At 70.4% G+C, this 51,072-nt stretch carries 49 protein-coding genes and 1 tRNA gene; 23 read left to right on the plus strand and 27 right to left on the minus strand.

The genetic code is table 11. From position 1 onward, the window contains the following. From E1294_RS22010 to E1294_RS22020, 3 genes are all read right to left on the minus strand, one after another. Nucleotides 1-2,124 (minus strand): protein kinase family protein (locus E1294_RS22010; RefSeq protein WP_165977415.1); only part of this gene is annotated, 2,124 nt, incomplete at its 3' end. Between the two features lie 106 nt (nt 2,125-2,230). Then, nucleotides 2,231-2,785 (minus strand): GNAT family N-acetyltransferase, encoded by a 555-nt coding sequence (locus E1294_RS22015; protein ID WP_132510989.1) that lies wholly within the window; start codon nt 2,783-2,785, stop codon nt 2,231-2,233. 12 nt (nt 2,786-2,797) lie between these two features. Next, entirely contained in the window at nt 2,798-3,307 is a 510-nt protein-coding gene (locus E1294_RS22020; protein WP_246083186.1) for a shikimate kinase, read from the minus strand. Between the two features lie 37 nt (nt 3,308-3,344). Here E1294_RS22020 and E1294_RS22025 point away from each other — a divergent pair, with 37 nt between their 5' ends. Both E1294_RS22025 and E1294_RS22030 read left to right on the plus strand, forming a co-directional pair. Then, nucleotides 3,345-3,626, plus strand: coding sequence for a hypothetical protein (locus E1294_RS22025; RefSeq protein WP_132510991.1), 282 nt, complete (start codon nt 3,345-3,347; stop codon nt 3,624-3,626). Between the two features lie 13 nt (nt 3,627-3,639). After that, nucleotides 3,640-4,023: a ChaB family protein gene (locus tag E1294_RS22030; RefSeq protein ID WP_132510993.1), complete on the plus strand. Its 384-nt coding sequence runs from the start codon at nt 3,640-3,642 to the stop codon at nt 4,021-4,023. Nucleotides 4,024-4,198: 175 nt separating this feature from the next. Here E1294_RS22030 and E1294_RS22035 read toward each other — a convergent pair whose 3' ends face one another. The 3 genes from E1294_RS22035 to E1294_RS22045 all read right to left on the minus strand — a co-directional run bounded on the left by E1294_RS22035 (nt 4,199) and on the right by E1294_RS22045 (nt 7,501). Then, complete coding sequence (locus E1294_RS22035) at nt 4,199-6,025, minus strand: transketolase (RefSeq protein ID WP_132510995.1); 1,827 nt, start codon at nt 6,023-6,025, stop codon at nt 4,199-4,201. 197 nt (nt 6,026-6,222) lie between these two features. Continuing rightward, entirely contained in the window at nt 6,223-7,236 is a 1,014-nt protein-coding gene (locus tag E1294_RS22040) for an SDR family oxidoreductase (RefSeq protein ID WP_132510997.1), read from the minus strand. Between the two features lie 7 nt (nt 7,237-7,243). Continuing rightward, nucleotides 7,244-7,501 (minus strand): SUR7/PalI family protein, encoded by a 258-nt coding sequence (locus E1294_RS22045; RefSeq protein WP_132510999.1) that lies wholly within the window; start codon nt 7,499-7,501, stop codon nt 7,244-7,246. Between the two features lie 75 nt (nt 7,502-7,576). Here E1294_RS22045 and E1294_RS22050 point away from each other — a divergent pair, with 75 nt between their 5' ends. From E1294_RS22050 to E1294_RS22060, 3 genes are read left to right on the plus strand one after another with little or no spacing between them, the layout of a single operon-like run. Continuing rightward, nucleotides 7,577-8,608 carry a DNA topoisomerase IB gene (locus E1294_RS22050; protein WP_246083187.1) on the plus strand — a complete coding sequence of 344 codons (1,032 nt, stop codon included), beginning with the start codon at nt 7,577-7,579 and terminating at the stop codon, nt 8,606-8,608. A gap of 44 nt (nt 8,609-8,652) precedes the next feature. Continuing rightward, complete coding sequence (locus E1294_RS22055) at nt 8,653-8,901, plus strand: BON domain-containing protein (protein ID WP_132511001.1); 249 nt, start codon at nt 8,653-8,655, stop codon at nt 8,899-8,901. Beyond that, the gene (locus E1294_RS22060; protein ID WP_132511003.1) at nt 8,885-9,625 is read left to right on the plus strand and encodes a metallophosphoesterase family protein; all 741 of its coding nucleotides are present in this window, start codon (nt 8,885-8,887) and stop codon (nt 9,623-9,625) included. Before E1294_RS22055 ends, E1294_RS22060 begins: the two co-directional genes overlap by 17 nt. A 161-nt stretch (nt 9,626-9,786) precedes the next feature. On the opposite strand, the gene E1294_RS52855 is transcribed toward E1294_RS22060, so the two are convergent. After that, complete coding sequence (locus tag E1294_RS52855) at nt 9,787-9,936, minus strand: GPGG-motif small membrane protein (protein WP_165959640.1); 150 nt, start codon at nt 9,934-9,936, stop codon at nt 9,787-9,789. A 175-nt stretch (nt 9,937-10,111) separates the two neighbouring features. Between E1294_RS52855 and E1294_RS22065 the strand changes: the two genes are divergently transcribed. After that, a complete protein-coding gene (locus E1294_RS22065; protein WP_132511005.1) occupies nt 10,112-10,708 on the plus strand; it encodes a nucleotidyltransferase in 597 nt (198 codons plus the stop codon). 23 nt (nt 10,709-10,731) lie between these two features. On the opposite strand, the gene secA2 is transcribed toward E1294_RS22065, so the two are convergent. From secA2 to E1294_RS22085, 4 genes are all read right to left on the minus strand, one after another. After that, nucleotides 10,732-12,915, minus strand: coding sequence for an accessory Sec system translocase SecA2 (secA2, locus tag E1294_RS22070; protein ID WP_132511007.1), 2,184 nt, complete (start codon nt 12,913-12,915; stop codon nt 10,732-10,734). A 164-nt stretch (nt 12,916-13,079) separates the two neighbouring features. Further along, nucleotides 13,080-13,979: a DMT family transporter gene (locus E1294_RS22075; protein WP_132511009.1), complete on the minus strand. Its 900-nt coding sequence runs from the start codon at nt 13,977-13,979 to the stop codon at nt 13,080-13,082. Between the two features lie 276 nt (nt 13,980-14,255). Beyond that, nucleotides 14,256-15,071, minus strand: a complete 816-nt coding sequence (locus E1294_RS22080; protein ID WP_132511011.1) for an SAM-dependent methyltransferase — start codon at nt 15,069-15,071, stop codon at nt 14,256-14,258. An 84-nt stretch (nt 15,072-15,155) separates the two neighbouring features. Next, nucleotides 15,156-16,247, minus strand: coding sequence for an acyltransferase family protein (locus tag E1294_RS22085; protein WP_132511013.1), 1,092 nt, complete (start codon nt 16,245-16,247; stop codon nt 15,156-15,158). Nucleotides 16,248-16,406: 159 nt separating this feature from the next. Between E1294_RS22085 and E1294_RS22090 the strand changes: the two genes are divergently transcribed. From E1294_RS22090 to E1294_RS22105, 4 genes are all read left to right on the plus strand, one after another. Next, on the plus strand, nt 16,407-16,751 hold the full coding sequence (locus E1294_RS22090) for a PRC-barrel domain-containing protein (protein WP_132511015.1): 345 nt from the start codon (nt 16,407-16,409) through the stop codon (nt 16,749-16,751). Between the two features lie 105 nt (nt 16,752-16,856). Continuing rightward, complete coding sequence (locus E1294_RS22095; protein WP_132511017.1) at nt 16,857-17,231, plus strand: VOC family protein; 375 nt, start codon at nt 16,857-16,859, stop codon at nt 17,229-17,231. Nucleotides 17,232-17,397: 166 nt separating this feature from the next. Beyond that, complete coding sequence (locus E1294_RS22100) at nt 17,398-18,339, plus strand: DMT family protein (RefSeq protein ID WP_246083188.1); 942 nt, start codon at nt 17,398-17,400, stop codon at nt 18,337-18,339. Nucleotides 18,340-18,507: 168 nt separating this feature from the next. Then, entirely contained in the window at nt 18,508-20,862 is a 2,355-nt protein-coding gene (locus E1294_RS22105) for a right-handed parallel beta-helix repeat-containing protein (RefSeq protein ID WP_165977416.1), read from the plus strand. 38 nt (nt 20,863-20,900) lie between these two features. Here E1294_RS22105 and E1294_RS22110 read toward each other — a convergent pair whose 3' ends face one another. Next, nucleotides 20,901-22,130, minus strand: a complete 1,230-nt coding sequence (locus E1294_RS22110) for an FAD-dependent monooxygenase (protein ID WP_132511021.1) — start codon at nt 22,128-22,130, stop codon at nt 20,901-20,903. Between the two features lie 76 nt (nt 22,131-22,206). Here E1294_RS22110 and E1294_RS22115 point away from each other — a divergent pair, with 76 nt between their 5' ends. Continuing rightward, nucleotides 22,207-22,794, plus strand: a complete 588-nt coding sequence (locus tag E1294_RS22115) for a TetR/AcrR family transcriptional regulator (RefSeq protein WP_246083189.1) — start codon at nt 22,207-22,209, stop codon at nt 22,792-22,794. On the opposite strand, the gene E1294_RS22120 is transcribed toward E1294_RS22115, so the two are convergent. Together E1294_RS22120 and E1294_RS22125 are read right to left on the minus strand one after the other, a co-directional pair. After that, complete coding sequence (locus E1294_RS22120; RefSeq protein ID WP_132511025.1) at nt 22,781-23,407, minus strand: VOC family protein; 627 nt, start codon at nt 23,405-23,407, stop codon at nt 22,781-22,783. The genes E1294_RS22115 and E1294_RS22120 overlap by 14 nt on opposite strands. Nucleotides 23,408-23,443: 36 nt before the next feature. Beyond that, nucleotides 23,444-24,037, minus strand: coding sequence for a GNAT family N-acetyltransferase (locus E1294_RS22125; RefSeq protein ID WP_132511027.1), 594 nt, complete (start codon nt 24,035-24,037; stop codon nt 23,444-23,446). 106 nt (nt 24,038-24,143) lie between these two features. Here E1294_RS22125 and E1294_RS22130 point away from each other — a divergent pair, with 106 nt between their 5' ends. Genes E1294_RS22130 through E1294_RS22140 form a run of 3 tightly spaced genes read left to right on the plus strand, consistent with a single transcriptional unit; the run spans nt 24,144 to nt 27,549 of the window. Then, nucleotides 24,144-25,346: an acyl-CoA dehydrogenase family protein gene (locus E1294_RS22130; RefSeq protein ID WP_132511029.1), complete on the plus strand. Its 1,203-nt coding sequence runs from the start codon at nt 24,144-24,146 to the stop codon at nt 25,344-25,346. Beyond that, nucleotides 25,343-26,506 (plus strand): acyl-CoA dehydrogenase family protein, encoded by a 1,164-nt coding sequence (locus tag E1294_RS22135; protein WP_132511031.1) that lies wholly within the window; start codon nt 25,343-25,345, stop codon nt 26,504-26,506. Before E1294_RS22130 ends, E1294_RS22135 begins: the two co-directional genes overlap by 4 nt. After that, a complete protein-coding gene (locus E1294_RS22140) occupies nt 26,503-27,549 on the plus strand; it encodes an acyl-CoA dehydrogenase family protein (RefSeq protein ID WP_132511033.1) in 1,047 nt (348 codons plus the stop codon). The genes E1294_RS22135 and E1294_RS22140 overlap by 4 nt, the downstream gene beginning before the upstream one ends. On the opposite strand, the gene E1294_RS22145 is transcribed toward E1294_RS22140, so the two are convergent. Further along, nucleotides 27,520-28,140, minus strand: coding sequence for a TetR/AcrR family transcriptional regulator (locus E1294_RS22145; RefSeq protein WP_132511035.1), 621 nt, complete (start codon nt 28,138-28,140; stop codon nt 27,520-27,522). The two genes, E1294_RS22140 and E1294_RS22145, sit on opposite strands and share 30 nt — an antisense overlap. Nucleotides 28,141-28,314: 174 nt before the next feature. Between E1294_RS22145 and E1294_RS22150 the strand changes: the two genes are divergently transcribed. Then, entirely contained in the window at nt 28,315-29,061 is a 747-nt protein-coding gene (locus E1294_RS22150; protein ID WP_246083191.1) for a nuclease-related domain-containing protein, read from the plus strand. A gap of 3 nt (nt 29,062-29,064) precedes the next feature. Here the strand turns inward: E1294_RS22150 and E1294_RS22155 are convergent, their stop codons facing one another. Both E1294_RS22155 and E1294_RS22160 read right to left on the minus strand, forming a co-directional pair. After that, the gene (locus tag E1294_RS22155; protein WP_132511039.1) at nt 29,065-30,444 is read right to left on the minus strand and encodes a vWA domain-containing protein; all 1,380 of its coding nucleotides are present in this window, start codon (nt 30,442-30,444) and stop codon (nt 29,065-29,067) included. Further along, nucleotides 30,437-31,276, minus strand: a complete 840-nt coding sequence (locus tag E1294_RS22160) for an AAA family ATPase (RefSeq protein WP_132511041.1) — start codon at nt 31,274-31,276, stop codon at nt 30,437-30,439. Before E1294_RS22160 ends, E1294_RS22155 begins: the two co-directional genes overlap by 8 nt. 100 nt (nt 31,277-31,376) lie before the next feature. On the opposite strand from E1294_RS22160, the gene E1294_RS22165 reads away from it, so the two are divergent. Next, nucleotides 31,377-31,450: transfer RNA gene (locus tag E1294_RS22165), tRNA-Lys, on the plus strand. 154 nt (nt 31,451-31,604) lie between these two features. Here the strand turns inward: E1294_RS22165 and E1294_RS22170 are convergent. Further along, complete coding sequence (locus E1294_RS22170; RefSeq protein ID WP_132511043.1) at nt 31,605-32,039, minus strand: hypothetical protein; 435 nt, start codon at nt 32,037-32,039, stop codon at nt 31,605-31,607. A 28-nt stretch (nt 32,040-32,067) separates the two neighbouring features. Here E1294_RS22170 and E1294_RS22175 point away from each other — a divergent pair, with 28 nt between their 5' ends. After that, complete coding sequence (locus E1294_RS22175; protein WP_132511045.1) at nt 32,068-32,445, plus strand: hypothetical protein; 378 nt, start codon at nt 32,068-32,070, stop codon at nt 32,443-32,445. 181 nt (nt 32,446-32,626) lie between these two features. Here E1294_RS22175 and E1294_RS22180 read toward each other — a convergent pair whose 3' ends face one another. Next, nucleotides 32,627-34,048 carry an amidohydrolase family protein gene (locus E1294_RS22180; protein WP_246083192.1) on the minus strand — a complete coding sequence of 474 codons (1,422 nt, stop codon included), beginning with the start codon at nt 34,046-34,048 and terminating at the stop codon, nt 32,627-32,629. A gap of 134 nt (nt 34,049-34,182) precedes the next feature. Between E1294_RS22180 and E1294_RS22185 the strand changes: the two genes are divergently transcribed. Beyond that, nucleotides 34,183-35,103, plus strand: coding sequence for a TetR/AcrR family transcriptional regulator C-terminal domain-containing protein (locus E1294_RS22185; RefSeq protein ID WP_165977417.1), 921 nt, complete (start codon nt 34,183-34,185; stop codon nt 35,101-35,103). A gap of 300 nt (nt 35,104-35,403) precedes the next feature. Here the strand turns inward: E1294_RS22185 and E1294_RS22190 are convergent, their stop codons facing one another. The 5 genes from E1294_RS22190 to E1294_RS22210 form a co-directional block, all read right to left on the minus strand. Next, the gene (locus E1294_RS22190; RefSeq protein WP_132511050.1) at nt 35,404-35,925 is read right to left on the minus strand and encodes a phospholipase; all 522 of its coding nucleotides are present in this window, start codon (nt 35,923-35,925) and stop codon (nt 35,404-35,406) included. Between the two features lie 163 nt (nt 35,926-36,088). Beyond that, nucleotides 36,089-36,553 carry a hypothetical protein gene (locus E1294_RS22195; RefSeq protein ID WP_132511052.1) on the minus strand — a complete coding sequence of 155 codons (465 nt, stop codon included), beginning with the start codon at nt 36,551-36,553 and terminating at the stop codon, nt 36,089-36,091. Nucleotides 36,554-36,601: 48 nt separating this feature from the next. After that, entirely contained in the window at nt 36,602-37,594 is a 993-nt protein-coding gene (locus E1294_RS22200; protein ID WP_220447869.1) for a hydroxyacid dehydrogenase, read from the minus strand. Continuing rightward, nucleotides 37,591-38,640 (minus strand): LacI family DNA-binding transcriptional regulator, encoded by a 1,050-nt coding sequence (locus tag E1294_RS22205; RefSeq protein WP_220447870.1) that lies wholly within the window; start codon nt 38,638-38,640, stop codon nt 37,591-37,593. The genes E1294_RS22200 and E1294_RS22205 overlap by 4 nt, the downstream gene beginning before the upstream one ends. Beyond that, the gene (locus E1294_RS22210; RefSeq protein ID WP_132511056.1) at nt 38,624-40,459 is read right to left on the minus strand and encodes a DUF2264 domain-containing protein; all 1,836 of its coding nucleotides are present in this window, start codon (nt 40,457-40,459) and stop codon (nt 38,624-38,626) included. Before E1294_RS22210 ends, E1294_RS22205 begins: the two co-directional genes overlap by 17 nt. A 269-nt stretch (nt 40,460-40,728) precedes the next feature. On the opposite strand from E1294_RS22210, the gene E1294_RS22215 reads away from it, so the two are divergent. The 4 genes from E1294_RS22215 to E1294_RS22230 are packed head-to-tail and all read left to right on the plus strand — an operon-like array spanning nt 40,729 to nt 46,910. Next, nucleotides 40,729-42,726, plus strand: coding sequence for an ABC transporter substrate-binding protein (locus tag E1294_RS22215; protein WP_132511058.1), 1,998 nt, complete (start codon nt 40,729-40,731; stop codon nt 42,724-42,726). Between the two features lie 3 nt (nt 42,727-42,729). Continuing rightward, nucleotides 42,730-43,719, plus strand: coding sequence for an ABC transporter permease (locus E1294_RS22220; protein WP_132511060.1), 990 nt, complete (start codon nt 42,730-42,732; stop codon nt 43,717-43,719). A gap of 9 nt (nt 43,720-43,728) precedes the next feature. Beyond that, the gene (locus tag E1294_RS22225; RefSeq protein ID WP_132511062.1) at nt 43,729-44,817 is read left to right on the plus strand and encodes an ABC transporter permease; all 1,089 of its coding nucleotides are present in this window, start codon (nt 43,729-43,731) and stop codon (nt 44,815-44,817) included. 8 nt (nt 44,818-44,825) lie between these two features. After that, nucleotides 44,826-46,910 (plus strand): dipeptide ABC transporter ATP-binding protein, encoded by a 2,085-nt coding sequence (locus E1294_RS22230; protein WP_132511064.1) that lies wholly within the window; start codon nt 44,826-44,828, stop codon nt 46,908-46,910. 12 nt (nt 46,911-46,922) lie between these two features. On the opposite strand, the gene E1294_RS22235 is transcribed toward E1294_RS22230, so the two are convergent. The 3 genes from E1294_RS22235 to E1294_RS22245 are packed head-to-tail and all read right to left on the minus strand — an operon-like array spanning nt 46,923 to nt 50,838. Further along, entirely contained in the window at nt 46,923-49,025 is a 2,103-nt protein-coding gene (locus E1294_RS22235) for an iron ABC transporter permease (protein WP_132511066.1), read from the minus strand. Next, nucleotides 49,022-50,008, minus strand: coding sequence for an ABC transporter substrate-binding protein (locus E1294_RS22240; protein ID WP_220447871.1), 987 nt, complete (start codon nt 50,006-50,008; stop codon nt 49,022-49,024). Before E1294_RS22240 ends, E1294_RS22235 begins: the two co-directional genes overlap by 4 nt. Nucleotides 50,009-50,019: 11 nt before the next feature. Then, nucleotides 50,020-50,838 (minus strand): ABC transporter ATP-binding protein, encoded by an 819-nt coding sequence (locus E1294_RS22245; protein WP_132511070.1) that lies wholly within the window; start codon nt 50,836-50,838, stop codon nt 50,020-50,022. A 45-nt stretch (nt 50,839-50,883) separates the two neighbouring features. Here E1294_RS22245 and E1294_RS22250 point away from each other — a divergent pair. Further along, the coding region (locus E1294_RS22250) for a hypothetical protein (RefSeq protein ID WP_220447872.1) at nt 50,884-51,072 on the plus strand (189 nt) is incomplete at its 3' end.

The following is a 51,072-nucleotide window of genomic DNA, read 5'->3' on the forward strand; positions in this document are numbered from 1 at the left end:
GGGCGGTGCCGTGGCGGTGGTCAGAGGGCCGGAGGGTTGGGAGCGCTGCGTACGGGCGGCGGCGCGGCCGGCGGCGATGAGCGTGACCCCTTCGCGCCCCGCCACGGCCAGCGTGGTCCCGTCGGGGCTGAACGCGAGGGCGGGCGCCGCGGCGTCCGGGCCGGTGAGCGGCTGGACTTCGATCGTCCCCGTCCGGGTCTTCGGCGCCAGCTCCCACAACTCGACCCGCCCGTCCAGCCGGGAGAACGCCGCCCTGGACCCGTCCCGGGCGAGCGCCACCGTGCGGTCGGCGACGTCGAACTGCACCTGAGACCCCCGGTAGACCCGGGTCCTGCCGGCCCTGGTGATCGCGAACGTTGCGGCCGGGGATGGCGGCCGCCCGGTCGCCACGTCGAACGGCCGCCCACCTGCCCCCTCCGCGTAGCGCCCGTCGTCGCTCAGCGCCACGCCCCCCGCCGGAAGCCGGTACGAGGCGAGCCGCCGCTCCCGGGACACGTCCCAGACGGTGACCGTGCCGGTGTCCCACCGGATCAGCTCGTCCCCGCGCAGCAGGTAGCGAGCCCGCAGGTCGGCGGCCGGGTCGGTGAACACGCCCAGCTCCGGCTGGACGAGCGAGGCCTGCAGCGCGGCCCGCGCCTCGAAGACGGGCGACAACCGCCAGGCGGCCACGCTGAGCCGCATCGCGGTGCGTGGGTCGCTCGACCGCATCGCCTCGGCTCTGGCGGCCACGGCCCGCGCGTCGGAGTCGAGGAGCCGGCCGCGCAGGTCGTACTGGCCGTACACGGACACGACGGACATCGTCACCGCCGCGGCCAGCAGCGCGCCGAGCGTCGCCATGGAGGGGGTGAGGAGCTTCCTGCGCTGTTTGGACAGGGCCACGCTGTCGTTGATGAAGTCGCGTTCGAGCTGGTTGAGCCGCAGGTGGCGGCGCTTGGTCGCGGCCCAGCCGAGCGCCGTGTCGAGGGCCTCGCCGCGCAGGAGCCGGTTTCGGCCCCGTTGGTGCTCCGACCACTGCCGGGCGGCCACCCGGATCCGGCGGTGCACGTGCATGCTCTCGCGGTCGTCCGCGGCCCAGCCGCGCAACCTGGGCCAGGCGCGGTAGAGCGCGGAGCTGGCCGGGGCCACCCGGTCGTCGCTGAGGGCCACGAGCTTGCCCATGGACGTCTCGACCGGCGCCACGCGCACGCTCCGGCGTACCAGCAGGCCGGCGTCCATGAGCGGGCCGAGCACGTCGCCCTCGTCGTGCGGGTTGTCGCCGTCGAGCAGGCGCAGCAGCAGCCCGGGCACCTCCTCCTGCTGGCGGGGCGTGAGCGACTGGTAGACCTCCTCGGCCACCTCGCCGAGCGAGCGTGGGCGCGCGTGGCTGTGCGGGGGCCGCAGCACGTCTGCGGCCCCGATCAGCAGCTCGGCCGCCGCCGGCCGGTCGGCGGGATCCTTGGCGAGGGCCCGTCCGACCAGGCCGCGCAGGGGTTCGGGCAGGTCGCTCAGGTCGGGGTCGAAGGTGAGCAGCCGGTGCATGATGCCGCCCAGGCTCTCGCCGCGGAACGGATCGCGCCCGGTGGCCGCGTACACCACCACCGCGCCCCAGGCGAACACGTCGGCCGGCGCGCCCGCCTCCTCCCCGGTCAGGACCTCGGGGGCGAGGTACGTGTACGTCTCGCCCACCGGCCGGCAGGCGGGCAGGCCGAGCTCGATCACCTTGAGACCCCCGGCGGCCAGGAGCACGCTCTCCGGGTTGATCCCCTGGTGCGTCAGCTTCTCCTCGTGCAGCGCGTCGAGCGCGGCTCCCAGCGAGGCGGCCAGCGCGAGCAGTTCGTCGCCTTCGTACGGCCCCTGCAGGGCGACCGCCTGCCGCAGGTCGGGCCCGTCGACGAACTCGCTCACCACATAGGGGACGCCGCCATCGACCCCCGCGTCGACCACCTCGGCCAGGTGGCGGCAGGTCACCCGCTCGAACCGGCGCCCCGCCTCGCCGCGCGACTCGGGATCCGCCTCGCCGCGCGGCACCGTGACGGCGAACCTGTGCCCGTCGTCGTCGTAGGCGTCGTAGACGACGCCGCGCCCGCCCGCGCCGAGCCTGGCGGCCAGCCAGTAGCCGCCAAGCCTCTCGGGGTCACCAGGCACCAGGCGCATCGTCACTGAGGCTTAGATGCACGACACCGTCCAATGGTTGTCCGAAATGACGCGACAGGTCCCCCGCGCGCCTCGGGGGACCCATGCGTCATGATCATTATGCCAGGCTTCCGGATCTTGCCTGCCATCCGGGCCGGAGCATCGCCATGATCACGCAGTCGTGCCATGCGCCGTCCCACAGCAAGGCGTCACGTTTCACGCCCTCCTCCACGAAGCCGATCTTCTTGTAGACGTGTCGTGCCCGGTCGTTGAAAGCGTAGACCTCCAGCTCGATCCGGTGCAGCGGGGTCGTGCCGAAGGCGTGTCCGAGGACCAGCTCGATGGCCTCCGTGCCGTAGCCCCTGCCGAACGCCCGGGGGCCGATCAGCGCGATGCGCAGGTTGCACGACAGGTTAGCGGGATCGAGCGTGTTGAGGACCACCTCGCCCGCGTAACCGTCGCCGGTCATGATCGCCAGATCGAGCCGGTCGGGGTGCTGCGCCCGGCTCGCGCACCACCGGCGGGCGCCCTCGAAGTCGAACTCGCCGTGCGAGCCCGTCAACCGCCGCACCTCCGGGTCGCGAACCAGCTCGTAAAGGCCTTCTGCGTGCTCGGGACCGACCGGGCGCAGCGTCACGCGCGGGCCTTTCAGCACGGGTTTCTCGGCGAACATCTCCTTTGGCTATCAGTCGCGATCACCGGCGGGCAAACCCATTTCCCGCACCACCTCGTCGCGCACCTGCTCGGGGGTGAGCTTGCTGACGTCGCACACGGTGTTCGCCACCGCACGGAAATAGTGCCCGCGGCGGGCCCGCATGGCGGCCGGGTCGAAGTCGGGGCGGTGATCGCTCGAATGCATCCGCTCGGCCAGCACCTTGTCGGGCGCGTCGACCCACACCACGAACGCGGACCGCAGGGCCGCCCGGACCTCTGGGTCCTCGATGGTGCTCGCCGCCGCCGCGATCACCTTGGGCGGTCCGGCCAGTTCGAGCAGCACGTGTTCGGCCTCGTAGAGGTGCAGCGCGGCCGCGCCCTCGCGGGCGGCGATCTGCGCGGCGGTGCCGCCGTACCTCGTCTTGAGGAACGGGTCGCTGTCGCTGAACTCCAGCCCCAGCGCCTCGGCGATCAGCACGCCCGACGTCGTCTTGCCCGATCCCATGAGCCCGATCACCACGACTGGTTTGTTTTTCGACATGTGGATAGAGGTCCTTCGTGTTAGGGAGGTAAATCAGATGACCATCGCCGGAAGCATCATCCTCATCATGCTCGGTGCGATTCTCACCTGGGCCGTCGAGTTCGACCTCGCCGGCCTCGACATCAACGTAGTGGGTCTGGTCCTCATGCTCGGAGGCCTGGTCGGACTCGGGTTCGGCATCTACCGGATCAGCGTCACCCGCCGGGCGGTCGGCCCCATCGACGAGCCGGTCCACCGTCACGAGATCTACGAAGAGCCCGAGACCAGGAGGACGACCGTGTACGAGGAACGGCGTCACTACGACGAACCACCGCTGTAGGAGGTGAAGCGACATGCCAGCAGTCGAAGAACTGCCGTCGACCATCAGGCGCTCGCCGAAGAAGGCACAGAACACGTGGATCAAGGCGCACGACTCGGCAGTGCAGGAGTACGGCGAGGGGCGGCGCGCCCACATGACGGCGTTCGCGGCGCTGAAGCACTCTTTCGAGAAGGTCGGCGACCACTGGGAGCCGAAGTCGAAGAAGGGTCCTTCCGACAAGGGCGCCACGGACCGGTCCGGCAGGACGGCCGAGGGCGTCGACGCCAAGGCCAGCAAGGAACACCTGCAGAGCGTCGCCGCCAAGCTTGGTGTGCGCGGCCGGTCGAAGATGACCAAGCAGGAGCTGGTGTCGGCCATCAAGAAGGCCAACAGGAAGGCCACGGCGAAGGCTCGCTGACCAGTGGGCGGACCGGAGGCGCCCGGCGCGTTACGAGGCCGGCGGGAGAGCGAGGCGGCACCGCGCCGCCCCCCTCGACCGCCGGCCTATCCATGCCTCCCACGGCCGTCGGCCCTTCATGCCTCCCTCGTCGGGCGCCGGCCTTTCATGCCCGTCCGGTGGCCGCAAGCCCCGCTCACAGCAGCCGCTTGACGGCCTCCACGATCGCGTGGCGGTCGATGCCGGCGTCGGCGAGCTGCTCCTCCGGTTTCGCTGACCCCGGCAGCTCGGTCACGGCCAGCTTCACCACTCTCGGCCCGAGCTCGCTGACGGCGTCCAGCACCGCGTCGCCCAGCCCGCCTTCGAGCCGGTGGTCCTCCACCGTGATCAGGTTGCCCGTGGTGATGGCCGCCTCCACCAGCACCGCCGAGTCGACCGGCTTGACCGAATACAGATCGATCACTCCCACGGGGACCCCTGTCGTCTCCAGCTCGCCGGCCGCCGCCAGCGCCTCGTGCACGGTCACTCCGGCGGCCACGATCGTGGCCCGGTCGCCGCTCGACTGCCGCAGCACCCGCGACCCGCCGACGGGGAACCGCTCGCCCGGTGGGTAGATCACCGGCGTGCTCCCGCGCGTGGTCCGCAGGTAGGACACGCCCTCGACGCCGGCCATCTCAGTGATCAGCCAGGCCGTCTGGTTGGCGTCGCACGGGTAGAGCACGGTGCTGCCGTACAGGGCCCGCATCATGGCCAGGTCCTCCAGCCCCATCTGTGAAGGGCCGTCCTCACCGATCGCCACCCCGGCGTGCGACCCGATCAGCCGGATCGACGCCCGGCTGATCCCGGCCATCCGGATGAAGTCGTGTGCCCTGGTCAGGAACGCCGCGAACGTGGCGGCGTACGGGATCCACCCGCGGATCTGCATCCCGACGGCGGCGGCGACGAGCTGCTGCTCGGCGATGTACATCTCGAAGAAGCGCTCGGGGAAGCGCTGCGCGAAGGCCTCGGTCTTGGTGGAGTCGGCCACCTCGCCGTCCAGCGCCACGACGTCTCCGCGGGCCGCGCCGAGCGCCGCCAGCGCCTCCCCGTACGCCGTCCGCGTCGCGACCTGCTCGCCCACCTCGTACGCGGGCGGCTCCAGCGGGGCGGAATCGAACCGGTACGGTTCGGCGGCCCCGTCGGGCTTGCGCACGGTGACGCGTACGTCCCGCGGCCCACCCAGCTCGCCGACGGCCTTGTCGGCGTCCTTGAGAGGCTTGCCGTGGGCGCCCTCGCGGTTCTCGACCTCCAGCACGCCCTCGCCCTTGCGGGTCTTGGCCAGGATGGCGGTGGGTCGCCCGCGCGTCTTGCAGGCGTCCTGCAGCGCGTAGTCGATCTCCTCGGGATCGTGCCCGTCGATCTCGATCGTGTGCCAGCCGAACGCCGCGAAGCGCCGCGCGTACGCGCCCGTGTCCCACCCGTGCCGGGTGGGCCCCCTCTGCCCGAGCCTGTTGACGTCCACGATCGCGGTCAGGTCGGCCAGGCCCTCGTCGCCCGCGTGCTCGGCGGCCTCCCAGATGGACCCCTCGGCCAGCTCGCTGTCGCCGCAGAGCACCCACACCCGGTACGGCATCCGTTCCAACCGCCCGGCCATCGCCACCCCGACCCCCACCGGCAGCCCCTGCCCGAGCGACCCGGTGGCCACGTCCACCCACGGCAGCCGCGGCGTCGGGTGGCCTTCCAGCCGGCTGCCGCGCCGCCTGAACGTCAGGAGCTCGTCGTCACCGATGACACCGGCCGCCTTGTAGAGCGAGTACAGCAGGGGAGAGGCGTGGCCTTTGGACAGGATCACGTGGTCGTTGGCCGGGTTGTCCGGCTGGTCGAAGTCGTAGCGGAGGTGTCTCGCGAACAGCACGGCCATCAGGTCGGCCGCGGACATGGACGACGTGGGATGTCCCGAGCCTGCCGCGGCGGCGGCGCGGACGGAGTCGACGCGCAGCTGCGCCGCCAGCTCCGCCAGGTACTGCGGATCGTGTTCGGTCATCATGACCTCCTGGAGAGTTTCGGCCCGCCACCGGCCCGCTCAACGCGGGCGTTCCCGTCGTGTCCGGTCCTGTGCGTCAGGCCCGTGCGTCAGGCCCTGTCGTGTCTGGTCCTGTCGTGTCAGGCCCTTGGTGTCAGGTCCGGTCGTGTCAGATGCTTGGTGTCGGGTCCTGTCGTGTCGGGTGCTGTCGCGGACGGTCAGCGCCAGAGGCGCCGGCCGAGGGCGGCGAGGGCGGTGGCGGCCGTGCCCGCGGTCAGCGTGAGCAGGACCGGGCGGCGGTGCCGGGAGAGCCAGACCTGAGGGCTGTGCGAGTGGGAGCGCTGGTCGAAGGTGCCGTGGGCGCCGTAGTCCGTCGTCTCGTCGGCCGGCTCCCAGAGGTTGGACACGCCGCTGGGGGACTTGTCGTCCGTCTGCTGTGAGCTCACTCCCGTCCGCGCCAGGTAGCGGTCCACCAGGGCCGGAGCCACGCGCTGGGCCAGGAGGGTGGTCGCGGTGCTCATTCCCACCCAGTACTCCTTGCGCTCCGGATGCTCGGCGGCGTACACGATCGCCCGCGCCGCGACCTCGGGCTGGTAGATCGGGGGGACCGGCTGGGGGTGGCGGCGAAGCTTGGACAGCACCCACTCGAACTGGGGGGTGTTGACGGCGGGCAGCTGGACGAGCGTGACCTGGATGTCGCTCCCGTCCGCCAGCAGCTCCGTGCGGACCGACTCCGAGAAGCCCTTGATCGCGTGTTTCGCGCCGCAGTAGGCCGACTGCAGCGGGATGCCGCGCTGGGACAGCGCCGAGCCCGTCTGGACGATGGCGCCGGTGCCGCGCGGCCGCATCAGGTCGAGGGCCACTTTGGTGCCCCAGACGTAGCCCAGGTAGGTGACGGCCGTGGTGCGGCGGAACTCCTCAGGGGAGATGTCCGAAAATTTCGCGAAGACGGAGGAGAAAGCGGTGTTGATCCACACCGAGATCGGGCCCATCTCGGCTTCGATCTTCTCGGCGGCCTTGCGCACCTCGTCGTAGTCGGCCACGTCCGCCTCGTAGACCTGCCCGCTGCCTCCCTCGACCCCCACGTCCACCGCCGCCGCGCCCAGCCCGGTCGTGCCTCTGGCGATCAGGGCCACCCTGGCCCCCTGCCGCCCCAGTTCGCGGACGACCGCGCGCCCGACCCCGCCACTCGCGCCCGTCACCACCACTACTCGCCCGCTCAGCTGCGCCATGTCGGGATCAGCCCGCCTCTCCGTCGCTCCGCTGCTTCTGGCGGCGTACGGCCAGCGTGATGTCGATCACTGTGAGCACCGCCAGCACGGCGACGATGCCCGTCATGACCGGGGCACGCGCGATGATCCCGAGCACGCCGAACGCGAACAGGAACACCAGCAGGAACGATCCCACCCTGATGTGCACCACGTCGCGCGGGGTGGCGGGCACCATGGCATGACCCCTGCGGGACTTCTCCTCGTGCCACTCTCCGTGTTCAGACATGCCGCTCACCTGCCCGTGCCGTTTGCGGCGTAACGTCCTGGGTAGCCGGGCCCAGTGCCCGAGCCTGACCCGAACGTGGACCCGCGACCCCGCGCCGACCGTCCCGACCTGCGGCCCAGCGACCAGAACGAACCGGGGATCGTCCGCCGGCGGCGCGGCCGGGGATTCTCCTACCTGGCCCCGGACGGCCGGCCGGTGCGCGACCGCGCCACGGTGGAGCGGATCAAGACGCTGGCGATCCCGCCGGCCTGGGACGACGTGTGGATCTGCGGCTCGCCCGACGGGCACCTGCAGGCGGTCGGTACGGACGCGGCCGGGCGCAGGCAGTACCGCTACCACGACGTGTGGCGCGAGCAGCAGGACCGGGAGAAGTTCGACCGGGTGCTGGAGGTGGCCGAGCGGCTGCCCGCGTTCAGGAAGGCCGTGGACGACCAGCTCCAGGGCCGCGGCCTGACCCGGCAGCGGGTGCTGGCCGCCGCCGCCCGCCTGCTCGACATCGGCTTCTTCCGCATCGGCGGCGAGAGCTACGACACCTACGGGCTGGCCACGCTCAGGATGGAGCACGTCACCTGCGCCCGCGGCGTCGTCGTCTGCTCCTACCCGGCCAAGGGCGACATCGCCCGCGAGGTCGTGCTGGCCGATCCCGGGGCGTGCCGGGTGCTCAGGGCGCTCAAGGCGCTCGGGGAGGACGGCGAGCTGCTGCGCTACCGGCACGCGGGCGGCTGGAGCGACATCAGGAGCGAGGACATCAACGACTACCTTCGCGAGATCATCGGGTACGAGGTCACAGCCAAGGACTTCCGCACCTGGCACGCCACGGTGCTGGCCGCCGTGGGCCTGGCGGTGTCCAGGCTCGCCGGCGCGGAGGGGCGGACGAAGAAGCAGAAGGCGATCGTGCGCGTCATGCGCGAGGTCGCCGAGTACCTGGGCAACACCCCCACCGTGGCGCGCGCCTCGTACGTGGATCCGCGCGTGGTCGAGGCGTACGAGCGGGACAAGACCATCACGGCGGTGCTGACCGAGCTCGGGGCGGACGCCGACTTCGGGCAGCTGGCCACGGCGGGCACGGTGGAACGGGCGGTTATAGACCTAATTCGTGCCGTTTGACGGGTTTGTGCCCGGGAATGCGGCGACAGGAGAAGGAGGCAGCGATGGAAGCTCCGCAGTACGTCGCGGCCCGCGTTCAGCAGGCGCTGGCCGAGGACGGGCGCACCAACGAGCTGGGCATCCGCGTCGACATCAGAGGCGACCAGCTGTTCCTGCGCGGTCAGGTGAGCGAGGCCGAGCAGCGCACGCGGCTCGGCCAGGTGGCGCACGAGACCGCGCCCGAGCTCCATGTGCACAACGAGATCAACGTCGTGGACGCCACCGAGCCAGGGGAGGATGAGCATCTTGACTGACCTGCGCATCGCCGCAGTGGGCGACATTCACCTGGGCGAGGACGGCAGGGGCCACTACCGGCGCAGGCTGGAGGGCATCGAGGAGCGCGCCGACGTGTTCATGCTCGCGGGCGACCTCACCCGGCACGGCACACTGCAGGAGGGCAAGGTGGTGGCCGATGAGCTGCGCGACCTGCCGATCCCGGCCGTCGCGGTGCTCGGCAACCACGACTACCACTCCGACCTGCAGGACGAGATCGCGAAGGAGCTCCGCGACGCCGGGGTGATCGTGCTCGACGACGACGGCGTCGTGCTCCAGTGCGGTGACACGAAGCTGGGGGTCGTCGGCGGGAAAGGCTTCGGTGGCGGGTTCGCCGGCAAGTGCGCCAGCGAGTTCGGCGAGCGCGAGATCAAGAACTTCGTCGCCCACACCCGCAGCATCGCCGAGGCGTGGAAGGTCGCGCTGAAGGAGATCGTTGCCGACGAGCGCGTGGTGCTGTCGCACTACTCGCCCATCAAAGAGACGCTGGAGGGCGAGCCGCCGGAGATCTACCCCTTCCTCGGCAGCTATCTCCTGGCGGAGGCCGTCGACACGGCCGGCGCGGAACTGATCTTTCACGGGCACGCGCACAAGGGCAGCACGAAGGGCATGACCCCGGGCGGCATCCGGGTGCGTAACGTGGCCCTGCCGGTGCTCGGCCGGGCGTACGGCGTTTACTGCCTCGAGTACGAGAACGGGTCCTGACCCACAGGCCGAAGGCCACCGCCCATCGGTAAGGTGGCCTTCTTCTGGCCTTCTTCTGGCCTTCTCGGCCTTTCCCTTTAGGGTGTTATTCGACCGCTGGACCGTTCTCGGGGATCGGCCCAGCGGCCGGGTCGAGCGGGGAGCCATCCGGGTGGCGCCCCCTAGACATTGAAGATGCTGACCCCGCCGGGCCCGACCAGGAAGCCGAGCACGATAAGCACGATTCCCCAGAGGAGGTCGCGCCGGGCGAGGATCACGTAGATCCCGGAGATGACGAGAATGACCGCGATGATCCAGAGCAAAGTAGCCATGACTCCGCCACTGCCCTGAGGGGTGGCCGCTTAACATGTTTTTCCGTTAGGGGGTGAGCGGGCGAAACATAAGGACATTTCGTGCTTCTCGCTCTGCCCTCAGGCCAGGCAGCACTCGTTCGAGAGGCCTTATAGCACAACGCCTATTGGAGGGTCGTGTGGGTAGCCCGAAACCATGAGCAGCCACGGCCACGCGGTCACGGACGCGATCCTCGACACGCTCAAGCGCGCCAGCTCCGGGTTGAAGGACGCCGGAGTGAAATTCGCGCTGGCCGGCGGCTGCGCCGCCTACGCCAGAGGGGCCGCGCCGTCGCTGCACGACGTGGACTTCGTGGTCACCGAACACGACGTGCCCGCCGCCCTGGAGGCGCTGCGCGGGCTGGGCTTCCAGACGGCCAAGCCGCCGGAGGACTGGCTGGTCAAGGCGTACGACGAGGGCCGTCTGGTGGATTTGATCTTCCGGGTGTCGGACCTGGCGATCACCGACGAGCTGCTCGACAGGGCCGAGCCGCTCAAGGCGTCGGCGGTGATCGTCCCCGTGCTGGAGGCCACCGACCTGGTGATCACGTGGCTGCTGCCGTTGTCGGAGCACGCCTGCGACTATGGCGCGCTGCTGTCGCAGGTGCGCGCGCTGCGCGAGCAGGTCGACTGGCCGCGGGTCGCGGCCGTGGTCGAGGACTCGCCGTACGCGATGACGTTCCTCACCCTGCTGGAGCGGCTGGGCGTGCTGGAAGGGCCGGTCGTGCCGTCGGGCGACCCCAAGTGGCCCTGATCGAACTATCCCTGGCGACGTGCTCAGCCGCGCCGGGTGGCCGCGGTGACGCGCTTGAGGATGCGGTCCCACTCCGTGCCGAACGGGTTGTCCTGCACGAGGTAGGTCCACGTCGCCGTGGGCCGCCGCAGATCGGGCTCAGGCGCCTCGAACGACTCCAGCGAACGCCGCTCCACCTCGGCCAGCAGCGACTTGTATTCGGCCACCGCCTCCCTGTGGAACTCGTCGACCGGGCTCATCCGGCCCAGCGCGCGTAGGTGGATGCCCTCGCGCAGGTCGGTCAGGAACGCCAGGTGCTCGGTCCAGCAGCGGTCGATCGCGTGCAGGACGATCTGGCGGGCCGTCTCGTCACGGGTGTCCTCGGGCAGCGACTCCCAGCGCTCGGGGTCGGCCTTCTCCAGCGCCTTGGAGGCGGAGTCGCCGTGCAGGACCTTGTCGCGCCACTCGAGGATGAGCTCGCGCTGGTGCTCCAGCAGGCGGGTGTAGCGCCACGTGTTGCGGTGGATCTCCAGGTTGACGCCCTCGGCGACGCGCTGGGCGTGGCCGACGAGGTAGGCCCCGCGCCGGTGGCGGACGATGCCGTCGGGGTCGGCGGCGGGTGGCCGCTCGTCGGGGACGAACTGGGTGATCAAATCATCCAGCATGCTGACGAAGAAGACCGAGCCGCCCGGGTCGCCCTGGCGGCCCGCCCGGCCGCGCAACTGGTCGTCGAGCCGGCTGCTGGCGTGCCGGCCGGACCCGATCACGTAGAGGCCGCCCAGCTCGGCCACGCCCTCGCCGAGGCGGATGTCGGTGCCGCGGCCGGCCATCTGGGTGGAGACCGTGATGGCGTCGCGCTCGCCGGCCTTGGCGATGATCGCGGCCTCTTCCGCGTCGTTCTTGGCGTTGAGCACCACCGGCTCCAGGCCACGCCGCTGGAGGAGCTTGGCCAGGTTTTCCGACTCCGCCACGTCGAGCGTGCCGATGAGGATGGGCCGGCCGGTGGCGTGCACCTCCTGGATCTCCTCGACCAGGGCGGCGTCCTTGTCGGGTACGGCCGGGTAGATGCGGTCGGGCTCGTCGGTCCTGACACACGGCCGGTTGGGCGGGATCACCGCGACCTTGAGGCCGTAGAACTCGCCGAGCTGCTCGCTGACGGCCACGGCCGTGCCGGTCATGCCGCAGATCTGCGGATAGCGGCGGATGAGGCCCTGCACGGTGATCGAGTCGAGGATCTCGCCCTTCTCGCTCGGCGGCAGCGCCTCCTTGGCCTCCACGGCCGCCTGCAGGCCGTCGGGCCAGCGCTGGAGCAGCGCCACCCGGCCGCGCGAGGGGTTGATGAGCTGCACCTTGCCGTCGCGCACGATGTAGTCGACGTCGCGGGCGAGCAGGGCGTGGGCGTGCAGGGCCAGGTTGAGCTCGATGAGGGTGCCGGGCTCGTGCTCGTCGTAGAGCTCGACACCCAGCAGGTTTTCCACGCTGTCGGCGCCCTTGGGCGTCAGGTAGACGTTGCGCGCCTGCTCGTCGATCTCGTAGTGGTAGCCGCGTACGAGCTGCCTGACCAGCGCCGCCATCTCCGGCACCGCGTTGCCGGGGTCGGCCGCGCCGGCCATGACCAGCGGCACGCGGGCCTCGTCGACGAGCACGGAGTCGGCCTCGTCGACCAGCGCCACCTCGGGCGCGGGCACGATCAGCCCGGTGGCGTCGGTGCGCAGCCGGTCGCGCAGCACGTCGAACCCGATCTCGCTGACCGGGCCATAGGTGACGTCCTTCGCGTACGCCTCGCGCCGCTCCTCAGGCGTGGAGGCCTGGCCGATCCAGCCCACGTTGACGCCGAGCGAGGCGTAGAACGGCCCCATCCACTCGGCGTCGCGCCGGGCGAGGTAGTCGTTGACGGAGATGACGTGGACACGCTTGCCCTGCAACGCGTAGCCGGCCGCGGCCATGGCGCCGGAGAGCGTCTTGCCCTCGCCGGTCGCCATCTCCGCGACCTTGCCGTCGAGCAGGGCCAGCGTGCCCAGCAGTTGCACGTCGTACGGGCGCAGCCCCAGCTCGCGGTCCGCGGCCTCGCGCACGATGGCGCAGAACCCGGCCAGATCGTCCATCTCCGGCGCGGGCAGCTCGTCGAGCTCGCCGATCTTGGCGGCTCGCGCTCCGGCGGCCTTGACGATCTTCTGGTAGGGGGCAAGAGGCACTCCGCCTGGGCGATCCAGCAGGTTCCTCAGCATTCCCGATATTGACGCCACAGTTCCTCCAACGCACGCTTCGCCGAGACCGTTCCCTCGGCCAAGGGGTGGGAGCGGAGCGACGATACGGCAAGCGCCGCCGTACCGGACCTTAACTCATCCGGCGGCCTGTACCGTCACAACGCTCCCGCCCGAGTCACCCCGGTTCAGCCCGTAGAGCGAGCCCGGAGAGCGAGCACCGTCACCGCGGCCAGCAGCAGGGCGCAGCCGGTCCAGGCGAGTGGCGTGAGCCGCTCCCCGAACAGCGCCACGCCGAGCAGCGCCGCGCCCACGGCCTCGCCCAGCGAGATGATCGCGACCGTGGTGGCCCGCAACGCGGTCAGCGCCACGAAGTACAGCGCGTACGCGAGCGCCGTCGGCACCGCGCCGAGATAGATCAGCAGCGCCATGGACGGCCAGCTCATGTCCGGCACCAGGCCTTCCGCCAGCGCGAACGGTGCCAGGCACACCGCGGCCACGGCGAACCCGCCGATGGCCGTGCTGCGCGGGTCGCGGTCGTTGTGCCGCCGAGACAGCAGCGTCACCCCGGCGTACCCGGTGGCGGCGGCCAGGGCGAAGGCGACGCCGGTGGCAGGGGAGGCCGGCGCGCCCTCTCCTGAGGGGGCCGCGGCGCGGAGCGCGGGCTCCATCGTGAGCAGGACGAGCCCGGTCAGCGCCGCGGCCAGCGCGAGGAGCGCGCCGCGGGCGAGCCGCTCGCGCAGGAAGAACCGGCTGCCCACGGCCGTGATGACGGGCGTCGCGCCCATGGTCACCACGGTCGCGACGGCCACGCCCGAGTGGGCGATCGCGGCGAAGTAGGCGGTCTGGTAGACGGCCATGCCGGCCCCGACCGGCAGGACCCGCCAGTCGAGGTGGTCGGCCAGGACGAAGCGGCGGACGATCACCAGGAGGAACGCGGCGCCGAGAAGGTGACGCCACAGGGACACGCCGACGGGGCCGAGATGGCCGGTCTGGAAGAGCAGCGAGCCCGCGGCGCCGCCGGTGCCCCAGGCGGTCGCGGCCATGGTCACGTAGAGGGCGCCCCGCCGCGCGGAGACATGGGTCATGACAGATTGCTCCGGATGGAGTGGTTGGAATGGGCCCGGCGTGCGGGCAGCAACCACTCACGGATCTGTCAGACCCGTGACATGTCAGGAAAGCCGCCCGCTAGCGGGCGGGCGGGGGAGAGCAGATGAGCAGGCGTCGCGGCATGCGGCCCACCCTACCGCCGCACGTCGGCGGCGTTCACCGGGTGTCGCGGGCGCGCATCGAGGGCCGCGCGTATCGAGGAGCCCGCGTATTGAAGGCCCGCGTATTGAAGGCCCGCGTATTGAAGGCAGGGTTCACGGTTTGCGGGCCACGCCGCCCAGCAGCAGTTCCTCCCACGGGGTGAGCGGGCCGGGGATGCGCTCGTCGGGGTGCCACTCGGGAAAGTGCACGACTCCCGGCTCCACCAGCACCAGGCCGTCGAAGAACGCGGTGATGGCCGCGCGGTCGCGGAAGAAGCCGGCGCCCATGGTGGCCTGCAACATCACCTCGAGCGCCTTGGCCTTGGGGTTGGCGGAGGCGAGCATGTTGGAGGCGGCGAGGTAGCTGCCCGGCGCCAGCGCCGACATGTACCGCCTGACCAGGGCGTGGGGGTCCTCCTTGTCGGGGAAGAGGTGCAGCAGCCCGATGGCCATGATCGCCGTCGGTTGTGACAGGTCGATGAGGCCGCGCAGCACCGGGTGGCCGAGCACGGCGTCGAGGTCGCGGGCGTCGGCGGTGATGGCGCCCGCGTGGGGGTTGGCGCCCAGCAGGGCCCGGGCGTGCGGCTCCACCATGGGGTCGATGTCGACGTAGACGACCTTGCACGCGCGGTCGGCGAACTGGGCGACCTCGTGGGTGTTCTCGACCGTGGGCAGCCCGGCGCCCAGGTCGATGAGCTGCCTGATGCCGGCCTCGCGGACCAGGAAGTCGACCACCCTGCCGATGAAGGCGCGGTTGCACCAGACGAGGTCGACCACCTCGGGCACCGTGTCCTTCAGCTTGCGGGCCACCGAGCGGTCGGCGGCGAAGTTCTCCATGCCGCCGAGCAGCGCGTCGTGCACGCGCGCCACGCTCGGCCGCTCGGTATCCACTCCGGGTGGAGCCCACTCCGGCTCGTCGGTCTCACTCATCCGGCCCCCTTCACTCTCCGTGACGCGGATCGTATCCGCACCTGGAGCCCCGATGCCCCGCGTGCCGGCCGGTTGTCAGAAGAGTCAGCTCATCCGGTCGGACATCTCGCGCTGGGCGTGCCTGGGGACGTGAGCAGGCGCGCGACCGGACAGCATGGCCTTCAGCCGGGGCGCGAGCGGCCGCTCGACGAACCTGTACACCAGGTACGCGGCGGCGAGCATGACCACGATCAGCCCGCACAGCAGCACGTACTTGTTGACCGAGTCGCCGAGCCTGGTGAAGAGCACGAAGCCGACGTGCGCGTGCAGCAGGTAGAGCGGGTACGTCAGCGCGCCGGCCGTCACCAGCCATGGCTTGCCCAGCCACCGGGTGGCGCGCAGCGCGATGAGCGTCATGACAAGGAAGAGCAGGACGACCACGGTGATGATCACGGCGTGCGAGTACGTCACGGAGTACCGTTCGCCGACGGCGTCGGCGTACCCGATGGCCCGGTAGATGGCGTTGCCCAGGCAGATCGGCACCAGCAGGGCGATCTGCACGTTCAGCCCGAACTTGTAGAGCATGAACAGCGCCATGCCGGCGATGAAGTAGTGGGAGAACTCCGACTGCACGACCAGGTCGGCGATCCCCGGCAGCAGCCCCGCCTCGACCAGGAACGTCAGCCCCAGCCAGGCCCAGAGCCCCACCATGACCCGGGTCCGCGTCATGCCGATGAAGGTGAACGCCAGGATGAGGAAGTAGAACCGCATCTCGGCCCAGAGCGTCCAGTAGACGACGTCCACGTTCGCAATGTTCGGCACCGACTGGAACATCGTCAGGTTCGCCAGCACCTGCGGCAGGCTTACCTCGAACACGCCTTGGCCCAGCGTCACGGTCACCACGCTGGTGACGGCGATGCCCACCCAGTACGCGGGATAGAGCCGCACGACGCGCGAGACCACGAACGCGCGCGGGCTCCTGCCCCATGCGCTCATCAACACCACGAACCCGCTGACCAGGAAGAACAGGTCCACGCCCAGGTAGCCGTACTTGGACCAGGCGCTCTCCGCGGCGAAGACGACCGGGCTGTGGTCGCCGGCCCAGCCGGAGAACGTGTAGTGGAACAGCACGACGCAGAGCGCCGCCAGTAGCCGGAGGCCGTCGATCTCGTAGAGACGGTCTGAGCTAGTTGGCATCTCCTATCACCCTTCTTGTCCTAGAAGAGGGTGGCGTAGACCGCTTGCTGACTAATAGATGATCGCTAGCTGTTAACCGCTTTGTTACCGGTTTACGGAGCTCTGTTCGGGTAGCGGAGGTGGGCCCGAGAAAGACGGAAGAGGAGAGGACGAGTTCCCATGGAGCTCTGGGACTACCGACCTGACGTCTATGACCGTGGCAGGAGCCTGGATCTCGCGGGCTTCCGCGTCCAGGCGACCGACGGGAAGATCGGGACCGTCGACGAGGCGACGTACGAGGTCGGCGAGAGCTACATCATCGTCGACACCGGTCCCTGGATCTTCGGCAAGAAGGTCATGCTCCCGGCGCAGGTCGTCACGAGCATCGACCCGCAGGAGCGCGACGTGTACGTGGCGCGGACCAAGGCCGAGATCAAGGACGCGCCCGAGTTCGACGGGGGCACGTTCAAGGAGCCCGAATACCGGACCCGGCTGGGTGACTACTACGGCCGCTTCCCCGGGTGACTCCGTGTCGTGAGGGAGGGCCGCGTCCGAACCTGGGCGCGGCCCTTCGCCGTCCCCTCTCCGTACCTGACAAAAGATGGCAGGTACGGCTGGAAGGCTGGGCCCATGACGACAAAAGCGAAGCTCCTGGCGGTCACCCTCGACTGCGCGGAGCCCAGGAAGCTGGCCGCGTTCTACCACGAGGTCACCGGGCTGGACATCCAGTACTCCGAGGACGAGTACGCGGCTGTGGGCGACGGCACCACGAACATCTACTTCGGCAGGGTCTCCGGCCGTGAGCCGGCCGCGTGGCCCGGCCCGGCCAAGCAGTTCCACCTTGACTTCCGGGTGCCGGACGTGGAGAAGGCGGTCGGTGAGTACATCGCGCTCGGCGCGACCAGGCCCGACTTCCAGCCGGGCGTCACCGAGGAGGGCACGCGCTGGGTCGTCCTGCAGGACCCGGAGGGCCACCTCTTCTGCGTCTGCCCCGAGCGCTCCTAGCGCGGGCCGTCAGGCCCTGACCGGCCTCAAGAAAGAGCCACATGTTCATGCTGTTCAGGATGGGTTCAGACGGATTTATCAGCCTAAAGGTGGATTCTAGAAGTTCGCTGGGCTCATAAGCTGGGGCAATGCCTCTGGAAGGACGCCTGCTCCTGCGCGGGCCGCGATGACCTGGGTCGGCCTGCTGATCGCTCTGGCCGGCGCGCTGGGCTACGCGCTCGGCGCCGCGCTGCAGCAGTACGAAGCCGTCGCCGAGGGCGCCTCGCTGCGGTTGGTGCGACGCCCTCGCTGGTGGATCGGCGGCATCATCGGCTTCACCGGCGCGTGCCTGCACGCGGTGGCGCTCAGCTTCGCTCCGCTGGTCGCCGTCCAGCCGATCAGCGTCGCCACCCTGGTGTTCGCGGTGCCGCTGGCTGCGTTCCTGTACGGCCGCAGGCCGCATCGCGCGGAGATCTTCGGATCGATCGCCGTGGCGGTGGGCCTGCTCTGGCTCATGATGCTGGTGCCGGAGCACAACGTGCCGCCGCACCTGAGCGACGGCGCGGCCATCGGGTTCATCGCCGTGATCGGGCTGGTCACCCTGGTCACGCAGCTGATGGCGGGCCGGGTGCACGGCGCGGCCAGGGCCGCGCTGCTCTCGGTGGGAGCTGGGGCCGTCACCGCGAGCGTGTCCACGTTCGTACGCGTGGTCGGCGGCGGCCTGCAGGGCGACTGGGGGCGGCTGGTCCACTGGTTCACCCTCGCCGTGCCCCTGCTGCTGGTCTGCGCGGTCGTGCTGCTCCAGCGCTCGTACGCGGTCGGCTACTTCGGCATCGCCTACGCGGGAGTGCAGGTCGTCGACCCCATCACCTCCGTGCTCGCGGGCGCGATCCTGCTCGGCGAGCCGCTGCCCACGGCCCCGTCCACGGCGGTCCCCGCCCTGCTGGCCGGCGCGCTGACCATCGGCGGCACGATCACGCTCGGCCGCCTGGCCCCTGACCACCGCCCGGCCCCAATAGAGAGCCCGGCGGACAGTACGGCGAGCAGCCCAGCGGACGGTGCTGCGGACGGTGCTGCGGACGGTGAACCGGCGTCCCTCTCCGTGTCGGCGACGTCAGAGGCGAACTGAGACGCGGCCTCCTCGCGGTCTTCCCGGCGGGCGGCCACCCCGCGTTGGTCAAACGGTTGAATTGTCATGGCCTGCAGGGTTACGGTGCATCGGCGATGACCCTTGTGGTCTGTCACATTGCATGATGGCCGGAACGAGCGGAGTGGCACGAGCATGCCGAGAAGAGCGATGGGTGTCCTGATCGCGTCTGTCCTGGTGGTCACGGCGACCGGAACGCCGGTGTCGGCGGAGCCCGGCTTACCCACCGGCACGACCGTTGTCTACGTGGCCAAGGACGGCAAAGAGGGCGCCACCGGTACGAAATCCGACCCGTTCGCGACGGTCGAGCAGGCCCGCGACGCGCTGGCGGGACGGACGAGCGCGCGGCGGCCTGGCGTCGTCTACATCAGGGAGGGCGTCTACCAGACGTCTAAGACCATCCGGCTCAGCGGCGCGGAGCACTCCCACGTCACCTATGCCGCCCACCCGGGCGAGCAGGTCGAGTTCGCCGGCGTCACCACCCTTGCCCCCGGCGGCTTCCGCAAGCTGAGCGACGTGCCGGACGAGGCCAAGTGGTCGTCGAAGGCGCGCGTCCCCGACGCGGTGGCCGACCAGGTCCACGTCTACGACCTGGGCGCCGAGGGCATCCCCGCCGGGGTGATCATGAAGAACGGGTTCAACTGGAAACCCCAGCCGTTCGCCCCCGAGCTGATCACCGACGACGCGACCCAGACCCTGGCGCAGTATCCGAACGGCGCGGAGAAGCTCGACAGCGCCGCCATCACCGTCAAGGAGGCGCCGAAGGGCGCCAGGGACTACTTCTCGGACAAGACCGCTGACGGCACCACCATGCCGTACGAGGACATGCTCAAGCTGCCAGGACCCGTCTACACCGCCGTCGACGCCACGCTCAAGGAGCGCTCCACCATCTGGGCGCCGCCGGAGGGCCAGGAGATCGACAACACGGTTTCCGAGACCGACGGCTGGCTCTCCGGCTATTTCGGCAACAACTACGCCAACGACCGCGTCCGCATCGCCTCCGTCGACCCCGGTGAGGCGGAGCTGCGCACGACGTATCCCACGATGTACGCAGCCACCGACAAGTGGACGTCTTTCGTCGCCCAGAACGTGCTCAGCGAGCTCGACACCGAGGGTGAGTACTACATCGACCGCTGGAAGGACGCCGGCACCCTCTACTACTACCCGCCGGGCGGGACCGTCGAGGGCAAGGAGATCAGCCTGACGTCCTTCGACGCACCCTTCTTCCAGCTGGAGAACGTGCGCGGGGTGACGCTCAAGGGCCTGAAGCTGAACGGCACCACCGGCACCGCCGTGCGGATGCTCGACGCGGAGTCGTGCACTGTCGACGGCCTGGAGATCCTCAACGCCAGCATGGACGCGGTCGCGATCGGCGAGGCCAACGACGCCATCACAGCCGTTGCCGAATACCGCACCAGCCGCGGTGGCCACCGCAACAAGGTGATCAACAGCCGGCTGCACGACCTCGGCGGCGGCGGGGTGTTCACGGCCGGCGGCGACCGCGACACGCTGGAGCGCGGCGACCATGTCGTGGAGCACAACGAGATCTACGACTTCTCCAAGCTCGCCACCTACACCCCCGCCGGCTACATGTACGGCGTCGGCAACACCTTCCGCTACAACCATGTCCACGACGCGCCCCACATGGCGATCCAGATCATGGGCAACGACATGGAGATCAGTCACAACAGGTTCGAGCGGCTGGTGACGCACGCCTCGGACCAGGGCGTGATCTACGCGGGCCGCGACTACACGTACCTGAACAACGTGGTGGCGTACAACCTGTTCAAGGACATCGGCGCGGACGGCAACCAGGCCGTCTACATGGACGACGGCATGTCGGGGATGGTCGTGCGCCACAACGTCTTCGACAACGTCCAGCACGGCCTGTTCTTCCAGGCCGGCCATAGCAACGTCGTGTCGGACAACGTGTTCAGGGACGTGACCTACATCGGGCACGACAAGCTCTACCACGAGGACGACCTGCCGGTGCCGAACTCGAAGGTCGTGGTCGAGCGCTTCAACGACATGCTGAAGCCCGGCGACGGCGGCGGCTTCACGAACACCAGGGAGAACATCGAGAAGTGGTACCGCCGTTACGGCAAGCAGTATCCGAACATCCGTGACTGGTACGTCCCGTCGAAGGCGAACGGCGAGCCCTGCACCTCGATCGACGCCACCGAGTGCACCGAAGCGTACGTGTGGACCGACCCCGACTCCCTGTACGTGCCGTCGCACAACGTGCTGACCCGGTCGGTCAGCATCGCGACGGGCGACTTCGCCTACACCGACGACGCCGGCGGTCTGAACGTCAAGACCTTCAACCCGGACTTCGACTCGTACAACGTCAAGAAGGACGGCGCCGCCGCGTTCGCCTTCGACCCCGCCACGGGGAAGTTCGACGCCAGGAGCACGCCGCTCAACTCGGCCGAGGGGTTCGGCCCGCAGTGGGTGCGCGAGTGGAACAGGACCTTCACCCTGGACGGCATCGGGCCCCGACGATGAGCCCATTGACGTGACGGGCCGGGCGGTCGGCGCCCGGCTCAGCCGTCGGACGGGATGCTCGGCGTGCTCGTCCGGCCGGTCGCTGCGGGCGGGCGCCAGCCGAGCACGTCGTTCATGGAGCGCAACATCAGGTCAGGGCTGAGCCGGGCGGCCGTGGACATCCCGAGGTCGCGCAGTCGCACGGCCAGCGGATGGCGGACCCTGGTCAGCCGGCAGATCGTCATGGACTGCCGGACGATCTTCCAGGTGCGGTCGAGGCGGGCGGCGGTGTAGGCGGGGAGCACGTCCTCGACCGCCGGGGAGCCGCCCGCCGGGAAGGCCAGGACGACGGCGTCCTCGATCGCCTGGCAGGCTCCCTGGCCGAGGTTGGGCGTCATGGGGTGGGCGGCGTCGCCGGCGAACGCGACCCTGCCGCTGTGGAGAGCGGGCAGCGGCGTGCCGAACGAGAAGATGTCGTTACGGATGATCTTCGCGGGGTCGGCCGCCCGCAGCAGCGAGGGGATCGGCTCGTGCCAGTCGCCGAACCTGCGCAGCAGTTCCTCCCGCTCGTCCCCATGGACGGCTCCGGCGGGGGACACGTCGGTCGCGTACACGTACACGGTGTCCCCGATGTCCCCGGCGTCCCCCGCTTCTCCCGCGTCCCCGGCGTTTCCCGCCAGCAGGTGGACCCCGAACACGAGCCCCTTGCCCCAGCTCTCCGTGCTCTGGATGGGCAGATCGGCCCTGGGTACGAGGCCGCGCCAGGCCGTCACGCCGGAGTACACCGGGCCGGGGTGACCGGGGAAGAGCGCCCCGCGGGTCGCCGAGTGGATGCCGTCGGCGGCCACGACCAGGTCGGCCTCCAGGTCGCCCTCCCCGGTGCGGACGACCCCGCCGGCGGCGTCCACGTCCGAGACGGTGACGCCGAGTCGCAGGTGGGCTTCGCCCAGGGCGTCGGTGAGCACGTCCATCAGCGCGGCCCGCAACATGATGACCACCGAGTCCCCGTAACGCGCCTGCGCGTCGTCCTCCGTGGTGTGCACGAGCCACCGGCCGTCCGCGCGGCGGACGCCCGCCCGCCCCTCGAACCTGCCGAGCCGGCGGATGCGATCGCCCAGGTCGAGCGCGTCGAGCGCCTTCAACGCGTTGGGGGCGATCGCCAGCCCCGACCCCACGGGGGCGAGGTGGGAGGCTCGTTCGAGCACGGTCACGTCCCACCCCTTGCGGCGGAGCGCCACCCCGGCGGTCAGCCCGCCGACGCCCCCGCCGATCACCACGGCCTTCGGCATGTCCCCGACTCCTCACACTACGTCTGTAGTTTCTCTATACTACGCCTGTAGTCAGCTGGTTGGAGGATCGGGTTCCGTGAAACGCTCAGAGCTGGTCGCGGACACGGCCATCACGCTCCTGGCCGAGCGCGGCATGCGCGGCCTCACCCATCGGGCCGTCGACGAAGCGGCCGGGCTGCCGCCGGGGTCGACGTCCAACCTGGCCCGCACGCGTGCCGCCCTGCTGGAGCTGACCCTGTCCCGGCTCACCGAGCTGGAGATACGGGCGCTCGGCCCGGCTTACACGAGCGCCCAGGCGGGCGACCAGGCAGGCGACCAGGCAGGCATGGTGGACCGTGTGGCCGAGACGGTGCACGTCCAGATCAAAGACCGCAGGCGCACGCTGGCCCGCTACGAGCTGGCACTGGAGGCGACGCGGCGGCCGGAGCTGCGCGAGATGTACGACGCGGCGGGCAGCCGCTTCCGCGACCCGGCGGTGGCGCTGCTGGCCGCCCAGGGCTCCCGCGATCCGGTCCGGCACGCCCACCGGCTCGTGGCCTTCAGCGAAGGGCTCATGTTCGACGCGATCGTGGGGGCGGGCGGCATGCCCACCTTCGAAGAGCTCCGGCAGGCCGTCGAGGACTTCCTGGCCGGCATGCTCCGCAGGCCGTCTAGGGGCCTGTGAGGGTCACGAGGCCGTGGCCGCCGGACAGCACGGCCGTCAGGACGGGATGGGCCTGCTCGTCGACGTCGAGCCGGGCGCCGACGGCGGCCAGCGCCGCGCGTACGGCCGGGGCGTCGTGATGGCCGCCCGCCAGTGACAGCAGCTCGACCGCGGGCAGCCCCTGCCCGGCCGGATGCGGGGTGTCGCCCCAGTCGATGAGGAACGGCACCAGCCCGTCGTGCCCGGCCCGCTCCGGCGGTGTGAGCCGCCAGCTGAGCAGGTCGCCGGAAGGGGTGCGCCGCGACATGTCCAGCGGGTCTCCGGGGTCGTATCCGCGGGCCCGTGCCCTGGCCGTGACCGCGTCGATGTCCTCGACGGCCACCGCCCAGCCGGCCAGCGCCGCCGCTTCCAGCTCGTCGATGCCGAACGGTCGTGGCCCGGCCGGGGCCTCCTGCTCGGGGTCGGGCCCGATGATCTCCAGGTAGCTCGTTCCGCCCAGGCCGAGCAGCCGGTTGTGCGTCCCGAAGCCCGGGTGCCGCCCGCCGGCCGCAGGGCGTACGCCGAGCAGCCGTTCCAGCTCGGCGGCGGTGGACTCCAGGTCAGGGGTCGCGTACACGAGGTGATCGAGGCTCATGGGTGCAATTCTGCTTGACGGCAGGTCACCGGCCGGTCAGGCGCCGCCTTCTCGCGGCGTGCTCAGGCGGGCCCGGTGGTGTGGCCACTCGTCGTCGAGGATGCCGAAACAGACCGTGTCGCGCCAGGTGCCGTCGGGCCTCCTGCGGTGGCGGCGCAGCGTGCCCTCGTGGACGCCGCCGATGCGTCTGATGGCGTTCTGCGACCGGAGGTTGAGCACGTCGGTCTTGAGCAGGACCCGGTTGTAGCCGAGCGCGAAGGCGTGGTCGATGAGCAGGAGCTTGCACGCGGTGTTCACGGCCGTACGCCAGGCCGCGCGGCCGTACCACGTCCAGCCGATCTCGATGCTCTCGTCGAAGCCCGGCACGTCGCCGTAGGTGGTCCAGCCCACCGCGCGGCCGTTCTCCCTGCGCACGACGGCCAGCGGGACGTGCCGGTCGTCGTCGATCAGGTGGCGGGCCACCTTGGCGAGCTCCGCCTCGGTGCGTGGCGTGCCGGCGGGCATCCAGCGCCAGACCTCGTCGTCCCCGCCGCCGGCGGCGAACAGGTCGGGCACGTGCCCCATGGCCAGCGGCTCCAGCCGGACGACGGCGTTCTCGAGCACCACGGGCTCGGGCAGCTTGGAGGTCATGGCGGCAACCCTACGGACGGTCAGGCGGTCGCGGTGATGGCCACCTGTGCCCTTTTACGGGGAACCACTGTCGACACTCATACCGGCCGGTCGGTAGGCTCGCGGCATGGACTTCGCTTACGACACCGTCACCGAGGACCTGCGCGAGCGACTGCTGCGCTTCATGGACGAATGTGTCTATCCCGCCGAGCCCGCTTTCGAGGAGCAGGCGGCGACCAGCGGCTGGAGCACGCCGCCGCTGATGGCCGATCTCAAGGACGAGGCCAGGAAGCGCGGCCTGTGGAATCTGTTCCTGCCCGGCGAGCACGGCGCCGGGCTGACGAACCTCCAGTACGCTCCCCTGGCGGAGATCATGGGCCGGAGTCCCACGCTCGCCCCGACGGCCACCAACTGCGCCGCGCCCGACACCGGCAACATGGAAGTGTTGTCCATGTTCGGCAGCGAGTGGCAGCGCAAGGAGTGGCTGCGGCCGCTGCTCGACGGCGAGATCCGCTCGGCGTTCGCGATGACGGAGCCCGACGTGGCCTCCTCCGACGCCACGAACATCGCCACCTCGATCGTCCGCGACGGCGACGAGTACGTCATCAACGGCCGCAAGTGGTTCATCTCGGGGGCGATGAACCCCACCTGCAAGATCTTCGTCGTCATGGGCAAGACGAACCCCGACGCGCCCAAACACCGCCGGCAGAGCATGATCCTCGTGCCCCGTGACACCCCCGGGGTGCACATCAAGCGGGGCATGCACGTGTTCGGCTACACCGACGCCGACCACGGCGGCCACGCCGAGATCGTGTTCGAGGACGTCCGCGTCCCGGCCGAGAACCTGATCGGTGAGGAGGGCGGCGGCTTCGCCATCGCCCAGGCCCGGCTCGGCCCCGGCCGCATCCACCACTGCATGCGCCTGATCGGCATGGCCGAGCGCGCTGTCGAGCTGATGTGCAAACGGGCGCTGGCCAGGAGCACGTTCGGCAAGCCCGTCGCCCAGCAGGGCGTCGTTCAGGACTGGATCGCCGAGTCGCGCATCAGGATCGAGCAGCTGCGCCTGCTCGTGCTCAAGACGGCCTGGCTCATGGACACGGTGGGCAACCAGGGGGCCCACACCGAGATCCAGGCCATCAAGATCTCCACCCCGATCACCGTGGAGTGGATTCTGGACAAGGCCGTCCAGGTGCACGGCGCGGGCGGCGTCTCCCAGGACTTCCCGCTGGCCGCGCTCTGGGCGGGCGCGCGCTCGCTGCGCCTGGCGGACGGCCCCGACGAGGTGCACAAGAGGTCACTGGCCTATCGCGAGCTGAAGAGGTGGATGTGAACGAGGCGGAGATCGAGGAGCGCGTGGCCGCGTTCCTCGGCGAGCATGACCCGAGCGGCGACCGGCTGGAGTTCCTGCGGGCCAGGTACGACGCCGGGCTGGCCTGGGTGTGGTTCCCCGAAGGGCACGGCGGGCTGGGTGCGCCTCGGGAGCTGCAGCAGGTCGTGGAACGGGCGCTGGCGCACACCCCGCAGATCAACGGCGGCATCCAGGGCATCGGCCTGGGGATGGCAGCGCCGACGATCCTGACGTTCGGTACGGAGGAGCAGAAGCGGCGCTTCCTGCGCCCGTTGTGGACGGGGGAGGAGATCTGGTGCCAGCTCTTCAGCGAGCCCGGCGCCGGGTCCGACCTGGCCACGCTGGCGACCCGGGCGGTCAGGGACGGCGACGAGTGGGTGATCGACGGTCAGAAGGTGTGGACGTCCGGCGCCCACCACTCCCGGTGGGCCATCCTCGTCACCCGTACCGACCCTGACGTGCCGAAGCACCGCGGCATGACGTACTTCGTCTGCGACATGCACGCGCCGGGCGTCGAGGTGCGGCCGCTGCGGCAGATCACCGGCGAGGCCGAGTTCAACGAGGTGTTCCTGACCGGCGTGCGGCTCCCCGACGAGCTGCGGCTCGGCGCGGTCGGCGACGGCTGGCGGGTCGCGCAGACCACGCTGATGAACGAGCGCGTCGCCATCGGCGGCGCGCCCACGCGGCGCGGCGGCGGCATGGTGGCCTCCGTGCTCGACGCCTGGCGCGAGCACCCCGAGCTGCGCAGCCACGACCTGCACCAGCGGTTGTTGTCGCTCTGGGTGGAGGCCGAGGTGACCCGGCTGTCGGGAGCGCGGCTGCGCGAGCAGCTCGCCGCGGGGGAGCCCGGGCCTGAGGGCTCGGGCATGAAGTTGTCGTTCGCCAAGCTCAACCAGGCGCTGACCGGGTTCGACGTCGAGTTCCTGCGCGATCTCGGCTACGACGACTGGACGTTCCGGCGTTCGGAGAACGTCGACTTCTACGGCCGCGGCCCCGGCTACCGCTATCTGCGGGCCAAGGGCAACTCGATCGAGGGCGGCACCTCCGAGATCCTGCGCAACATCATCTCCGAACGGGTGCTCGGCCTGCCCTCCGAACCCCGCATCGACAAGGACGTGCCCTGGAAGGACCTGCCGCGATGACGCTTCTGTACTCGGAAGTCGAAGAGGAACTGCGGGCCGCCGTACGGGGGTTGCTCGCCGACCGGTGCCCGCCCGCCACGGTGCTCAAGCGCGTCGAGTCCGAGCCCTACGACCTGGACCTGTGGAAGACGCTGGCGGGGGAGATCGGGGTGGCCGGGCTGCTCATCCCCGAGGAGCTGGGAGGCGCGGGCGCGTCGGGAAGCGAGGCGGCCGTCGTGCTGGAGGAGCTGGGCAGGGGAGTGGCGCCGGTGCCGTTCCTCACCAGTGCGGTGCTGGCCACGCGGGCGCTGCTTCCGGCCCGTGACGCCCTGCTCGGCGAGCTGGCCGAGGGCAGGCGGACGGCCGCGCTGGCGGTGTCGTTCGCCGCGTCCCCCTACCGGCCGGAGCGGGGAGCGTCGCTGAGCGTGGACGGCGCGGGCCGGGTGTCCGGCAGCGTCACCGGCGTGGCTGGGGCCGACGTGGCGGACGTGTTGCTGGCGCCCGTGGACGGCGACCTGTACGCGGTGGAGGGAGCCGTGGCCGAGGTCGTGCCCTCGCTCGATCTGACGAGGCCGGTCGCCACCGTGACGTTCGACCGGGTGAGCGCCCGCCGGGTGGGGGCGTGTGACCTGGCCGGGGTGCTGCGGTTCGGGGCGGGGCTGCTGGCGTCGGAGCAGCTCGGCGTGGCCGAGTGGTGCCTGGACACGACGCTCGCCTACGTCAAGGAGCGCCACCAGTTCGCCCGGCCGGTCGGCTCGTTCCAGGCGATCAAGCACCGGCTGGCGGACCTGTGGCTGGACGTGGTCAGGGCCAGGGCCGCCGCGAGGAGCGCCGCCGCCGACCCCTCGGCCGTCGCCGTGGCCGTGGCCCAGTCGTGGAACTCCGGCGTGGCGGTGCACGCGGCGGAGGAGGCCGTGCAGTTGCACGGCGGGATCGGGATGACCTGGGAGCACCCCGTCCACCTGTTCCTCAAGCGCGCCAAGGCGAGCGAGATCGCGCTCGGGACGCCAGGCGACCACCGGGAGGCGCTGGCCTCACTGGTCGACGTCCCCGGCCCCGAGTGAGGTGAGCAGCAGGTCGGCGAAGTGCTTGCCGACCTGGGCGCCGGTCAGCGGGCCGTTCGCGTGGAACCAGGTGCCCAGGTGGTGCACGGAGCCGAAGAAGTAGTCGACGACCAACTCGGCGGGGACCCGGTCGCTGAAGACGCCCGTGCGCTGCCCCTCCGCGACGAGGTCGCGGAACCGCTCGTGGTAACGGCGGCGCTCGGCGCGTACGGTCTTGCGCGTCTCGGGGGCGAGCAGGTGCATCGACCGGAAGAAGATCTTGGAATCGTCGAGGTTGGCCGTCGTGGTCTCGACGACGTCGGCCGCGGCCCGGTGCAGGCGCTGCTTCAGCGTGCCGGGGCCGTCGGCGATCTGCGCCAGCCGGTCCGTCTGCATGCGGAGCACCCGGCCGTAGATCTCGTGCAGCAGGTCGTCCTTGGAGTCGAAATAGTGGTACATCGCACCTTTGGTGACGCCGGCCGCCACCACGATCTCCTGCACGGAGGTGCCCTCGAAGCCTCGATCGGCGAACAGCCTGGTCGCCTCGGCGAGGATCCGCTGCCTGACCGATTCTTCTCTCACGTGGTCCCCCTTGGTCACCCGCCATAGCATACCGACTGGTCGGTTGAGCTCATTGGGTGGTCTTGCAGGTACTAATTCCGTCACCTTAGGCTCGCCTTGGTTGGGAGCGGGTATCTCTTGACCGGCGAGGGATCTTCGGCGTGGCAGATCCTGCAAGACACCTACTCATTCGGGGAGTTTGCCGTGCCAGGTGGCTCTATCTACGTGAAGCAGGACGAAAAGTACACAGGCTCATCCCCGCAATGGTGGTACGAGAAGTTCTGGCGCGAGGACGCCCAGAACCGGCGCAGGTCCCGGTACATCAAGGCCGGGGTGGGGTTCGTGCTCGGCGTCGCGCTGGCGCTCAGGTTCGACCTCACCGCCTTCTCACCGCTGTTCGGCCTGCTCCTCGCCGGCCTCGTGGCCGGGGGAGACTGGTTTCTCCACTGGCGCTCCTTCCACGCCACCGCGGTCTGGCGCGGAGCACGGCGCGGCGAGGCGATCACCAGCAGGCACCTGCGCAGGTCGCTCCGCCGCCGGGGCTACAACGTCCTCGACGGTCGTGCCATCCGCGGGAAGGCCTCCATCGACCACCTGGTGATCGGCCCGGGAGGCGTCTGGGTCGTCGACAACGAGTCGTGGAGTCCCGACACCGAGATCGCCTGCTACGTGGGGCGGCTCTTCTTCGGCGAGAAATACGGCTCCAAGACGGCCAAGTCGCTGGTGGAGGCCGCCGAGGCGTTCGCCGAGCTGCTCAACCGCGAGACGGGCATCGCGGTGACCATCACGCCCCTGCTCGCCGTCCACTGCGGGCTGCTGCCCAAGGGCGGCATCGTGCACGCGGAAGGCCTCACGCTGCTCAAACCCCGCCTGGCCGGCAAGCTGATCAGTTCGGCCGAGGGCGGCGTGCTCACCGACGAGCAGATCGAGGTGCTCACCCGCACGGCGGCCAGGGAGCTCCAGCGCATCTGAAGGTCACGCCAGCGTCTCGACGAACGCGGTGAGCTGGGCGACGTTGCGGCACTCGTGCATCGGCACGACGTGTCCGTAGTCGCTCGCGAGGGAGTCGCCCGTGTCCCACTGCCGCCGCGGCTCCGGGTTGAGCCAGTAGGCGTGACGCGAGCGGGACACGAGGGACGTCAGCACGTCCAGGGCCGGCGGCTGGTAGTTGGAGCGGGCGTCGCCGAGGATCAGCAGCGAGGTCTTCGGGCCGATCGCGTCGCCGTACCGCTCGGCGAAGCGCTCCAGCGCGTGCCCGTAGTTGGTACGGCCGAAGCGCACCATGTCGGCCTCGTCCGCCAGCTTGGCCATGGCCTGGACGACGTCGGCGCCGGGGGCGAAGAAGCGGGTGATCTCGTCCACCGTGTCCACGAAGCCGAACGCCCGCACCTTGGCGAACTGCTCCCTGAGCGCGTACGTGAGCAGCAGCGTGAAGTGCGCGAACGACGAGACCGAGTCGCTGGTGTCGCAGAGGATGACCAGCTCGGGCCTGTGCGGGCGCGGCGGCTTGACGTGGATGGCCAGCGGCACGCCGCCGCTCTGCAGCGAGGCCCGCATCGTCCTGCGGAAGTCGAGCCGGCCGCGCCTGCCCTTCCTGCGTTTGATCGTCAGGCGCGCGGCCAGGCTCCGGGCCAGCGGATGCACCTCCCTGCGCAGCCTGGCCAGGTCGGCCCTCGTGATGCGCAGGAAGTCGATCTGGTCGAGCGGCGGGCGTACGGTGGAGCGGGCGATGCGCTCGATGCCGGAATCCTCGGCGATCCGGCGGCGCACGTCGGTGGCCACCGCCTCCTCGAAGCGCAGCAGGCCGGCGCCGACCCGCTGCCGCAGGGTCTTCTCGGCCAGGCCGCCGCGCTCGCCGTCCTGCAGTTCGGCGCGGAGGATGCCGGCCATCAGCGTCTCGGGGGACAGGGCGCGCATGACGCTGTAGGAGAACCAGTTCTGCCGCCCGGGACCGGACTCCTGGCGGCCGAACCGCCCGACCATGGCCTGGGCGAACGCGCGCAGCTCCGGGTCGGCGCCGCCGGTCAGCAGGCCCGCCAGGTGCTCGCGGAGCTCGGGGACCGTGGCCGTGTCCGGGTCCGGGTCCGCCGCGCCGCCGGCCCGCGCGGCCCGCAGCCCGGTCGTCGACGCCGGGAACCACAGGTCGAACAGCACGTCGAACCCCGGCCGGTAGGCGGGCTTCTTGACCAGCGTGGCCGCGTACGCGGCGCGCAGCGACTCGCGGTCGCCCAGCTCGATAGCCCGCAGGGCGTTGGCCGCGTCCAGCCCCTCCGCCACCGAGACCGGCACCCCGGCCTCGCGCAGCGCGTGCACGAAGCCCACGTGCCGGTCGACCAGCGACTCGCGGTCAGGCATCCGGCAACCCCAGCTCCTTGATCGCCCTGGTCTGGTCGGAGACGTGCTTGAGCACCACGCCCAGCGTGCCGGCGACCGTGGCCTCGTCCAGCTCCGCCCGCCCGAGGGCCAGCAGCGTGTTGGCCCAGTCGACGGTCTCGGCCACCGACGGCGCCTTCTTCAGCTCAAGGGCCCTGAGCGTGGCGACCGTACGGGTCAGTTGCTCGGCGAGGCCGGCCCGCAGGCCGGGGACCTGGGCGAGCACGATGTCCCGCTCCCGCTCGGGGGTGGGGTATTCGATGTGCAGGTAGAGGCAGCGCCGCTTGAGCGCCTCCGACAGTTCGCGGGTCGCGTTGGAGGTCAGCACCACGTACGGCCGCCGCGTCGCGGCGATGGTGCCCAGCTCGGGGATCGTCACCTGGAAGTCGGACAGCAGCTCCAGCAGCAGCCCCTCGACCTCGACGTCCGCCTTGTCGGTCTCGTCGATGAGCAGCACGGTGGGCTCCGCGGACCTGATCGCCCTGAGCAGGGGCCGCTCCAGCAGGAACTCCTCGGTGAAGATGTCGTCGTCGGCGCTGGTCGCCTGGATCCTGAGCAGCTGCTTCTTGTAGTTCCACTCGTAGAGCGCCCTGGCCTCGTCAAGCCCTTCGTAGCACTGGAGCCTGATCAGCCTGGCGCCGGTGGCCTGCGCCACCGCCTTGGCCAGCTGCGTCTTGCCCACCCCGGCAGGCCCTTCGACCAGCAGCGGTTTGCCCAGCGCCGCGGCCAGGAACACCGACGTGGAGATGGCGTCGTCGGAGAGGTAGTCCACAGCGGCGAGCCGCTCCGTCACGTCGGCGGGCGAGTCGAACATCGATGCTCCTGTCTCAAGGCCGAACTTTATTCTAGCGGCTCGGGCCCGGCTGATACCGATTCGACCAGGATGCGGATCACCGGTATATTCCTCTCTGCCAGCGCCGCTAGCTCAGTTGGTCAGAGCAGCTGACTCTTAATCAGCGGGTCCGGGGTTCGAGTCCCTGGCGGCGCACCCGAAAAAACCCCAGGTCACTTACGCGGCCCGGGGTTTTTCGGTTCTCGGTCGTCTTGTGCGAGGCGGCGCGTCAGCCGCGTCATGACCTCGGAGGCTCCGGCATCCGCGCATGGTGATCGTCTCATCGCCCAGGGCGTCAGAGAGCGCGGTGTCAGGCCACTGTGTATGCCCACCCACCACAGTCGTAGTAGTGGTCTTTCTTGACTTTGCACAGCTTCATCCTGACGCGGCGGCCGTCTTTGAAATTCAGGTCGTACCGCTCGGAGTCGGTGTAGCCCTCGTCGGGCCCGGAGTCGTAATATCTTTCCGGCCGCCATGAACCGTCCCAGCAGATGGACAGTCGCACCCCTGCGCGCACCCCGTTGTCGGCACTGTCGACCACCAGGAGAATCTCGTCGCGCTCATGGAAGGTTGCCTTACCTCCTGTGGTGTTGATGGTGAGGTTTCGCCCGTTCCAGCCGTCCGGGTCGGAGACGAAGCAGTCGGCCTTCGCTGCGTGGGCGGCGGACGCACTGGCGACGGGGAGACCCGCTGTGGTCAGGCTTGCGGCGGCGACAAGCGTCGCGATTTTCATCTTCTGGAGCATTTCGCCCTCCTCGTGAGCTCGTCTGCGTGTGAACGACGTCGTGATCCGCACCGTACGATCTCTCGATGTACTTCTGCTTTCGATCCGGCCGGCCGCGCTGCCCCAGGCGGCGGCCGGCGCACACGAAAGAGAAATCCCAGCTCAGGCGTTGCGCTGGGATTTCTCGGTTTGGGCCCGTAGAGCATCAGGCCTGGCCTCCGTCCTGCGCGACGTGCCGGTCGAACTGGTGGGGGCGCAACCGCTCCGATCGAGTGCTGCGCCTGCCCGCACCGCCACGACGCCATCGGCGGGCGCGTGCCAGACCGCGGGCGAGCACGGAACGGGTGCCATGCCCTTGGCGGGCGGGGTGGACGCCGAGGAACTGGAGGTAAAGGTGGTCGCGGTTTCGGGTGCCGAGCGGTCGTGAGCGGCAACCACGAAGGCGAACATCCGGGTGGAGACCTCCGGGGTGAGCCAGCGGATGACGGCGTCGGCGGCGAAAGCGGCGGCGAGCACGCGAACGGCCGCGCACGTCTCCGCGTCCCCTTCCGGTGCCCGGTCACGACGAAGGCCGCTCCCCGGGCCGCCCGGTGGTGTGGCGCGGCTTGTCACTCGCCCTCCACCGGCGGCGTCATCGCCGCCGCGGCGGCGGCCGCGGTCTCAAGGAGACGGCAGCGCTCGTCCGGCCCGATGTACCGTCCGGCGGCCACGACCGCGTGGATCCGCCGGGTGTTGGTGATGTCGGCCAGCGGGTCGGCGTCCAGGATCAGCAGGTCGGCCAGCCTGCCCGGCTCGACCGTCCCCGAGATCCGCTCGCGCCCGAGGAACCTGGCGGGTTCGAGCGTCGCGGCCTGCAGGGCGCGCATCGTGCTCAGTCCGGAGATGACCAGCAGGTCGAGTTCGTCGTGCAACGCGAAGCCTGGGAACAGGCCCGGGGTGACCGCGTCCGTGCCGGCCAGGACGCGCACGCCCGCCTCGTCCATGGCCGCGACCGCCGCCCGCCGATGGTCGAACAGCCTGCGCCGCTTGGCCACCTCGTCCGAAGTACGCCCGCCGCCGTGGAAGATCTGGTCCCGGATGAACGCCCACATGTCGTCGGTGCCGGGGGCCATGTAGGCGAGCCGCTGGTCGTCCAGTCGGATTCCCTCGGCCAGGTCGATCGCGGCGTGCATGATGAGTGTCGGGCAGTAGGCGACGTCCTCGGCGACGAACCGCTCGAACAGCGCCGTGGCGGATGCCCGGCTGTAGCGGTTGACCGACTCCCATTCCACTTCGTTGACCTGCTTGAACCAGTTCGCGTAGTGGTAACCGGGCTCGGGGGAGATGCGGGCCATCGCGGCCTCCATCCGCTCCACGTCGTCGGCGGTGGCGGGCCACAGGCCGTGGACGTGCTCGAAGGACCGCTGGCCCGCGCCGACCTGCTCGTTGAGCGGGATCAGGTCGGACCGGTGGCCGACCACCGGGATGTCCTGTTTAGCCGCCTCGTTCAGCAGCGCGAAGTAGGGCTCCCTGTCCAGCCGGGAGTACGCCTTGACGAAGTCCGCTCCGCCGTCCTTGGCCTCGCCGACGGCGCGCCGGGCCTCCTGCTCGGTGGTGACGGAGGTGATCGGCGCGTCTTCGAACAGTTCTTCCCACAGGGCGGGGGAGCCGTCCACGATCGGGCTGGCGATGATCGAACGAGGTCCGAGCATCTGGCCCGCCGCCGTCCGCCGCCGCCATTCGTGCAGGTGCGGCTGCCCCCACATCTCGCGTACCGTGGTCACGCCGTTGGCGATGTAGAGGGCGGGAAACTGCCGTTCGTCGTCGCCGCCCTCGCTGTGCACGTGCATGTCGGTCAGCCCCGGCAGCACATAACGCCCGGTGAGATCACGAACTTCGGTCCCCGGCGGGATCACGACCTGGGGCGTGGGCCCCACCGCCACGATGGTGCCACCGGCCAGCAGGACGGTCTGGTCCGGCAGGGACGGGCCGCCGGTGACGTCGATCACGGTGACATGGGTGAGTGCCATGGGTACGTCGGTGACAGTCATGTGTACACCGTATGGATCGGCGCATTCGCAGGCTCGATCACCTGGTGCACTTCTTCAACCGTACTGCTGGCTGGGCACTGACCGGCGGCTCGCCGGGTTGCCCGCGTTCTCGTCCTAACTAGTACAGTTTGGCCGTGGCAGCAGTGCGGGATGATCAACGACCGGCGCAGCGCGTCGTTCTGGAGCTGCGCCGCAGGATCGCCGACGGCGTCCTGCGGCCTGGTGATCGGGTGCCTTCCACCCGGCAGATCGTGCGCGATTTCGGCGTCGCCATGGCGACCGCGAGCCGCGCCCTGACCCTGTTGAGGGAGGAGGGCCTGATCGTCACGCGGCCCGGCTCGGGCAGTGTGGTCCGGGTCCAGGAGACCCGCGCGCCCGCCGCGCCACGGCTGTCGCCCCGCGACCTGACCAGGGCGAAGATCATCGCGGTGGCCATCGCGGTCGCCGATCGCGAGGGGATCGAAGCGGTCTCCATGCGTGGTCTCGCGGGGAGGCTGGGAGTGTCGGCCATGTCCCTCTATCACCATGTCGCCGGTCGTGACGAGCTCGAACTCCTGATGATCAACGCGGTGTTCCGGGCGCAGCCGCTGGCCGCCGTCCTTCCCGAGGGGTGGCGCGCGCAACTGGAGGAGATCTACCGGCTGCAGTGGCGGCTCTACCGCCGTCACCCGTGGCTGGCCGGGCTGCTGTCGCTGACGCGACCGCCGTTCGTCCCTGAGGCCATGATGCACAGCGAGCGGACCTTCGCGGCGCTCGCCCAGCTCGGCCTGTCGCCGGACGAGCGCAAGCGCGCGGCCCTCGCGCTCCCCGCGCTGGTGCGCGGGCTCGCCTTGACAGCGGCGGATGAGGTGCGGGCGGAGCGCGAGACGCGCATGCGCACGACCGACTGGTGGGCGGCCATGGAGAGTGAGGCCAGGATGAAGTTCCGGTCGGGGAGCTTTCCCCATCTCGCGTCCGTGGAGCAGACCGTGCTCGCCGAAGACCTGGAGGTCGTGTTCGAGCATTCGCTCATGCGCTACCTCGACGGGCTGGCGGGGCTCGCCGAGCAGAAATGACCGGGCTCCAGCAGTGAGCCGGCCCGGGGTTCATCCCGTGCGGCTCCGGCGGCGCGGTCGCTCGTGCCATTCCGACCAGTTCCGGCGGCGCGGCGACCCGAGTCGTGGGGTGGTGGCGATGTGCCGGTGGGGTGGTTGCTCTTCGGCCATTGGCACCGGTGAACACGTGTGAAGAACTCCAGGCCACGTTCATGGCCTGGAGTTCTTCTTCGGGACGTTCACCCTCAATCGGCGACCGCGCGCCGAAGAGCCTGGACGACAAGCCGGACGCGGCCGTGTCCCCGCTCGGGGCTCGGTACGTTACTGCTGGGCGGAGCGCTCGGCCTGCCGCTTGACCTCGCGGATCTGCGCGTCGCTGACCCGCAGGTCGCCGAACTCCTTGACCGCCTGGTAATAGGTCCAGGCGAGCCCGTCGCAGGTGGCCTTCGACACTCCCGAGTAGCCGGCGCACACCCGGCGCATGTCGAAGTAGAAAGCGTCGTCTATGCGTGGCTTGTTGGCCGGGAATTGGTTGACGTCCTTGTAATTGCGGTAGCCGAAGTCGTGCCGTCTGCACGACATGCGGAAATCGAAGCCGAGCGGCTGGTCGGGGCTGCTCGAGCAGAGGTCGGTCGACCAGTCGAAGGCGTAGTCGGCCCAGGCCGACTGGTTCTCCCACGCGTTGCGCCATGTGCCGGCGCTCGCGGTGGTGGGCTGGGTGAACGAGGAGAGAGCGGCGAGTTTCTGCTCCAGAGTCACCGCGTGCGCAGGCAGCGCGAATCCGAATAAGGTGAACAGAAGGAGGACGGCAGGGGCGATGACGGTGCTTGATCTTTTGACCATGAAAACCTGCTCCAAATGCCCGGGGATGTGGCAGGGTTCGCCTGATGTCCTTACGATGACGCGCAATTCCGGGAAAAGCCGAAGCAGATCTTGCCTAATTTTCCGGCCAGGCTTCGCGCACCCTTGATCTTTACACCGGGCCGATTCTCTGTCAGCCGTGGAGTCAGCGGGTGGTGCGGCGGGCCAGCAGCAGGCGTGCCGACCAGCCGGCGGCCCACAGCAGGAGCAGGGCCACCAGCGCGCCGCCCAGCATGAGCGTCAGCCCGGCGCCGATGTTGGCCCCGACCGTGCCTGCGGTCACCACCCGCCAGCCGGCTCCCGCGATGGCTCCCGCGACCAGCACCGGGATCAGCGCCGCCCACCACCGGCGGTCGAACCGGCGGCGCCGCGACGCCCGCACCAGCAGCACCGACGTCACGCCCGTCACGAGCAGCGCTCCGGCGCCGATGGCGCGCTCGGCCCAGGGGCCGATGGCGGGCGGGCTGATCACGTGGTCGAGGGCGGTGCCGGGCGGCACGCTCGCGCTCAGATCACCCACCAGCCACCAGACGGTTACCGGAACGGCCAGCGCGCAGCCCGCGGCGGCCGCGAGAAGGCCCCTTCCCGAGGGCGATGCCGTGTCTGCCATAGGACCAGTTCTACGTCATGGAGAGCGGCTTGCGCCCGGCTTCGACGTTCACGCGACCCGGGTCAGATCGTCGAGACGCACCTGCCCGTGCAGCGGCCGGCCGGCGACGAACCGTTCGACCTCGCCGACCGCGTACTCCCCGAGCAGGCGGAGCTCGCTGCCGCGGGCGCCGCTGACGTGCGGGGTCACCCAGACGCCTGGCGCGGCCAGCAGGGCGTGGGCGGGCGGCAGGGGCTCGGGGTCGGTGACGTCGAGAACCGCGTTGAGCCTGCCGGACACGCACTCGGCGGTGAGCGCGTCCGTGTCCACGAGCGTGCCACGGGCGGTGTTGATCAGCGTGGCGCCGTCCGGCAGCAGGCTGAGACGGCGCTTGTCCAGCAGCCGGTACGTCTCGGGAAGGGCGGGCGCGTGCAGAGTGACCAGGCCGGCGCGGCGGCACAGCTCATCGAGCTCGACCAGCTCGCAGCCGAGCTCGCGGGCCTGGTGAGCGTCGAGGTGGGGGTCGTTGAGCAGCAGCGTCCCACCGTACGGCCTGAGCCGCTCGATCACCAGCCGCCCGACGCGTGAGGCGCCGACGACGCCGACGGTGGCGTCGCGGAGCCCGGCACGCTCGCCGGGGTGGGGCAGTCCGGGGCGGAGACCGTCCGGCCAGTGGCCTGTCGCGTAAGCGCGCGCCCGGCGCGGTACCGACTTGGCGGCCAGGACCAGCATCGACATCGTGTAGTCGGCCACCGGGACCGCGTTGGCCGCGGCAGCCGACGACACGACGATCCCCCGCTCGAACACCTCGGGGGCGAGGTGCCCTTTGACGCTGCCCGCGGCATGCGCGATCGCCCGCAGCCGCGGGGCGCGGTCCAGCACCGCCGCGTCGATCCGGGGGCAGCCCCACCCGGTGATCAGCACGTCCACGTCGGAGAGAGTTTCCCGAAGGTCTCGGAGCACGACGTCGGGGAGCTCGACCAGACCGGCCAGCCGCCGCCGCAGGTCGGTGGGGAAGATCTCGTCGAACAGGTTGTGCTGCATCGCGAAGGCGGCTCTCACCGCCCGCTCCCCAGCCGCTTCACCGAGCTCCTGACCACGATGTGGGTGCCGAGCGTGATCGGCGGCTCGGTCAGCGGGTCCTTGCTGGACAGGGCGAGGCGTACGGCGGCCCGGCCCAGCTCGGTGTGCGGCAGGTGGACGGTGGTCAGCCCGATGTCCTCGGCGGGGGGCACGTCGTCGTAGCCGACGATGGAGATGTCGTCGGGAATGCGCAGCCCGTGCTCGCGTATCGCCTGCACGGCGCCGGCGGCGATCACGTCGGTGGCGGCGAAGACCGCGGTGAAGTCGCCGGGCCCGTCGGCGAGCCGCTGCTTCATCGCCGTGTAACCGCTCCGCCGGTCGAAGTCGCACCGCGTCTCAAGCGCCGGGTCATGCTCGATCCCGAGATCGGCGAAGGCCGCGCGGTAACCCGCCACCCGGGTGTCCGACGTGGTGTGGCCGGGACGAAGCCCCAGGTAGAGGATGCGCCGGTGACCGGCGGACAGCAGGTGGGCGGTGATCGCGTGTGCCCCGCCGGTGTTGTCGAAGCCCACGGTGAGCGCCGGCACGCCCTCGCCGAGCGGTGGCCGGCTGCACAACACCAGGCGTGAGCCGGAGGCTGCCAGCGCGTGGGCATAGCGGGTCATGCGCTGCAGGTAGTCGTCGTCCAGGATCACGCTGCCCACCAGGATCACCGCCTCGGCCCGCTGCTCGCGCATCGTCTGGACGAACGCCAGCTCGCGTTCGGGGTCGCCGCCGGTGGTGCAGATGAGCGACAGGCGTCCCTCGGCGGCGGCCTGTTTCTCCACGCCCTGGGCGATGTAGGCGTAGTACGCCGTGTTCACCGAGTTGACGACGATGGCCACGGCACCGGGCGAGGCCACGGACAGCGCCCTGGCCTGGGCGTTCGGCACGTAGTCGAGCTCGCGCACCGCGCGGAGCACTTTGCGCCTGGTGCTCGGTTGCACCGGATAGTCGCCGGCCAGAGCGCGCGAGACGGTCGCCACCGAGACCCCGGCGTGCTTGGCGACGTCGCGGATGGTGACGCGTCTAGCCGGTCCAGACAACGCGCTCCCCCACGGATCCGAGCCGGCTGTAGGCGGGCTCGCGGCCGAGCTGGACCTCGACCCGAGATCCAGCGGAATCATGCCACGAGACCTGATCACCCTGCACCTGAATTTGCGGGGGCGTCGCCGAGAAGTCACGGCCCAGCCGGACCGCCGAGACGAAGACGGCGGTCCGGCCTTCCGGGTGGGCGCCGACGAGGTAGGGCGTGGCCGAGTGGGCGCCGATCGCGTTCTCGTCCTGGCGGAGAGCGGCCTGGGCGGTGCGCCAGCCGTGCAGCCCGACGATCTCGCTGACCAGGTCGCTCCCGGCCTTCGCCGAGGCGGTGAGCCCGGCCAGCGTGACCGCGCACGGTTCGCCGGAGGCGACGGCGTGCCCGCCGTCGCGGACCACGCTGCCCGTCGGGGCGGTGACGCGGTGCACGCGCACCTCCCACGGGCCGTCGAGCACGGAGGCGGTCTCCACGACGGTCTCGCCGTCGACGTAGCGGGAGGCGGCGAAGCTTTCGGCGATCCCGACGCGCTCGATGCGGCGGCGCCGGGTGGGCCGCCCGTCGGGGAGGATCACGGTGATGTGGTTGTCGATGTTCTCGGCCCGGCCGCCGGGGCCGGTCTCCGGCGCTGTGTGGGTGGAGTAGCCGAGCTTGGCGTAGTGGGGGTCGTCCCTGGAGGTGTCGGGGTCGTTGCCGTCGCTGCCGTGGTTGACCAGCCGGGTGACCCCGCCTGTGCGGTGCAGCAGCCAGCCGGGCGCGGGCATGGCCAGGCTGAGGTCGCCGTCGTCGGGCTCTCCGGCCTGCGCCGTCCACACCGGGTGGTCGGGGCCGAGCAGCAGCCCCAGGAACCCCTTGGAGGCCCAGTACGGTGACGCGGGCCCGGAGTATCCCTGGGTCATCGGCAAATAGGGGCGATGCCAGCCGAGGCTGAGCAGGCCGCGCTCGTCGGGCGCGCCGCGGGCCGCGAAGTGGTCGAGCGTGCGGCCCGCCATCAGGCGCGTGGTTCCCGGTTCGATCGGCGACGCGTCGAAGAGTGTGCCGAGCCAGAGCGGCGCCAGGCTCGCCATCCGGTAGGTGAGCGAACGCCCCTGATGCATGGGGGCGCCGTCGGGGGCGAACAGGTGCCGGTAGCCGCCGAGGAAGGTGCGGAGCCGCTCCCGGTAGACCGTGGCGTCGGCGCCCGACATCCTGGTCCACCACAGCGTGTAGAGGTGCATCGCCCAGCCGCAGTAGTAGTCGTAGTTCTGTCCGGCCCCGTCGGTGTACCAGCCGTCACCGACGTACCAGCGCTCGACGTCCGCGAGGTGCCGCTCGATCTCGTCCTTGTCGTACGGCCCCCCGACCCCCGCGAGGAACTGCTCCACGATCACCTTGAACAGCACCCAGTTGCACGCCCAGGCGCGCTTGCCCACGATCCCGCCCAGCCAGGACACCACCCGCTCCTGGACTCCAGGGTCGAGCCGGTCGAACAGCAGCGGCCGGGTCTCGTGCAGCGCGATCGCGATCGAGGCCGCCTCGACGATCGTCTGATGCCCGTCGGCGATGGGCGGCCAGGCGAACTCGTGGCCGGGGTCGGTGCCGTGCGCGAGCCCCTCGGCGTACCGCTCGAGCAGGGCCGCGGGCGCGTTGGCCGGATCGCCCGCGAGGCGGAAGGAAGCGAGCACGAAGGTGCGCGCGAACCCCTCGAGACCGTCGGACGCGGGGCCCGCCCAGCTCGCACGGCCCGGCAGACGGAACTGCGCGAAGCCGGGAGCGGCATACGGCGTCACCGCGTCCAGCAGCCCGTCGGCGACATTCACCCAGTGCTCGCGAGGACGGTCAGCGCGCATGACGACTCCCTAGTAACGGGTTACTTCATTGCCGGGCTGAAGATAAGCATCCACCGCTGGAGCCGTCAAGAGTCAACAAATCATGACATAACGAGATGCTAACAACTCGGTGGCCATTGCGGTGAAACCCCAGCTGAGCTCGGCATTCCACGGGATCGTACCGCAAAGGAGGGGCTTGACGGCCGTGTGCCCGACTCTTAACGTTCAGCGCAACTTGTCGAGTAACCGGTTACTACGCCATCCACCCCTCAGTCCTTTGGAGGCTCGACATGACCGATCGGATCGCCCCCCACTGGCTCAGCCGCCGCGACCTGATGAGGCTCGGCGGCGGCGCCCTCCTCATCACCACGTCGTTGACGGCGTGTTCCAGTGGCGAGCCGCGGGGCGACGCCCCCGCGTCGAAGAGCGCACCCCCGGCCAACCGCCCGCTGGAGTCGCCGATGCTCGCCGAGCGGATCAAGTCAGGAAAGCTGCCGCCGCTGGCCGAGCGGCTCCCCGCAGTGGCCGACCGCCTGGTCGTGGACGGGCCGGAAGGGCTCGGCAACTACGGCGGCACCTACCGCGGCGCCTGCCTCGGCGAGGGCGACGACCCGTGGCTGGAGCGCCTGATCGCCTACGAGCCGATGGTGCGCGTCGATCCCACGATGAAGACCACCATGCCGGGCACGTTCAAGGAGATCACCGCCAACGCCGAGGGCACCGAGTACACGCTGCACATGCGCAAGGGCATGCGCTGGTCCGACGGCGAGCTGTTCACCGCGGACGACGTGATGTTCGCGATCGAGGACGTCTACTTCAACGAGAAGGTCACCCCTGCCGGGGTGCCGTCGCTGCTCCGGACGGAGGGCGGGCGCGCCAAGGCCGAGAAGGTCGACGACCTCACCGTGAAGATCACGTTCCCCGACCCCAAGGGCGACTTCATCGACGAATGCCGCGGCGCCATCTGGTGGTCGGTCAACTTCGGCTTCTTCCCCAAGCACTACCTGAAGGACTTCCACCCGACGTACAACAAGAACCTCGAGAAGGACATCAAGAAGAGAGGGTTCGGGGAGTTCACCCCGTACTGGGAGGACCGGATCAAGTGGTGGAACAACCCTGAACGTCCCACCCTGCACGCGTGGTTGATCACCGACCCGCTCAACACCGGCGACCGGGTGGTGGCCGAACGCAACCCGTACTACTGGAAGGTCGACTCCGGCGGCGCCCAGCTCCCGTACATCGACAAGATGGAGTTCGCGATCATCCAGGAGGCGGAGGTGATGCTGCTCCAGGCCGTGGACGGCAAGCTCGACTTCCACGCCAGGCACATCAACTCCGACGTGAACAAGCCGGTGCTCGCCGAGGGCCGCCAGAAGGGCGGCTACCGCTTCGTCAAGGTCGAGACCACCTCGATGAACCGGCTGATCATCTCGCTGAACCTGTGCCACAAGGACAAGGAGCTGCGGGAGGTCTTCAGGAACAAGGACTTCCGCATCGGCCTGTCCCACGCCATCGACCGCCAGAACATTATCGACACCGCCTACCAACGCCAGGGCGAGCCATGGCAGGCCGCGCCGCACCGCAACTCGGAGTTCTTCGACGAGCAGATGGCCAAGCAGTACACGCAGTACGACGTGAACCTGGCCAACCAGCACCTCGACAAGGCCGGCCTGACCGAGAAGGACGGCGACGGTTTCCGCCTGTTGCCCGGCGGCGAGCGGCTGCGCTTCTCCCTCGACCTGATCACGCTGTTCCCCGAGTGGGCCAACGCCGCCGAACTGGTCCGCCAGAACTGGGCGGCGGTCGGCGTCGAGATGAAGGTGAACCCGATCGAGCGGACCCTGTTCTACGACCGCAAGCTGGCCAAGAACAACGAGCACGACGCGAACGTCTGGGCCGGCGACGGCGGCTACCGCGTGGAGATCCAGGAAGCGCGCTGGTGGTTCCCCAACGGCGAGGAGTCCAACTACGCCACCCCCTGGGGTGTCTTCTACCAGACGGACGGCAAGGACGAGCACGCGCAGAAGCCGCCCGCGGAGACGCTTCGCCAGATGGAGCTGTACGGGCAGATGCAGGCCGAACCGGATCAGGCCAAGCGTAAGGAGATGTTCCGGCAGATCCTCGCGATCGCGAAGGAGCAGTTCTACACCATCGGTCTCGTCCTGCCCACCGACGGCTACGCGGTCGTGAGCAACAAGCTGCACAACGTGCCGGAGAGCTACCCGGACGCGTTCCTGCACCTCGCACCCGGCCCGACCAACCTGCCCACCTGGTACTTCGGAGCCTGATCCATGCTCCGCTACATCGGCAGGCGGATCCTCATCCTCATCCCGACCCTTGCCGCGATCTCCGTCATCACCTTCGTGGTGATCCAGCTGCCCCCGGGCGACTACCTGACCACGCTGACCGCGCAGCGGGCCGCCCAGGGCGACTCCATGCCCACGGGCGAGCTGGCCCGCCTGACCGAGCGCTACGCCCTGGACGAGCCGGTGATCGTGCAGTACTGGCAGTGGATCTCCAGCATCCTCTTCCACGGCGACTTCGGCGAGTCCTTCGACTACGCCCGGCCGGTGTCCGCGCTGCTCTCCGAGCGCCTGCCGCTGACGATCGCGCTGTCCGTGAGCACCCTGATCTTCATCTGGGTGGTGTCGTTCCCCATCGGCGTCTACTCCGCGATCCGGCAGTACTCGGTGGGCGACTACGGCTTCACCTTCCTCGGCTACCTCGGGCTCGCCGTGCCCAACTTCCTGATCGCCCTCCTGCTGATGTGGATCGGCCTGCAGTTCTTCGGCCTGAACGCGGGCGGCATCCTGTCGCCGGAGTACCGCGACGCGCCATGGAGCCCGGCCAAGGTCGGCGACCTGCTGGCCCACCTGTGGATCCCGATCGTCATCTGGGGCACGGCCGGCACCGCGGGCAACATCCGGGTGCTGCGCGCCAACCTGCTGGACGAGCTGCGCAAACCGTACGTGGTGGCGGCGAGGGCGCGGGGCATGCCCGAACGCACGATGACGATCACCTATCCGGTCCGGGTGGCGATGAACCCGTTCTTCTCCACGATCGGCTGGATCCTGCCCGGGCTGATCGCGGCCGACGCCATCACCTCCAAGGTGCTGAACCTCCAGACGACCGGGCCCTTGATGCTGCGCGCGCTGCTCGCCCAGGACATGTACCTCGCCGGGGCGATCCTGCTGATCAGCGCGGTGCTCGTGGTGATCGGCACGTTGGTCTCCGACATCGCGCTGGGCTGGCTGGATCCGCGGGTCCGGCTGAGGTATTAGGAGACGACTTTGCGAAAAGAACAGGACGTCGACGTCGCCTCGCAGTGGAAGCTCGTCTGGTGGGGCTTCAAACGTCACCGGGTCGCGCTGGTCTGCGGGTTCGTCACCCTGGCCATCTACCTGGTGGCGGTCTTCGCGCCGTTCCTGGCCCCTGGCTCGGGTCAGAAGACCAACTCCGACTACACCTACGCCCCGCCGCAGGCGCTGCAGTTCGACCTCGACACCGGGCTGTACGTCCACCCGTACACGTTCAAGCAGGACCCGGAGACGCTGGCCCTGTCGTTCGCGGCTGACGAGAGCAAGAAGGTGCCGGTCGGGTTCTTCGTCAAGGGGGAGCCGTACGAGCTGCTCGGGTTCATCCCGTGGGACCGGCACCTGTTCGGGCCGGAGAACCCCGGCGGACCGCCCATGTACCTGCTGGGCGCCGACTCGGTGGGCCGCGACCTGCTGTCGAGGATCATCAGGGGGACCACGGTCTCGATGTCGATCGGGCTGGTCGGCGTGCTGCTCTCGCTGGTGCTGGGCATCGTGCTCGGCGGCGTGTCCGGATATTTCGGCGGGCGGACGGACACGCTGATCCAGCGGGTCATCGAGGTCATCATGTCGATCCCGACGATCCCGCTGTGGATGGCGTTGTTCGCGGCGGTGCCCGCGTCATGGAGCCAGCTCGAACGGTACTTCGCGCTCACCGTCGTCATCTCGCTGGTCGGCTGGACCGGGTTGGCGCGCGAGGTGCGCGGCAAGTTCTTCGCGGTGCGCGGCGAGGAGTACGTCATGGCCGCCACCGCGGACGGCGCCGGGCGGCTCCGGATCATGTTCCGGCACATGTTGCCCTCCTTCACCAGCCACATCATCGCCAGCCTGTCGTTGTCGATCCCGGCGGTGATCCTCGCCGAGACCGCGCTGTCGTTCATCGGGCTCGGCCTGCAGACCCCGATGATCAGCTGGGGCGTGCTGCTGCAGGAGGCCCAGAACATCAGGGCCGTCTCGACGGCGCCGTGGATGCTGATCCCCGGCATCGCGGTGGTGATCACCGTGCTGGCCATGAACTTCTTCGGCGACGGGCTGCGTGACGCGGCCGACCCGTACAAGCACTAGGAGCGTCCGTGGAAGAACCGCTGCTCACCATCGAGGGGTTGCGCACGCACTTCTTCACCTCAGAAGGCGTGCTGAAGGCCGTGGACGGCGTGGATCTCGCGGTCCCGGCGGGGAAGACCGTCTGCCTGGTCGGGGAGTCCGGCTGCGGCAAGTCCGTCACCGCCCGCTCGATCCTCCAGCTCGTGGACAAGCCCGGCCGGATCGTCGAGGGCTCGATCCGCTGGAAGGGCGGGCTCGACCTGGCCGCGCTCGACCCCACAGGGGAGGAGATCCGGCGGGTCCGCGGAGGCGAGATCGGCATGGTCTTCCAGGAGCCGATGGCCTCACTGTCGCCCATGTACACGGTGGGCGCCCAGCTCTCCCAGGCGCTTCGGCTCCATCGTGACCTCAGCAAGCAGCAGGCCAGGGAGGAGGGTGTCGCGCTGCTGCGCAAGGTCGGCATCCCCAACGCCGAGCAGCGCTTCGACGCCTATCCCTTCCAGCTGTCCGGCGGCATGTGCCAGCGCGTCATGATCGCGATCGCGCTGTGCTGCGACCCGGCGCTGCTGATCGCCGACGAGCCGACCACCGCGCTCGACGTCACCACCCAGGCGCGCATCGTCGACCTGATGGTGGACCTGCGCGCGCAGAACGACATGGCGATGTTGTTCATCACCCACGACCTCGGCGTGGTGGCGGAGGTCGCCGACGAGGTCGCCGTGATGTACCTCGGCAAGGTCGTGGAGCACGGCACCGTCGACGAGATCTTCAACGATCCGCGCCACCCGTACACCCGCGCGCTGCTCCGCTCCATCCCGAAGCTCCGTGGCGGCGCGGCCCGGCGCCGGCTGACCGCGATCCGCGGCATGGTGCCGTCACTGCGTCAGGTGCCGGAGGGGTGCTCGTTCCACAGCCGTTGCGACCACGCGATCGAAGGGGTGTGCGACACCACGGCACCTCCTCCCAAGCGGTACGGCGAGGCGCACCTGGCGTACTGCCATCTCGACGAGGTGCCGGCCGAGCGCCTGGACCGGGCCGTCCAGGTCACCGGGCGGAGCGTGGCCGAGGGGGCCGAGCCGCTGCTCAGAGTCGAAGGGCTGGCCATGCGCTACCCGATCGGCGGCGGGTTGTTCCGCAAACCGGCGGGGTTCGTCCGGGCGGTGGACGGGGTCGACCTGACGATCCTGCCCGGCCAGACGCTCGGTCTGGTGGGGGAGTCCGGATGCGGGAAGACCACGCTCGGCCGCTGCGTCTCCCGCCTGATCGAGCCGACCGCGGGGCGGATCCTGTACCGCGCGGAATCGGGCGACGAGGTCGACCTCGCCACGGTCTCGGGGGCCCGGCTGAAGGCGTACCGGCGGCAGATTCGCATGATTTTTCAGGATCCGTTCTCCTCGCTCAACCCCCGGATGACGCTCCAGCAGATCGTCGGCGAACCGCTCAAGACCAACGGCATCGCCGGCGGCAGCGAGCTCAGGGACCGGGTCGCCGACATGCTCACCCGCGTGGGGCTGCGCCCGGAATACATGCAGCGCTACCCCCACGCGTTCTCCGGCGGCCAGCGCCAGCGCATCAACATCGCGCGCGCCCTGATCACCGGACCCCGGCTGGTGATCGCCGACGAACCCGTCTCCGCGCTGGACGTCTCCGTCCGCGCCCAGATCCTGAACCTGCTCACCGACCTTCAGGAGGAGCTCGGGCTCACCTACCTGTTCATCTCGCACGACCTGTCCGTGGTCGAGCACATCAGCGACCGGGTGACGGTCATGTACCTGGGCAAGGTCGTGGAGGACGCGGACACGGCCGGCCTCTACCGGCGGCCGCGCCATCCGTACACCGAGGCGCTCCTGGACGCCGTGCCGGTGCCCGATCCAGCTCTGCGGCGGGAGCGGCGCACGCCCGACACCGGCGACGACCTGCCCGACCCGGCCGCACCGCCGCCCGGATGCCGGTTCCACACCAGGTGCGCGCACGTCCGCTCCGAATCGTGCCGCACCGCCGTGCCCGAACTGCGGGCGTACGGCGAGAAGCGGCTGGCGGCCTGCCACCACGCCGCCGAGCTCACCCTCGCAGGGGTCGGCTCAACGGCGCGCGAGGTCGGGACCGGCGGTTAGAGCAGGCCGCCGTCACGGAGATCCGTCCGCGTGGGCGCGGGCGCGCCACAGGAGATAGACGAAGTACGGCGTGCCGATCAGCGCCGTGACGAGCCCCGCCGGCACCTGCGCGGGGGCGATGACCGTACGCCCCAGGGTGTCGGCGAGACTCACCAGCAGCGCGCCGAGCAGCGCCGCCACCGGCAGGACCCGGGCGTGGCGGGCGCCCACCATGGCCCGGGCGGCGTGCGGGGCCACCAGGCCGACGAAGGCGACCACGCCGACCGCCGACACCGCCGTGGCGGTGAGCAGCACGGCGCCCGCGAGCGCGGCCAGCCGTACGGGCTCCAGAGGGACGCCCAGGATGCGCGGGCTGTCCTCGTCCAGGGAGAGCAGGTCCAGGTCCCGGCGCAGCCAGGCCAGCAGCGGCACGGCCAGCAGCAGCGCCAGCACGACCGGGACGAGCTGCGCCGGCACGCGCCCGTATGTGGAGCCGGACAGCCAGGTCAGGGCCAGGGCGGTGTTCCACGGATCGGCCTTGACGATGATCAGCACGGTGAGGCTCGTACAGGCGGCCTGCACGGCGATCCCGATGAGGACGAGCCGGTCGGAGCTCAGGCCGCCGCGCCACGCCAGCGCGTAGACCAGGCCGAAGGCGATCAGCGCGCCCAGGCCCGCCGCGCCGGTCATGGCCCAGACGCCGGCCAGCGGGGCCATGGTCAGCAGCGAGATCGCGCCGACGCCGGCCCCGGCCGTGACGCCCAGCACGCCCGGTTCGGCGAGCGGGTTGCGGCACACCGCCTGCACGGCGGTGCCCGCCACGGCCAGCGCCGCCCCCGCGAGCACGGCGGCCAGGACACGCGGGTAACGCTGGTCGAGCACGAAGGTCAGGGCACGGCCGGAACGGCCCTGCAGCCAGTTGAGCACGTCACCGGTCAGCAACCACCGGTCGCCGGCCAGCAGGCCCAGGACCAGCGCCCCGGCCAGGAACGCCGCGAACGTGACGGCCACGGTCAGGAAGGCCGCGCGGGACCGGGTGGCGCCGGTGCGGGCGGCGGGCGGCCGGCGGGTCGGTCCCGCGTCCCGGTAGCGGCGCGCCAGCCAGACCATCGCGCCCGCGCCGAGCAGCGTGGTCATGACGCCGGGCGGCACCTCCACCCCGGCCTGCGCGCCCAGCACGGCACGGAGCGCGATGTCGGAGCCCAGCACGATGAGCACGCCGGCCAGCCCCGACAGGGGGATCAGCGACCTGTTCCTGTGCAGCCCCGGGATCGACCTGGGCAGCAGCCGGACGATCACCGGGGCGCAGAGGCCGACGAACCCGATCGGCCCCGACACGGTCACGGCGGCGGCCGACAGCACGATGGCCAGCAGCGTGAGCCACAACCGCAGGCGCCGCACGTTCACGCCGAGCACCGAGGCGGTGTCGTCGCCGAGGCCGAGGATGTCCAGCCGCGGCCCGGCCAGGAACGCCGCCACCATCGCCACCGCGATCACCGGGCCGAACTGGCCGACCGCGCGCAGGTCGCTCTGCACGAGGGATCCGCTGCCCCAGGCGTACAACCCGGTGGTCTCCTCCTCGAACAGGATCATCACCAGGTTGGTGAGCGAGGTGAGCGCCAGTGCCGTGGCGGAGCCGGCCAGGATCAGCCGGGTCGTGCCGCTGCGCCCGCCCGCCGACATGGCCATCACCAGGGCGGCCGCGGCCAGGCCGCCGAACAGGGCCAGCCCGCCCGACATCGGCAGGGGGAGGGTCAGGCCGAACGCGGCCGCCGCGGCGATGGCGAAGTACGCGCCGGAGCTGACGGCCAGCGTGTCCGGCGAGGCCATCGGGTTGCGGGCCACCGACTGCAGCAGCGAGCCCGCCACGCCCAGCGCGCAACCGACGGTGACGCCGGCCAGCAGCCGGGGCAGCCGCGAGGCCAGCAGGACGCGTGCGGCCTCCTCGCTGCCGCCGAAGGGTTCGCTGGAGAGCAGGGCCAGCAGGTCGAGCGCGCCCACCGACGAGGTTCCCTGCGTCACGTGCACGGCCGCCACCAGGACGGTGGCGGCCACGGCGATCAGGAAGACCCCGGCGGTCCCCAGCCGCCGCAGGGGCGTGGCCGGAGGCGCCGGAGCCAGGACGGGGACGCTCAACCCGCGTACGCCTTCACCAGCGCCTCGGCGTACTGCCGGCACGACAGCGGCCCGCCGAAGGTCCAGATGCCGTCGGGCAGCCTGGTGACCTGCCCCTTGGCCACGAACGGCAGCGACCTCCAGATGGCGTTGCCCGCCAGGCCGTCGGTGAACACGTCCACGCCGTCGGAGGCGTTGTAGAAGAAGCGGATGTCCGGGTCCTTGAGCACGGAGAGGCCCTCGACGTCGGTGGCGCCGAGCCCCCACACCTCGTCGACCTTGCCGGTCCAGGCGTTCTTCAGCCCGAGGCGGATGGCGACCTGGGAGACGAGCGAGCCCTCGCCGAACGGGCGGATCGAGATCGTGCTGCCCTGCTTCCACCCGTCGGCCATGACGAACGGCTTGCCCGCGGCGCCGGCGGCGGCGATCTTCTCCTTGGCGGCGGTCAGCGCCGCGTCGAAGTCGGCCATGAGCTTGTCGGCCTCCGCCGTCCTGCCGACCGCGGTCGCGATCCTGTCGAGGTCGTCGCGCATGCGCTTGAGGTTGTCCTTGGCGTCGCTGCCCTTGAACGCCAGCACCGGGACGAACTTCTCCAACTGGCTCACCAGCGCCGAGTCGCGTTCGGCCTCCATGACGACCAGGTCGGGCTGGAGCGCGCTGATGGAGTCGACGCTGGGCTCCTGCCGGCTGCCGACGTCCTTGACCGAGGCGTCGAGCTTGATGGAGGTGTTCCAGGTGGCGTAGCCCTTCACGTCGGCCACGCCCACGGGCATGACGCCGAGGGAGGCCAGCATCTCGGTCTCGCCCCATTCCAGGCTGACCACCCTGGTCGCCGGGCGGTCGAGGGTGACCTGCTTGCCGCGGTCGTCAGTGACGGTCACGGCGGCGGCGGTCGAGCCGGAGGGAGAGGGGGCCTGCTCGGTGACGGGCGCCTCGGTGGTGCCGCAGGCGCCGAGGGTCACGATCGCGGCGAGCGCCGTCAGCGCGCTGCGCGGTGAGGTCATGGTCGTTCCTGTCATGTCGTGGCGGGGACGTCTCTGGTGTGCCGGCCGATCGGCCGGGTGCTCACCGTCCCCGTCCTGGGGTCGTGGCTGACCTCGATGCGGATGCCGTACGTGTCGCTGAGCAGGCCCTCGGTGAGGACCTGCGCGGGCGGGCCGTCGGCGAGGACCCGGCCCTCCCGCAGGAGCACGACGTGGTCGGCGATCTCGGCGGCCTGGTTGAGGTCGTGCAGCACGACGCCGATCGCCACGCCGTGCTCGTCGGCCAGGTCGCGGACGAGCTCCAGCAGCTCCACCTGGTAGCGCAGGTCGAGAAACGTGGTGGGCTCGTCGAGCAGCAGCACGCCGGTGTCCTGCGCCAGGCAGGTGGCCAGCCATACGCGCTGCAGCTCGCCGCCGGACAACTCGTCGACGGGGCGCTCGGCCATCGCCGCCACGCCGGTCAGCTCCATGGCCCGGCGGACGGCCTCGGAGCCGACGGGGTCGCCGGCTCTCCAGCGCCCCCTGTAGGGGTGGCGGCCGTACCCGACGACGTCGCGGACCTGCACGCCGCCAGGTGTGGGGCGGCTCTGCGCCAGGAGCGTCACCCGACGCGCGAAGTCGCGGGCCGACAGGGCGAGCGCGGAGGCGCCGTCGCCCAGCGTCACGGTGCCGCGGTCGGGACGGTGCAGCCGGGCCAGGGCGCGCAGCAGCGTGGACTTGCCGCTGCCGTTCGGCCCCACCAGCGCGGTGACGTGGCCGGGCCGCAGCGCGATGCGGCCGTCCTCGACCACGGTGGTTCCGTGGTAGCTGAGGCACAGCTCCGCCCCGCGCAGGGAGATCTCCTCGGTCATGAGGATAGGTTAGGCTAACCTTGCTAAATATTCACCATGTCGCACTTGCGGATTTATGAGCTATTCGGCGATCGCCGGGCGGGCCTGCGCAACCACAGGCCGCCCGTGGCGGCGAAGACGACCACCAACCCCGTAGCCACCAGCATCCGTCCGTCCGGCCCCGCCATGCCGCCGCCCCCGGTCGCCACCCCGCCCTCCGGAGTCTCGGTCACGGTCCTGGTCGTGGTGGAGGGC

The organism is Nonomuraea diastatica (assembly GCF_004349015.1).
Taxonomy (GTDB): Bacteria; Actinomycetota; Actinomycetes; order Streptosporangiales; family Streptosporangiaceae; genus Nonomuraea; species Nonomuraea diastatica.

Excerpts from the sequence above, each read along its gene's own strand:
- E1294_RS22085 (WP_132511013.1), bottom strand. The coding sequence starts at position 16,247 with ATGCCAACTAGCTCAGACCGTCTCTACGAGATCGACGGCCTCCGGCTA.
- E1294_RS22090 (WP_132511015.1), top strand. The coding sequence starts at position 16,407 with ATGGAGCTCTGGGACTACCGACCTGACGTCTATGACCGTGGCAGGAGC.
- E1294_RS22215 (WP_132511058.1), top strand. The coding sequence starts at position 40,729 with ATGACCGATCGGATCGCCCCCCACTGGCTCAGCCGCCGCGACCTGATG.
- E1294_RS22075 (WP_132511009.1), bottom strand. The coding sequence starts at position 13,979 with ATGACCCATGTCTCCGCGCGGCGGGGCGCCCTCTACGTGACCATGGCC.
- E1294_RS22245 (WP_132511070.1), bottom strand. The coding sequence starts at position 50,838 with ATGACCGAGGAGATCTCCCTGCGCGGGGCGGAGCTGTGCCTCAGCTAC.
- E1294_RS22125 (WP_132511027.1), bottom strand. The coding sequence starts at position 24,037 with ATGACCTCCAAGCTGCCCGAGCCCGTGGTGCTCGAGAACGCCGTCGTC.
- E1294_RS22160 (WP_132511041.1), bottom strand. The coding sequence starts at position 31,276 with ATGTTCGACTCGCCCGCCGACGTGACGGAGCGGCTCGCCGCTGTGGAC.
- E1294_RS22190 (WP_132511050.1), bottom strand. The coding sequence starts at position 35,925 with ATGGTCAAAAGATCAAGCACCGTCATCGCCCCTGCCGTCCTCCTTCTG.
- E1294_RS22180 (WP_246083192.1), bottom strand. The coding sequence starts at position 34,048 with ATGACTGTCACCGACGTACCCATGGCACTCACCCATGTCACCGTGATC.
- secA2 (WP_132511007.1), bottom strand. The coding sequence starts at position 12,915 with ATGCTGAGGAACCTGCTGGATCGCCCAGGCGGAGTGCCTCTTGCCCCC.
- E1294_RS22155 (WP_132511039.1), bottom strand. The coding sequence starts at position 30,444 with ATGCCTGACCGCGAGTCGCTGGTCGACCGGCACGTGGGCTTCGTGCAC.
- E1294_RS22140 (WP_132511033.1), top strand. The coding sequence starts at position 26,503 with ATGACGCTTCTGTACTCGGAAGTCGAAGAGGAACTGCGGGCCGCCGTA.
- E1294_RS22055 (WP_132511001.1), top strand. The coding sequence starts at position 8,653 with ATGGAAGCTCCGCAGTACGTCGCGGCCCGCGTTCAGCAGGCGCTGGCC.
- E1294_RS22105 (WP_165977416.1), top strand. The coding sequence starts at position 18,508 with ATGGGTGTCCTGATCGCGTCTGTCCTGGTGGTCACGGCGACCGGAACG.
- E1294_RS52855 (WP_165959640.1), bottom strand. The coding sequence starts at position 9,936 with ATGGCTACTTTGCTCTGGATCATCGCGGTCATTCTCGTCATCTCCGGG.
- E1294_RS22195 (WP_132511052.1), bottom strand. The coding sequence starts at position 36,553 with ATGGCAGACACGGCATCGCCCTCGGGAAGGGGCCTTCTCGCGGCCGCC.
- E1294_RS22170 (WP_132511043.1), bottom strand. The coding sequence starts at position 32,039 with ATGCTCCAGAAGATGAAAATCGCGACGCTTGTCGCCGCCGCAAGCCTG.
- E1294_RS22015 (WP_132510989.1), bottom strand. The coding sequence starts at position 2,785 with ATGTTCGCCGAGAAACCCGTGCTGAAAGGCCCGCGCGTGACGCTGCGC.
- E1294_RS22095 (WP_132511017.1), top strand. The coding sequence starts at position 16,857 with ATGACGACAAAAGCGAAGCTCCTGGCGGTCACCCTCGACTGCGCGGAG.
- E1294_RS22035 (WP_132510995.1), bottom strand. The coding sequence starts at position 6,025 with ATGACCGAACACGATCCGCAGTACCTGGCGGAGCTGGCGGCGCAGCTG.
- E1294_RS22110 (WP_132511021.1), bottom strand. The coding sequence starts at position 22,130 with ATGCCGAAGGCCGTGGTGATCGGCGGGGGCGTCGGCGGGCTGACCGCC.
- E1294_RS22065 (WP_132511005.1), top strand. The coding sequence starts at position 10,112 with ATGAGCAGCCACGGCCACGCGGTCACGGACGCGATCCTCGACACGCTC.
- E1294_RS22025 (WP_132510991.1), top strand. The coding sequence starts at position 3,345 with ATGACCATCGCCGGAAGCATCATCCTCATCATGCTCGGTGCGATTCTC.
- E1294_RS22100 (WP_246083188.1), top strand. The coding sequence starts at position 17,398 with ATGACCTGGGTCGGCCTGCTGATCGCTCTGGCCGGCGCGCTGGGCTAC.
- E1294_RS22210 (WP_132511056.1), bottom strand. The coding sequence starts at position 40,459 with ATGCGCGCTGACCGTCCTCGCGAGCACTGGGTGAATGTCGCCGACGGG.
- E1294_RS22240 (WP_220447871.1), bottom strand. The coding sequence starts at position 50,008 with ATGACCTCACCGCGCAGCGCGCTGACGGCGCTCGCCGCGATCGTGACC.
- E1294_RS22030 (WP_132510993.1), top strand. The coding sequence starts at position 3,640 with ATGCCAGCAGTCGAAGAACTGCCGTCGACCATCAGGCGCTCGCCGAAG.
- E1294_RS22040 (WP_132510997.1), bottom strand. The coding sequence starts at position 7,236 with ATGGCGCAGCTGAGCGGGCGAGTAGTGGTGGTGACGGGCGCGAGTGGC.
- E1294_RS22080 (WP_132511011.1), bottom strand. The coding sequence starts at position 15,071 with ATGAGTGAGACCGACGAGCCGGAGTGGGCTCCACCCGGAGTGGATACC.
- E1294_RS22145 (WP_132511035.1), bottom strand. The coding sequence starts at position 28,140 with ATGCTATGGCGGGTGACCAAGGGGGACCACGTGAGAGAAGAATCGGTC.
- E1294_RS22020 (WP_246083186.1), bottom strand. The coding sequence starts at position 3,307 with ATGTCGAAAAACAAACCAGTCGTGGTGATCGGGCTCATGGGATCGGGC.
- E1294_RS22060 (WP_132511003.1), top strand. The coding sequence starts at position 8,885 with ATGAGCATCTTGACTGACCTGCGCATCGCCGCAGTGGGCGACATTCAC.
- E1294_RS22220 (WP_132511060.1), top strand. The coding sequence starts at position 42,730 with ATGCTCCGCTACATCGGCAGGCGGATCCTCATCCTCATCCCGACCCTT.
- E1294_RS22130 (WP_132511029.1), top strand. The coding sequence starts at position 24,144 with ATGGACTTCGCTTACGACACCGTCACCGAGGACCTGCGCGAGCGACTG.
- E1294_RS22045 (WP_132510999.1), bottom strand. The coding sequence starts at position 7,501 with ATGTCTGAACACGGAGAGTGGCACGAGGAGAAGTCCCGCAGGGGTCAT.
- E1294_RS22120 (WP_132511025.1), bottom strand. The coding sequence starts at position 23,407 with ATGAGCCTCGATCACCTCGTGTACGCGACCCCTGACCTGGAGTCCACC.